The sequence below is a fragment of the Kineococcus sp. NPDC059986 genome (assembly GCF_040702905.1).
Classification (GTDB): Bacteria; Actinomycetota; Actinomycetes; order Actinomycetales; family Kineococcaceae; genus Kineococcus.
Genome location: NZ_JBFBND010000005.1, coordinates 1 through 57543, shown reverse-complemented (window position 1 = coordinate 57543; position 57543 = coordinate 1). Strand labels below are relative to the sequence as shown.

Below are 57543 nucleotides of genomic sequence, written 5' to 3'. Positions count from 1 at the left end.
CCGAGCCGGGCCCGTTCAGCCCGTGGATGCGCCTGCAGCTGCAGGAGTTCTGACCGACTCCGGATCCGGGTCCTGCGTCAGCCGCAGGACGGTGGCTCCGGGGATCCCGGTGTGCAGACCGGGGCCGGGCGCGAGCAGCAGGACCTGGGTCGTCGGCGCCACGTGCTCGAACACGGCCGCCAGCCGCCGCAACCGGTCGGGGTCGGTGTGCCCGAGGGCGTCGTCGAGGACGACGGGCACGCCGTCGGCCGGGTCCACGAGCGTCGCGCAGGCCAGACGCAGGAGGACGGCGAGCTGCTCGCGCGCACCGGTGGACAGCTGGTCGTAGCCGACCGTCCGCCCGTGCAACGTCCGCTGCACGATCCGCAGGTCGTCGTCGAGGGTGATGCCGAAGGTCTCGCCGAACACCGTGCGCCCCAGCTCTTCCAGGCGGTCGGTGAAGGGCTGCACGTACCGCCGGCGCTGGGAGTCGCGGTGCCGGTCCAGGGTCTGCAGCAGCAGGCGCGCCGCAGCGGCCCGCCGGTCCAGCCCGGCCTGCTCCTCCTCCAGCCGGGCCACGCGTGAGGCGGCCTGGTCCCAGACCTCCTGCCGCTCCTCACCGCCCATGACGGACAGCCGGGCCTGGAGGTGGACGAGCTCACCGTCCAGCGCGTCGCGGCGGGTCGCGAGGGCGTCGAGGGCGGTCTGCACCTCCCGCGCCCGGCGCAGGACGGTGTCCTCGTCGCGGGCGGCGAGGTCGGCCTCCAGGGCCCGGACCTCCTCGGCCGCGGCCGTCGCCTCCGTCGCCGTGCGGGCCACGGCGTCCTCGAGCGCCGCGTCGTCGGCCGCGGCGCGCGCGGCGCTCAGCCGGTCGGCGGCACCGAGCACCTCCGCCCGGGACAGCTCCAGCCGCGTCCGCAGCGCCGTCAGCTCGTGGGCCAGCCGGTCGGCGGTCCGGGCCAGCGCGGTGGCCTCGGCCTGCGCCTCCCGCACACGGGTCCGCTGCTCCTGCACGGCGTTCCGCGCGGCGGCCTCCGCCTGCCGCAGGGCGTGTTGGTCCTGCCCGTCGTCCGGTGCCGGACCCAGCTCGGCGTCCAGCCGGTCGGCCTCGGCGCGCAGCGCGTCCGCGTCCGCGTCGGCCGTCAGCTGGGCCAGCTGCGCCCGGGCCACGTCGACGGCGGCCTGCGCGGCGCGGCGCTCCTCGTGGGCGGCGCGGGCCGCGGCGACGTCCTCGACGCCGGCCGCGGTCAGCAGCTCCTGCAGCCGCGCCGCCGCGGCGTCGAGCTCGTCCGCGACGGGGCCGGTGTCGGCGCCCGGCAGCACGCGGACCGTGGCGAAGCCGGCGACGTCCACGGCGAGCGGCCGGGTGGCGGCGAGCTCCGTGACGGTCCCCGCGGCGACGGGGCGGCCGTCGAGGAGGACCTCCACGGCCGTGGCCTCGACGACGACCCGGGCGGCGACGGCGTCGGCCCGGGCGCGCAACCGGTGCACGGCGTCGTCGGCGGCCTCCAGGGCCCGCACCGTCGTGGCGTCGACGGAGCGTCCCGTGAGCGCCGCCTGCGCCGCGCGCACCTCGTCGGCGGCCGCGGTCACGGCGGCCAGCCGGCGGCGGACGCTGCGCAGCGCGGCCCGGTCGACCGCGCGGCGCACGGCCTGGGCCGCGGTGTCGGCGGCCTCGCCGGCCGCGTCCAGGGCGGCGGCCCGTTCCTGGGCCGACGCCGCGGCCGCGGCGGCCAGCGTCCGCGCCTCCTCCGTCGCGGGCCCGAGGTCGGCGGCCCGGGCGGTGTCCTGGTCGAGGGCGGCCGTGCGGCGGGCCAGGTCCGCGACCTCGCGCCGGCGGGTCGCGAGGGCGTCCCGGGCCCCGGCCGCAGCGCGGTCCGCGGCGGCCGCGCGCTCGCGGGCGGCGACGAGGCGGTCGCGCCGGGCGGCGAGGTCGGCGACGAGCGCGGCGAGGTCGGTGGCCTCGGCCGTCCGGGCGCTGAGCTCCTGGACGACCTCGGCGCGGTCGGCGGTCACCTCGGCGTGCCGGTCGGCGTCGTCGGCCAGCAGGTCCAGCGCCTCCCGGGCCCGCGCCGCCTCGGTGCGGGCGAGCGCGAGCTCCTCCGCGCACGCGCGGTGCCGGCCCGTGGGGCGGCCCGTGGCCGTCCAGAACTGCGCGGCCCGGTCGGCGGTGGCCGCGTAGAGCGACTGCGCGCCGTCCGCCCCGTCCTGCGCCGAGCCGGCGGCCGCGTCGAGGGCCGCGGCCAGGGCGGAGCTGCCGCTGAGGGCCGCGTCGTCGCGGGCTCTGCCGGTCGTTGCGCCGGGGGTGGCGTCCTGCAGGACCCGCAGGGCGTCCCACAGGGCCTGGTCGAGGGTCTCGGTGAGGATGTCGCGCACGCGCTGGTGCGCCTCGTCGCCGGTGAGCTGCTCGCGGCGCGGTGCGTGCACCGTGAGCGTCGTGGCGGGTCGGCTGTGCCACTGCTTGCGCAGCGTGAAGCGGTAGGGGCCCGTGCTGATCTCGGCCTCGACGGCGCTCGGGGCGTCCCGGTGCACGGGTTTGACGGCCAGGACGGAGGCCTTGCGGGAGGAGTGCTTCTCCGTCAGGAGCATGTCGAGGGCCTCGAGCGTGGAGGACTTCCCGACCTCGTTGGCCCCTTCGAGCACGACGACCCCCTGCTCGGGCAGGACGAGCTCGCGGTGCTCGACGCCGCGGAAGTCGTCGAGCACGAGGCGGTGGATCCTCACCGGGCGGCCCCGGTGAGCCGGAAGACGAGCGCGAGGGCGTCGCGGGCGGCGGCCGCGTCGGGGCCGTCGCCGGCTGCGACCTGCGCGAGCTCGGCGACGGCGGCGTCCGCGAACCCCCCGACGGCGAGGTCGGCGAGCTCGGCCTCGTCGGCGCGGACCACGAGGTCGGTGTGCCGGGCCCAGTGCTGCAGACCGGCCAGCCGGTCCGCCTGCGCGGCGAGCAGGTCGTCGAGCTGCGCCCCGGCGCGCACTGTGAGCGTCCCCGTCAGGGCCAGCGTCAGGACCGTGCGGTCCTTGGCGGGCAGGGCGTCGAGCCGTCGGCCGAGCGCCTCGACGTCCGCGGCGGAGTCGAGTTCCGCGCGCACGAGGGGGAAGTGCCACCGCCCCACGCGGACGGGTTCGACCTTCGGCGGCGAGGCGTCGCTGACCGTCACGACGAGGACGTTGCCCGGGTTGGTCTCGAGGCGGTCGGTCACCTCCTGGGTGCCCGAGTACCAGACGGCCCCGGACCGCCCGACCTGCGTCGTGGAGTGCCGGTCGCCCAGGGCGACGTAGTGCAGGCGTCCCTGTGCGACGGCGTCCTCGAGGGGGGCCAGGGCGATGCGGGCCGGGTCCTCGCGGTCCGGGGACAGCTCGTCGACGGCGCCGTGGCCCACGACGACGCGCAGCGTCCCGTCCGCCGGCAACCCGTCGACGGCCGCGGCGACGAGGTCGTGCGTGGGGTGCTTGGACGTCCACGGCGCGGCGACGACCTCGACGCCCTCGCGGACGGTGACCGGCCCCGGCGCGTCCAGGACGTGGACGTGCTGCAGCCCCGGACGCCCCGCGAGGGCCCGCAGCTGCGAGCCGGCGTCGAGCGGGTCGTGGTTGCCGGGCAGCAGGAACACCGGCAGCCCGTCGAACGCGGCGAGGGCGTCGGCGGCGCGGGCCAGCACCTTCGGCCCGACGGCGTTGGACTCCAGGACGTCACCGCACACGACGACGAACTCGGCCTCGTGCTCGCGGGCGACCGCAGCGATGCGGAGCACCGCGTCGAGCCGGTCCTGGGTGTAGCGGGGCTGGGCGTCGGCGTCGAGGAAGTGCCGGGTCATGCCCAGCTGCCAGTCGGCGGTGTGCACGAAGCGCACCTCGGACGGGGCGGGGTGCGGGGTGGGGCGCGAGGTGTTCGAGCCGGTGTTCGACGCCATGTCCCCGACGGTAGGCGAGCCCTCCGACACGACCCCTCCGACGCGCCGCGGGTGGGCGGTCGGACGGGTGGTGGCGACGGTCAGCGGGGCAGCGCGCTCGCACGCCAGGACCCCTGGCCGGGGGCCGGGGGCAGGCCGAGCACGTGCCGGCGGTCGGCCCACCGCGAGCGGGGGGCGGGCACCGTCGCGGCGGCCTGCGGCACGGCGCGGCTCAGCTGGGAGGTGAGGACGACCGTGAGGGCCGCCAGCTCCTCCGGGCCGGGGTTGCCGCGTTCGATGCGCAGTGCGCCGAGGACGTCGCTGAAGCTCACCGCGTCCTGCGGGTTCTCCTGGCTCACCGGGACCTCCTGGCGTCGGGACGCGTCACAGCGGGATGTTGCCGTGCTTCTTGGCGGGCAGCGTGGCCCGCTTGGTGGCCAGGGCCCGCAGCGCGCGGGCCACCTGCACGCGCGTCTCGCTCGGGGCGATGACGGCGTCGACGAACCCGCGCTCGGCCGCCACGTAGGGGTTGGCCAGCTGCAGCTCGTAGTCGTCGACGAGGTCGCGGCGCGTGGCGTCGACGTCCTCGCCGTTCTCGGCGGCGGCCTTCAACGCGCTGCGCTGCAGGATGTTCACCGCCCCCTGGGCGCCCATGACGGCGATCTGGGCGCTCGGCCAGGCCAGGCACACGTCGGCGCCCATCTCCTTGCTGCCCATGACGATGTAGGCGCCGCCGTAGGCCTTGCGCGTGATGACCGTGACGAGCGGGACGGTCGCCTCGGCGTAGGCGAAGAGCAGCTTGGCGCCGCGCCGGATGATGCCGTTCCACTCCTGGTCGGTGCCGGGCAGGAACCCCGGCACGTCGACGAAGGTCAGCACGGGCACGTTGAACGCGTCGCACAGGCGGACGAAGCGGGCGGCCTTCTCGGACGCGTCGATGTCGAGCGTCCCGGCCAGCTGCTGAGGCTGGTTGGCCACGACGCCCACGGGCCGGCCCTCGACGCGGCCGAAGCCCGTGAGGACGTTGGGCGCGAAGAGCTCGTGGACCTGCAGGAACACCTCGTCGTCGAGGACGGCGGCCACGACCGCGGCCATGTCGTACGGCTGGTTGGGGGAGTCCGGGACGATGGTGTCCAGGACCAGGTCGTCCTCGTCGACGAACAGACCGCGCTCGTGCTCCGGCGCCAGCAGCGGCGCCTCGGACAGGTTGTTCGAGGGCAGGAACGACAGCAGCTCGCGGACGTACTCGATGGCCTCGTCCTCGCTCTCGGCGAGGTGGTGCGCGACCCCGGAACGGGTGGCGTGCGTGCGCCCGCCGCCGAGCTCCTCGAAGCCGACGTCCTCGCCCGTCACGGTCCGGATGACGTCCGGGCCCGTGACGAACATGTGCGACGTCTCCTCGACCATCACCGTGATGTCGGTGAGGGCGGGGGAGTAGACGGCCCCGCCCGCCGAGGGCCCGAGGATGAGGGAGACCTGCGGGACGACGCCCGAGGCGTGGACGTTGCGGCGGAAGATGCGCGCGTACTGCACGAGGGAGGCCACGCCCTCCTGGATGCGGGCCCCGCCGCCGTCGTTGATCCCGACGACCGGGCAGCCCGTGGTGGCCGCGAAGTCCTGCAGCTCGGCGATCTTGGCGCCGTGCTCCTCGCCCAGGGAGCCGCCGAAGGCCGTGAAGTCCTGCGCGTAGACGCACACCGGGCGGCCGTCGACCGTCGCGTAGCCCGTGACGACGCCGTCGCCGTCGACGTGCTTGGCCGCCATCCCGAAGGCCGTCGCGCGGCTGCGGACGAGGCCGCCGCGCTCGACGAAGGAGTCCTCGTCCACGAGCGCCGCGATGCGCTCGCGGGCCGTCTTCTTGCCGCGGGGGTGCTGCTTGGCGGCTGCGCGCTCGTCAGCGGCCACGACGGCGGCCTCGGTCCGGGCGCGCAGGGCCGCGAGCTGACCGGCGGTCGTCCGGGGATCGAGCGGCGGGGACGTCTCGGGGCTGCTCACGGAGCCGCAGCGTACGGGACGTCGCGACCCCCGCGGTGACGGCGCGAGCGGTGGGGAGCGGTAGCTTGACGTCGAGAAAGAGCCGGAGTGGAGTCGGAGGGGACAGCACAGTGGCCAAGATCAAGGTTCAGGGTCCGGTCGTCGAGCTCGACGGTGACGAGATGACCCGGATCATCTGGCAGTTCATCAAGGACCGCCTGGTCCACCCGTACCTCGACGTCGACCTGGAGTACTACGACCTCGGCGTCGAGCACCGCGACGCGACCGACGACCAGGTGACGATCGACGCGGCGCACGCGATCCAGAAGGCCGGCGTCGGCGTCAAGTGCGCGACGATCACCCCGGACGAGGCGCGCGTCGAGGAGTTCGGCCTGAAGAAGATGTGGCGGTCCCCGAACGGGACGATCCGCAACATCCTCGGCGGCGTGATCTTCCGCGAGCCGATCATCATCAGCAACATCCCGCGCCTGGTGCCGGGCTGGACGAAGCCGATCATCGTCGGCCGTCACGCCTACGGCGACCAGTACCGCGCGACCGACTTCAAGTTCCCGAGCGCGGGCACCCTCACGGTGACCTTCACGCCGACGGACGGGTCGGAGCCCATCGAGCACGAGGTGTTCCAGGCCCCCGGGGCCGGCGTCTCGCTGTCGATGTACAACCTCGACGCCTCGATCGTCGACTTCGCCCGCGCGTCGCTGAACTACGGCCTGGCCCGGAACTACCCGGTGTACCTGTCCACGAAGAACACGATCCTCAAGGCCTACGACGGCCGGTTCAAGGACATCTTCGAGGAGGTGTTCCAGAACGAGTTCAAGGACAAGTTCGCGGCAGCCGGGATCACGTACGAGCACCGCCTCATCGACGACATGGTCGCCGCCTCCCTGAAGTGGGAGGGCGGGTACGTCTGGGCCTGCAAGAACTACGACGGCGACGTGCAGTCCGACACCGTCGCGCAGGGCTTCGGCTCGCTCGGCCTCATGACGTCGGTGCTGTCCACCCCGGACGGCTCGGTCGTCGAGGCGGAGGCCGCGCACGGCACCGTGACCCGGCACTACCGCCAGCACCAGCAGGGCAAGCCGACCTCGACGAACCCCATCGCGTCGATCTACGCGTGGACCCGGGGCCTGGCCCACCGCGGCAAGCTGGACTCCACCCCCGAGGTCACCGGTTTCGCCGAGACCCTCGAGGACGTCGTCATCAAGACCGTCGAGAGCGGCAAGATGACGAAGGACCTCGCGCTGCTCGTCGGGCCCGACCAGGCCTGGCAGACCACCGAGGAGTTCCTCGGCACGCTCGACGAGAACCTCGCCGCGCGCCTCGCCTGAGGTCGCCGCCGTCGTCCCGACCGGCCCCGCTCCCCGTCGCCGGGGGGCGGGGCTTCGTCGTCCCGCACGGGGTGCGGCACAGTGGGACGCGTGAGCGTTCCCGTCGCGGTCCGCGGCGTCGGCGTCCGGCGGGGCGAGTAGCGGTGCGGCGTCGCCTCGTGCTCGTGCTGACGCTGCTCAGCGTGCTGGCCGTCGCCGCCTTCGCGGTCCCGCTCGCCGCCAGCACGTCGGCGGCCCGCACGACGCAGTTCCTCCTGGTCCGCACCGGGGACCTGGACCGGCTCGCGGCCACGGCGGCGGTCGCGGGGGACGGCGGGGGCAGCGCGGGGGGCGGGGCCGCGACCCTGGCCGAGGACGTCGCCCGGCACCACGAGCTCTACGGCGAACCCGTCCTGGTCGTCGACGCCCGGGGGCGCGTGCGCGCGTCGGCGGGTCTGGGGTCCGACCCCCTCGCGCGCGCCGACACGGCCGCCGCGGTCGACGCCGCCCTGCGCAACCAGCCCGCCGCGGTGCCCGAGGCCCTGTGGCCGTGGTCGCGCGACCCCGTGCTGCTGTGGCGGCCGGTGGGGACGGGGGCGGACGCCGACGGGGCCGTCGTCCTGCAGGCCGATCCCGCGCTCGCCGCCCACGACGTGGCGCGGGCGTGGGCTCTCACCGCCGCCGGCGCCGTCCTCGCCTCGCTGCTCGCGGCCGGGCTCGCGCTGCTGCTGGCGCGCTGGCTGCTGCGGCCCGTGCAGGCCCTCGCCGACGGCGTGCGGGACGTCATGGCCGGGCGCGACGTCCGCCTCCTGCCGGAGACCGGGCCTCGCGAACTGCGGGCGCTGGAACGGTCCTTCCTGACGATGGCCGACACGGTCGCCGCGACCGCCGAACGGCAGCGGCACCTCGTCGCCGAGGCCGCCCACCAGATCCGCAACCCGTTGGCGGCGTTGCAGTTGCGGGTCGACGCGCTGGACCCGCACGTCGGGGGGTCCGGCCGGGCCGGGTACGAGGCCGCCCTCGCGGAGGTCGACCGGCTGAGCGAGATCCTCGACGGGACGCTCGGGCTCGCCGCCGCCGAGGCGTCCGCGGTCGCCTCCGCGGGCCCGGCGCCCGCGGGGTCGTGCGACCCGCTGGAGGTGTGCGCCGACCGCGTCGCGGCGTGGGAACTGCCCGCGCGGCACACCGGCAGAGCGCTCACGGGGCCGGCGGGGGACGCGGCGGCGGCGGTGTGGGTGCCGTGGCCGGCGGGGGAGCTCGCGCAGGTCCTCGACGTGCTCCTCGACAACGCCCTGCGGCACGCCGGCACGGGGGTCCAGGTGTCCCTGAGCGAGACGGACGGGGTCGTCGAGGTCCTCGTCGACGACGACGGTCCCGGCATTCCCGTCGAGGACCGACCGGCTGCGCTGCAGCGGTTCTGGAGCGGTCGCGGCGGGACCGGCCTGGGCCTGGCCATCGCCGACCGGCTCGTGCGCGGGCACGGGGGCGAGCTGACGCTGGACACGTCGCGGGCCGGGGGGCTGCGGGTCCGGGTCGTCCTGCCCAGCGGGTCCGGTGGTGCGGAGTGACGTGCGGGGTGACGCGGCGGGCCCTCCTGAGCGCGGTGCCGGGCGTCCTGCTGGCGGGGTGCTCGGCGTCCCCGGAGCCGCTGCGCCTGGCGGCCGGGGAGGACGGCGGGTTCTACGCCGAGTTCGGCCGGTTGCTGGCCACCGCCCTCACCGACGCCGGTCAGCCGGCCTCGCCGGTGGCGACGGGCGGGAGCGTCGACAACGTCGCGCGCGTGCAGGCGGGGGAGGAGCAGGTCGGGCTGGCCCTGGCCGACGTCGCCGAGACGCCGGCCGCCGCCGGGCTGCGGGCGCTCGGGCGGGTCTACGAGAACTACCTGCAGCTCGTGGTGCGCGCCGACGAACCGGCCACGGACCTCGCGGGGCTGGCGGGCCGCCGCGTCTCGACGGGGGCGCCCGGGTCGGGCGCCGCGCTCACCTCGACCCGGCTGCTCGACCTCGCCGGCGTCGGCGTGGAGCGGGTCACCCTCCCGCTGCGGCAGGCCGTCACGGCGCTCGCCGCCCACGACGTCGACGCCGTTCTGTTCTCCGGCGGTGTGCCGACCCCCGCGCTCGCGCAGTCGTCGGCGCCCGTCCGGTTGCTGCCCCTCGACGGCCTCGTCGGGGGGCTGCGGGCGCGCTGGGGGGAGGTGTACCGGGCCGTCCGGGTGCCCGCGGGCGCCTACGGGGCGACGGGCGCGCGGACGGGGACCGTCGGGGTGTCGAACCTCCTGCTCGCCCGGGCCGAGCTGGCGCAGGACGTCGTGGCGCGGGTCGTCGAGGTGCTCGTCGAACGGGCCGGTGACCTCGTGCCCTCCACGGCCCTCGGGACGCAGTACCTGGACCAGGCCTCGCTCGTCGCCGTGGGGTCCGTCCCCCTGCACCCCGCCGCGGCCGCGACGTACCGGCGGCTGCACGGCTGAGGCCCCGAGGCCGCCCGGGACTACCCCAGGTCGCTCGCCGCGAACGTGTCGCACTGCCGGGGGTCGCCCGTCCGCAACCCCTGTGTGAACCAGCGCTGCCGCTGCTGCGAGGTGCCGTGCGAGTAGCTGTCAGGGTCGGTCGTGCCGTCCCCGAGGTTCGTCTGGATGAAGTCGTCCCCGATGCGGGCCGCGGCGTCCAGGGCGCGGTCGACGTCGTCCTGGGTGAGTTCGGAGATCAGCGGGGCGCCGGAGTCGTCGGGGACGGTCGTCGCGTGGTTGGCCCAGGTGCCGGCGTAGCAGTCGGCCTGGAGTTCCAGCCGGACGCTGCCGCTCGTGGGTCCGGTCTCACCGGGTTGCACCTGGTCGGTCGTCCCGAGCAGGTGCTGGACGTGGTGGCCGTACTCGTGCGCGACGACGTAGGCGTCGACGAACGTCCCGCCCTCGGCGCCGAACCGCTGCCGCAGTTCGTCGAAGAAGGACAGGTCGAGGTACACCCGCTGGTCGGCCGGGCAGTAGAACGGCCCCGTGCCCGACGAGGCTGCCCCGCAGCCGGTCTGCGTCGCACCGGAGAAGTACACCGTCCGCGTCGGGACGTAGGTCGAGCCCAGGACACCGCCCCAGTAGTCCTGGATGGACTCGATGTCGGCGACCACGGCGCACTCCCGGCGGGCGTTCGCGTCCGCACCCGTCCGGCACTCCTGGGCGAGCTGACCGTCGTCGACGGTCTGGCCGGACCCGAGCTGGTCGAGGGTCGACCCCGCCTGCTGCGTCGGGTCGGTGCCGCCCAGCACCTGGAACAGGACGAGGACGAGGATCCCCACGATCCCCAGCCCACCGCCGCCGATGGCGACGGTCCGGCCGCCGCCTCCACGCCGGCGGTCCTCCACACCGCCCGCGTCCAGGCTCGCGTCGTCCCGGTACCTCACAGCCCGCACCTCATGCGCGCCAGCCTGTCGGCACGTCCCGCCGCGCGCCACCGGGCGGTCCCTAGGGTGGGCCCCGTGACCGACACCCCCCGCCGCCAGGTCGTCGTGGACACCGACACCGGCCTCGACGACGCCCTCGCCCTGCTGCTGCTCGCCGGGTCCCCGCACGCCGACATCGCCGCCGTCACCACGGTGTACGGCAACTGCGTCGTGGAGGACTCGCTGCGCAACGCCGCGTACGTGCTGCGGCTGGCCGGGCTGGACGACGTGCCGCTGTCGCGGGGGGCCGCGGGGCCGCTCGTGGGGGAGGCCCACATCGCCGGGTACGTCCACGGGAACGACGGTCTCGGGGACCTCGGGCTGGACCGGCCCGACCCCGCGACGACGCCGGACTCCGCCGCCGAGCGCCTCGTGGCGCTCGCGGACGCCGACCCCGGCCGCTACGACGTCCTCGCGCTCGGGCCCCTGACGAACATCGCCCTCGCGCTGCGCCTGGACCCGCGGTTCCTCTTCAAGGTGCGGTCCCTGACGCTCATGGGCGGTTCCGGTCCCTACCAACCGCTGGGGCGCTCGCTCATGGTCGACGCCAACGTCCAGAACGACCCCGACGCAGCCCACGCGGTCTTCGCGGCCGACCGGCCCGCGGACGACACCGTGACGATGGTCGGCGTCGACGTGACCGGGACCGTCGTCCTCGACGAGGCCATGACGTCCTCGCTGCGGCACGCCGGGACGGCGTGGGGGACGTTCGCCGCCGATGCCCTCGACGCGTACCACCGGTTCTACGTCCACGAGTGGGGCCGGAACGTCGCGCCCGTGCACGACCCGCTCGCCGCGGCCGTCGTCGCCGACCCCTCCCTCGTCCTGCGGCGCGTCAGCGCCCCGGCGGCCGTCACCACCAACGGGTTCGCGACCCGCGCGCGGCTGCTGGAACTGCCCGACGGCACGCCCGCCGCGCTGCCGCAGGAGATCGCGCTGCGGCCGGCCACGGCCGTCGTCGAGGTGGACCGGGCGCGGTTCCTCGCGGGGTTCGTCGGCACCCTCGCGCAGGGACGGACGCGGTGAGCGGACCGCTGGACCCCGAACCGCTGGACCCCGAACCGCTGGACCCCGAACCGCTGGACCCCGAACCGCTGGACCAGGTCGCGAACCTGCGCGACGTCGCGCACACCGACCCGCGGCTGCGGCCGGGGGTCCTGTGGCGCAGTGCCCAGCCGGTGGCCGGGGACGGCCCGCCGCGGGAGGTCGACGCGTGGCCGCCGGCCACCGTCGTGGACCTGCGCTCGGCGGCGGAGGTCCCCGGTGACGGGCACCCGCTGCGGCTGCCGGGGACGCAGGTCCACTCCGTGCCGCTGCTCGACCACGCCGGGGACCCCGAGGCCCTGGCCGAACGGCGGCGCACCCTCGAGGAGGTCTACCTCGGGATGCTGGAGCCGGGGACGGGGCTGCTGCGCGCGACCGAGCTGGTCGCCGGCTCGCCCGCGCCCGTCCTCGTGCACTGCGCGGCCGGGAAGGACCGGACCGGGCTCGTCGTCGCCCTCGTGCTGCGCCTGGTCGGGGTGTCCCGGGAGGCGGTGCTCGCGGACTTCGCGCTGACCACCGCCGCGATGCCCGACGTCATGCGCCGGCTCCTCGCGACGTCGCCGCTGCCCCCGGGTGCGGACCTGTCGACGCTGCCCCCGGAGTACTTCACGGCGCCCACGCAGGCCCTGGCCGCGGTCCTGGACGTGTGGGACCGCCACGAGGGCGGGACCGGGGGCTGGGCGCTCGCCCACGGCGCGGCCCCCGACCTCGTCGACCGGCTGAGCGCGCAGCTGCTCTGAGGCCCACCCGGCACGGGCCTACCCGACGACGCGTTCGAGCTCCTCGAGCACGATCCGCGCGGCCGTCGGGCCCGTGTTGAGGAAGAACGCGTCGTCGTCGACCTGGACGGCCCGGCCCGCGCGGACCGCGCCGAGGTCGCCCCAGGTCGGCAGCGACGTCAGTTCCGCGGCGTCGCCGCCCTGGACGCCGAAGAGCAGGTGGTCGGCGTCGGCGAGGTCGAGCTGCTCCGCGCTGAGGTCGCGGGACGTGTCGTCGGTGAAGCTCTGGGCCGGCGGCCGGGCCAGCCCCGCGTCCTCGGCGACGGACCCGCTGAAGGAGGCGACCCCGAAGACGCGGACGCGGTCGCCGTTGCGGCGCAGGAACGACACGGTGGGGGAGGGGTCCGGGGCGAGCGCCGCCGCGCGTCCGTGCTGCTCGTCCAGCCACGACTGCGCCCGCTGCCGCAGACCCAGTCCGTCGGCCAGCAGCAGGAGGTCCTGCTTCCAGCGCAGCCCCGTGCCCTGCGTGACCACGGTCGGCGCGATCGCCTGCAGCGCAGCGAGGACGTCGCCGTCCTTGGCGCTCGCGTTCACCAGCACGAGGTCGGGGGCCAGAGCCGCGACGGCCTCGAGGTTCGGTTCCGTGCGCGTCCCGAGGTCGGCGACGGCGTCCAGGGCGGCGGCGTCCGCGGGGAAGCGGTCCCGCAGGTACCCCGGGACGCGGCCGGCCCCGTCGCCGGCGGTCGCACCGACCGGGACGACGCCCAGCGTCAGCGCCGCGTCCATCTGCCCGGTGGAGATGACGACCACGCGGGTGGGGCGCGCGGGGACCGTCGTCGACCCCGCGGCGTGCACGACCGTGCGTGGGAAGACCCCGTCGTCCCGGCCGCTGCCCCAGCCGGCGGGCAGCTCCCGGGGCGTCACCCAGGAGCTCTCGGCCACCGGGGCGCTGGACGTCACGGGCGTGGCGGGGGCGTCGCCGGCGGAGGCGCCGGAACACCCGGTCAGGAGGAGGCCGGCCCCGGCTCCGAGGAACAGGCGGCGGTCGAGGCGTGCGATCACGAGGAGAGGCTAACCTCACCCGCCGCGGGGAAGGGGCGAGGCGGGGACACCGGGGGCGAGGGACCCGTCACACTGGACCGGTCCCGCGCCGCACCGACGCCCCGCACCCCCAGGGAGGTTCCCCATGCCCCGACGCCGTCTGCCGTTGCCGTCGATGGGACGTCGCGGCATGGCCCCGTCCCGCAACCTGGCCCAGGACGGGGCGATCCCGACCGTCGCCATGACGCGCGGCAGCAGCCTCATCGACAGCGGGGTCTACGCCGACGGGCACCGCGTGGTGTCCCCGACCGACCTCGTGAGCACCGTCGCGGCGCTGCGGGAGGAGGAGGGGCGCGTCGCCTGGATGGGGTTGTACCGCCCCGCGGCGGAGGAGCTGAACTCCCTCGCGGCCGAGTTCGACCTGCACGAGCTGGCCGTCGAGGACGCCGTCCTGGCCCACCAGCGGCCCAAGCTCGAGCGGTACGGCTCGACCCTGTTCGTCGTGCTGCGCGCGGCCCGGTACGTGGACGAGACCGAGGAGGTGGAGTTCGGCGAGCTGCACCTGTTCATCGGCGCCGACTTCGTGCTCACCGTCCGGCACGCGGAGTCCCCGAGCCTGGCCGAGGTGCGCAAGCGCATGGAGGCCGATCCCGACCTGCTGCGGCTGGGCACCGAGGCGATCCTGTACGCCATCCTCGACGCCGTCGTCGACGGCTACCTGCCGGTCCTGAAGGGGCTGGAGAACGACATCGACGAGATCGAGACGCAGGTCTTCAGCGGCGACCCCACCGTCTCGCGGCGCATCTACGAACTGTCGCAGGAGGTCTCCGACTTCCAGCGGGCCGTCACGCCCCTGACCGCGATCCTCACCGGCCTCACCGGGGGTTTCCAGAAGTACCGCGTCGACGAGGAGCTGCAGCGCTACCTGCGCGACGTCGCCGACCACGTCACCGTCGCCGTCGAGCGCATCGAGAACTACCGCAGCCAGTTGCGCGACATCCTCACCGTGAACGCGACCCTCGTCGGGCAGCGGCAGAACGAGGAGATGCAGGCCATGACCGAGGCGAGCTTCGCCCAGAGCGAGGAGGTCAAGAAGATCTCCTCCTGGGCGGCGATCCTCTTCGCGCCCAGCCTCGTCGGCGGCGTCTACGGCATGAACTTCACGCACATGCCCGAACTGCAGTGGCGGTACGGCTACCCGCTGGCGCTGCTGCTCATGCTCGGCCTCAGCGTCACGCTGTACGTCATCTTCAGGCGGCGCGGCTGGCTGTAGCCCGCCGGGCCCGACGCGGGCCGGCTGCGCGTCGCGGGGTGGGGATCGTTGAACCCTCGCTCTCGATGAACGACAGCGAGGGCCCCACGATCCGGCCCCCGAGCGCGCGAGGCGCGACGCAGGGTGACGTGCGGTGAGCGGCGGGTCAGCGGAAGACGACGGTGCGGTTCCCGTCGAGCAGCACGCGCTGCTCGGCGTGCCAGCGCACGGCGCGGGCCAGCGTCCGCGCCTCGACGTCCTGCCCGAGCCGGACCAGCTCGGCCGCCGTCGCGCGGTGGTCGACGCGTTCGATCTCCTGCTCGATGATCGGCCCCTCGTCGAGGTCGGCCGTCACGTAGTGCGCCGTCGCCCCGATGATCTTCACCCCGCGCGCGTGCGCCTGGTGGTAGGGACGGGCGCCCTTGAAGCTGGGCAGGAACGAGTGGTGGATGTTGATGGCGCGCCCCGACAGGCTGCGGCACAAGTCGTCCGAGAGCACCTGCATGTACCGGGCGAGGACGACGAGCTCGGCGCCGAACTCCTGCACGAGGTCCAGCAGGCGGGCCTCGCCGGCGGCCTTGGACGCCGCGTCCCCCGTCACGACGGGCACGTGGACGAAGGGGATGCCGTAGAACTCCGCCAGCGGCGCGAGGTCGGTGTGGTTGGACACCACGGCGCGGATGTCGACGGGCAGGTGCCCCGAGCGGTGCCGGAACAGCAGGTCGTTCAGGCAGTGGCCCTGCTTGGAGCACATGACGAGGGTCGGCAGCGGCTCGTCGGCGGCCGACAGCGTCCACGCGAGGTCGAAGCGGTGGGCCACGACCTCGAGGTTGGCGCGCAGCGCCTCCTCGCTCGCGGTCGCGTCGAAGGCGACCCGCATGGTGAACAACCCGGTGTCCGGGTCGCCGTACTGCTGGCTCTCGGTGATGTTCGCGTCGAGCGCGACGAGGGCTCCCGTCACCGCGTGGACGATGCCGGGACGGTCGGGGCAGGACAGGGTCAGGACCCTCGGACGCGGTGTCACACGGGGAAGCCTAGGGTGGCGCCGTGGCAGAACCCGAAGCGGTAGCACTGGCCGTGCGCGCGGGCGCCACCGTCTTCTCCGGCGAGAAGTCGACGCTCGTGCAGACCGGCCCCCGCCCCCTCGTCCCCGGCGGCTCGGGCCTGGAGCAGCTGCGCCGCACCACCGCCGCCCTCGACGGGGCCGACGCCGGCGTCATCGCGGCCGGTGCGGTGCCCTTCGACCTCGCGGCCCGCGGGGCCCTGCGCCTCGGCCTCGCGGAACGCACACCGGGCCCGCTGCCCCTCCCCCTGGCCGGCTCCTCCCGGCCGTCCACGGTGGCCCGAAGCCGTCCCGTGCCCTCGCCCGCGGGGTACGCCGACACCGTCCGCGCCGGTCTGGCCCGCATCCACGCGGGGGACCTGCAGAAGGTCGTGCTGGCCCGCACCCTGGAGCTGGAGGCGCTCGACGACTGGTCGGTGCCGGACCTGCTGGCCGCGCTCAGCGGACGCAACCCGGCCGCCACCGCGCTCGCCGTGCCCCTCGACGACCCCGCCGACGCCCGGGGGCGCTGGCTCGTCGGTGCCAGCCCGGAGCTGCTGCTGCGCCGACGGGGGCCGAGCGTGCTGCTGCGTCCCCTGGCCGGTTCCATCGCCCGTTCCCCGGAGCCGGACGAGGACATGCGCCGGGCCGACGCGCTCATGGCCTCCGACAAGGACCGCCGCGAGCACCGGTTCGTCGTCGACGCCGTGGTCGAGTCGCTCGCCCCGTTCTGCCGCCAGGTGAACGCCCCCGAGCCCGAGCTCGTCGCCACCCCCGCGGTCTGGCACCTCGCGACGCGCATCACGGCGCTGCTCAACGACACCGACACGACGTCGGTCGACCTCGTCGCCGCGCTGCACCCGACCCCGGCCGTCGGCGGCTCCCCTCGGGCCGCCGCGCTCGACGTCATCCGCGAGGTCGAGGGCCTGGACCGCGGCTGCTACGCCGGGGCCGTCGGCTGGCAGGACGTGCACGGCGACGGCGAGTGGGTCGTCGCGGTGCGCTGCGCCGAGGTGCAGGGGCGGACGCTGCGGATCTTCGCGGGCGCCGGCATCGTCGACGGTTCCGACCCGGACGCCGAGGTCGCCGAGACCGCGGCGAAGATGCGCACCGTCCTGGACGCGGCCATCGCGCGCTGATCCGGTGACGGCATCGCTCGGCGCCGTGTCCCTGGGCTAACCTGGCCGGGCCGCGACTGGCGTCGAGGTGGGTCACCACCGGGGAGCGGCAACGGGCCCTGCGTGCTGGGGTCCGCCGTTCACGGGGTCGTCCGCCTGGGCTCCGCGTCGCCACCACCGCCCGCCGTACGAGGAGCGACCGTGACCGACGTCCAGCCCATCCGCAGCACCGGCACGTCCGGTGTGACCGACCGTCCCCTCGCCGAGGTGGACCCCGAGATCGCCGCCGTGCTCGACGCCGAGCTCGGCCGTCAGCGCGACACCCTCGAGATGATCGCGAGCGAGAACTTCGCGCCGCGCTCGGTGCTCGAGGCGCAGGGGTCCGTCCTGACGAACAAGTACGCCGAGGGCTATCCCGGCAAGCGCTACTACGGCGGCTGCGAGCACGTCGACGTGGCCGAGGAGCTCGCCCGCACCCGCGCCAAGGACCTGTTCGGCGCCGAGCACGCCAACGTGCAGCCGCACTCCGGCGCCACCGCGAACGCGGCCGCCATGCACGCCTTCATCCGCGGCGGCGACGGCATCCTGGGCCTGGAGCTGGCCCACGGCGGCCACCTCACGCACGGCATGAAGATCAACTTCTCCGGCCGCATGTACGACGTGTCGTCCTACGGCGTGGACCCGCAGACGTTCCGCGTCGACATGGACGTCGTGCGGGCCACCGCGCTGCAGGCCCGTCCCAAGCTCATCATCGCCGGCTGGTCGGCCTACCCCCGCCAGCTCGACTTCGCCGCGTTCCGCGAGATCGCCGACGAGGTGGGCGCGCACCTCATGGTCGACATGGCCCACTTCGCGGGCCTCGTCGCCGCGGGTCTGCACCCCTCGCCGGTCCCGCAGGCCGACGTCGTCACCTCCACGGTGCACAAGACGCTCGCGGGGCCGCGCTCCGGCCTCATCCTCACGCGTCAGGAGTTCGCCAAGAAGGTCGACTCCGCGGTGTTCCCGGGCCAGCAGGGCGGCCCGCTCATGCACGTCATCGCGGCCAAGGCCGTCGCCTTCAAGGTGGCCGGCTCGGAGGAGTTCGCCGAGCGCCAGCGCCGCACCCTCGAGGGTGCGCGGATCGTCGCCGAGCGCCTCACCGCGCCCGACGTCGCCGAGGCCGGCGTGTCCGTCCTCACCGGCGGCACCGACGTCCACCTCGTCCTGGTCGACCTGCGGGACAGCAAGCTCGACGGCCAGCAGGCCGAGGACCGGCTGCACGAGGTCGGCATCACCGTGAACCGCAACGCCGTGCCGTTCGACCCGCGGCCGCCGATGGTGACCTCCGGGCTGCGCATCGGCACCCCGGCCCTGGCCACGCGCGGTTTCGGCGCGGCCGAGTTCACCGAGGTCGCCGACGTCATCGCGCAGGCCCTCAAGCCCGAGTTCGACGCCGACGCGCTGCGCGCCCGGGTCGCCAAGCTCACGGCGGAGTTCCCGCTGTACCCCTCGAACCAGGGTGTCCTGTGACCGCGGTCGTCCTCGACGGCAAGGCCGCTGCGGCGGCGGTGAAGGCGGACCTCGCCGAACGCGTCGCCGTGCTGCGCGCCCGGGGTGTCGTGCCGGGTCTCGGCACGGTGCTCGTGGGCGACGACCCCGGGTCGGCCAGCTACGTGCGCGGCAAGCACCGCGACTGCGCCGAGGTGGGGATCGAGTCGATCCGCGTCGAACTGCCCGCCACGGCGACGCAGGCCGAGATCGAGTCCGAGATCGCCCGGCTCAACGCCGACCCCGCCTGCACCGGGTTCATCGTCCAGCTCCCGCTGCCGGCAGGGATCGACGCCAACCGCGTGCTCGAGGCCGTCGACCCCGACAAGGACGCCGACGGCCTGCACCCGACGAACCTCGGCCGGCTCGTGCTGCGGGTGCGCGAGGAGATCACCTCCCCGCTGCCCTGCACACCGCGGGGGGTCATCGACCTGCTGCTGCGGCACGACGTCCCCCTCGACGGGGCCGAGGTCGTCGTCGTCGGGCGCGGGGTGACGGTCGGCCGCCCGATCGGACTGCTGCTCACCCGGCGGCACCCGAACGCGACGGTGACGTTGTGCCACACCGGGACGAAGAACCTGTCCGAGCACCTGCGGCGGGCCGACGTCGTCGTCGCCGCGGCGGGGGTTCCCGGGCTCGTGACGAAGGCGGACGTCAAGCCGGGTGCCGCGGTGCTCGACGTCGGCGTCTCCCGGGTGTTCGACGAGGCCACGGGGAAGAACGTGCTGGCGGGGGACATCGCGCTGGACGTCGCCGAGGTCGCGGGTTTCATGGCGCCCAACCCCGGTGGGGTCGGGCCGATGACGCGCGCGCTGCTGTTGACGAACGTCGTCGAGTCCGCCGAGCGCGCGGCCGGCCTGCGCTGACGCGCTGCCTGACCCCTCGTGTCCGAGGGGTCAGGTAGCTTTCCCGCGTGGCCCCGAGGAAGAAGAAGCTCACCGTCGCGACCGTCAACGTGAACGGGGTGCGCGCCGCGGTCCGCCGCGGGATGCAGCCGTGGCTCGAGTCCCGCGACCCGGACGTCGTGCTGCTGCAGGAGGTCCGCGCCCCCGACGCCGAACTGCGCAAGGCCCTGCCGGGGTTCGAGCACGTGGCGCACACCGAGGCCGCGGCGAAGGGGCGCGCCGGTGTCGCGATCGCGTCGACGCGGGAGTTCTCCGCCGTCCGGATCGGGTTCGCGCACGACCCCCACTTCTCCGACTCCGGCCGCTGGATCGAGGTCGACGTCGACACCGCCGTCGGGCCCGTGACGTTCGTCAGCGCCTACGTCCACTCCGGCGAGGTCGGCACCCCGCAGCAGGACGACAAGTACCGGTTCCTCGACGCCATGGACGTCCGGCTGGCCGAACTCGGGAAGGCCGCGGCCGTCACGGGACGCGAGGCCCTCGTCGCGGGTGACCTCAACATCGGCCACACCGAGCGCGACATCAAGAACTGGAAGGGCAACCGGGGCAAGGCGGGTTTCCTCGAGGACGAGCGCGCCCACTTCGACCACTGGTTCGACGGCCTCGGCTGGGTCGACACCCAGCGCAAGGTCGCCGGCGACGTCGACGGTCCCTTCGCCTGGTGGTCCTGGCGGGGGCAGGCCTTCGACAACGACACCGGCTGGCGCATCGACTACCAGCTCGTGACGCCCGGGCTGGCGGAGCGGTTGCGGACGGTGGAGACCGACCGCGCGCCCAGCTACGCCGAGCGGTTCTCCGACCACGCTCCCGTCGTGGCCGTGTACAGCGCCTGAGGGTTCCCTGCCGCCTGGCTGCCGATCGGCTGGGAGTTCCCGTCGATCCCCTCGGGGTGGGGCTGGGGAGTCCTACGGTGAGGTCATGGCCTCCTGGTCCGTGGTGGCGCTCCCGTGAGCGCGTGGGTGGGTGGGCTGCCGCCGGCGGCAGCCGCCCGTGTCGCGCGCCAGCGGGCGAGCGGCGCCACCGGTTCCTTCCTGTCCGCGCCCGCCGCCGCGGCGGTCGCGGCGGCCGGGCTCGTCCCGGCGGGGGAGGTGTTCGGCTGCCTCGTGCAGAACATCGGCTGGACCGGCGGCCTGTGCGGCAACTGGTCCGGGATGGGCGGGATCGGCCCCGGCGGCTGGGGGTGGACCTCCCCGGTCGTGACGACGGGTGACCCGGGCGGCAACCGCAACGGGTCCGGCCCGTACGTCCGCGCCGTCGAGGGTGCCTGGCACGGGGCGCTGCACCGCATGCTGCTCGAGGCCGCGGCCCTCGAGGCGGACGGTGTCGTCGGCGTCGTCGTCCGCCGTTCCACCCTGCAGGGCACGGCCGTCGAGTTCACCGCCACGGGGACCGCCGTGCGCACCGTCGCCCGCACCGCGCCCCCGCCGACGTCCCCGTGGGCCACCGACCTCACCGCCGAGGACTGCGCCGCGGCCCTGCAGTCCGGCGTCGCCCCCCGCGCCCTCCTGCTGGGCCTGTCCGTGGCCACGAAGCACGAGGACCCGCTGCTCTCCCAGCAGCGGATGAGCTGGAGCGGGCAGGAGGTCGACGGTCTCACCGAACTGGTGACGCGGGCCCGCGCCGACGCCCGTCGCCGCCTGGCCGCGGACGCCCGCCGGCACACCGACGGCGGCGGTCAGGTCGTGGTGAGCGGGATCGGGCTGACGAGCTTCGAGACCGTCTGCAACGGCAACGCGAAGGACCTGCACGCCGAGGCCGTCTTCACCGGAACCCTGCTCCAGCGCGACCCGTCCGCCCGGGCCACCTCCACCGCGGGCCGCCGCGTCCTGACCGTCCTGCCCCTGAACCGCTGACCCTGGAGACCCCGTGACCCCGCCGCCCGACGTCCCGCCGCCCGACGTCCCGCCGCTCGCCGACGTCCACCTGCCCGCCGACGCCCGGGAGCGGCTGGCCGGGATGCGCGGTGACCACGGTCGGGCGCTGTTCACGTCCGACCTGTCCGTCAACGAGTTCCTCCTCGTGCGCGAGGCCGGGTTCCGTCCCGTCGGTCTCGTCCTGGGGTCCAGCGTCTACCACGTGGGTCTGCAGGTGGGCCGGTGGAGCAAGAACATGGAGATGGACAAGCTCACGCAGGCGATGTACCACGCGCGGGAACTGGCGATGACCCGCATGGAGGCCGAGGCCGCCGAACTCGGCGCCGACGGGATCGTCGGGGTGCGCCTGGAGATCGAGTTCAAGGAGTACGGCAACGACATCGCCGAGTTCATCGCCGTGGGCACCGCCGTCGTGGCCGACGCCCCGCCGCCCACGGGGACGTGGCGGACCCACCACGGGCTGCCGTTCACCTCGGACCTGTCCGGCCAGGACTTCTGGACGCTCGTGCAGGCCGGGTACGCGCCGCTGGGGCTCGTCATGGGGACCTGCGTCTACCACATCGCCCACCGCGGGGTGCTGGCCTCGATGAGCACCGTCGGGGCGAACGTCGAGATCGAGCAGTTCACCGAGGCGCTCTACGACGCGCGCGAACTGGCGATGAGCCGGATGCAGGCCGAGGCCGAGCAGTTGCGGGCCGAGGGGATCGTCGGGGTGCAGCTGCTGTCGCTGCCGCACCGCTGGGGCGGGCACACGACGGAGTTCTTCGCGATCGGCACCGCCGTCCGCCCGCTGCGTGCCGACCACACGATCGCGAAACCCTCGCTCGTGCTGCCGCTCACGGACGGTCGGTGGTGACCCCGGCGACCGTGCTCCCCGGGCCGGGGGAGGACCCGGCCGCCTTCCTGGAACGCCTCGCGAGCGCGCTCTCCGCCGCGCTTCCCGACACCGGGGCCCTCACGCTGGAACGGCACCGGTCCGTCGGTGACCGGATCGCCGGGCGCCCCGGGGGGCTGCGCAGCGTGCGCGTGGAACTCCCCGCCGCGGCGCTCACCCTGCGCGCCAACGGCACGGGACTCGCCGCGGGTGTCGAGCGCGTCGTCCGGGGTGTCACCATCGCCCGCCGCGACGTGGCCGTGGGGGAGTTCCTGGAACTGCTCGCGGTGGGCGTCGCGGACGTCACCGCGGCCGCGGCGGGCGACACCGCGGCGGCGGCCCGGGCCCTCGTGGCCCTGGGGTTGTCGCCGCGCGCCGACGTCCTGCGGGTCGAGGAGGCCGACCCCGTCGAGAGCCTGCGGTCGCTGCCGGCGCGCGCGGCGGACCTGCTGCCCGCGGCCGCCGCCACCCTGGTGGCCCGGATCGCCGAACTCCTCGCCGACACTCTCACCCGCACCGCGCAGGGCTCCGACGCCCGCCTCGCCGTCGAGCGGACGGCCGTGCACTACCTCCCCGACACCCTCCGCGCCTTCGCCGTGCTGCCGCCGGACTGGGCCGGCCGCGCCGACGTCGCCGGGGCGCGCACCCCGGAGGAGTTGCTGCAGGACCAGCTCACCGTGCTCCTCGACGCGGTCACCGCGATGCACGACGCCGCCGTCCGGCAGGACGCGTCCGCGCTCGTCGTCAACGGGTTGTTCCTGCGAGACCGGTTCGCCGTCTCGAGCCTCGACCTCGGGGACTGACCCTGCTCGATCGGTACGTTCCGACCCGTCCAGCGCAGGTGGGTGGGTCGGAACGTACCGATCGAGAGCGGCGTGGCAGTCGTCCGTACACCTCAGCCGCGCAGCTCCTCCAGCGCGGGGAAGATGGCCTCCGACCACGTCGGGAACGCGCGCACGTGGTGCCACAGGAGGTCGACGTCGAGGCGGGCGCGGACGGCGAGGGCGAGTTCGGCGCCCCAGGAGTCCGCGGCGGGCCCGACGCACGCCGCACCGACGAGGACGCCGGCCTCGTCGGCGAACAGCTCGACCGCCCCGGTGACGGACCGGCCCTCGGAGAGCTCGACGAGGGTGGCGCGTTCCACCTCCCCGACGTCGAAGCGCGCCGACCGGGCGCCGGAGGTGACGCCGACCGAGAACACGGCCGGGTCGGTGTAGACGGCACGGGGGACTGCGGAGTAGTCGGCGTCCCGGCCGTGGCCCAGGAGTTCCCCGACGACGGTGCGGGCCTGGTGGTTGGCGGTGTGGGTGTAGTCGGCGATCCCCGTCACGTCACCGACGGCGAACAGGCCCTCCACGGGGCCGTCGTCACCGACCACGCGGCAGCGGGCGTCGGTGCGCAGCGCGCCCTTCCCGGTCAGCCAGTCGGACGGGAACCCGAACCCCTCGGTGACGGGTGTGCGACCCGTCGCGAGGAGCAACCGGTCGAACGGCAGCGAGGCGCCGGACTCCAACCGGAGGACACCGCCCTCCACGGCGGCCGCCGGGTCGCCCGTCCGGACGTCGACGCCGTCCGCGGTCAGCGCCTGCGCCAGCACGTCGCCGACCCACGACGGTTCGCGGGAGAGCAGGTGCGGGCCGCGCTGCACGAGGGTCACCGCGCTCCCCAGCCCGCGGTAGGCCTGCGCGAGTTCGACGGCCACCGGACCGCCCCCGAGGACGACGAGGCGGTGCGGCAGTTCCGTCGCGGCCAGCGCCTCCTCCGACGTCCACGTCGCGGCGCCGTCGAGCCCGGGCAGCGGGGGGCGCACCGAGGCGCTGCCCGTGCCGACGACGACGTGCGCGGCCTCGACGGTGCGCCTTCCGCCCTCGTGGAGCTCGACGTCCACCCGACCGGGGGCGATGCGGGTCGCCGAGCCGCGCACCACCTCCACCCCGTCGTCCACGAGCTGGGCCGCGGCGCCGGCGTCGTCCCGGTGGGAGGCGGCCTCGTCGCGCACGGCGCGGGCGGCCACCCAGGACAGTCCGGCGCGGGCCGACAGCAGGAGGGACTTCGCCGGGACGCAGGCGAGGAACGGGCAGAACCCGCCGACGTACCCGCGTTCGACGAGCACGACGCGCCGGCCGGCCTGCGCCAGCTGCTGGGCGACCATCTTCCCGCCGGAACCCGACCCCACGACCACGACGTCGGCAGGACCCGGGATGGCTGTGCTCACCCTGTGATGGTTCCCGAAGGATTGACGCGCCGCGCGTCGAAGGGGGGACGCTGCGGACACCTGGGAGTGCTCTGATGGTCGGGTGGATGGTCCTGCGGGGTTGAGACACCCGGTTCTCGAATGCGTCGACGTCGGCAAGCGCTTCGGTGCGGTGCAGGCCCTCGACGGCCTCACGATGTCGCTGGGCGCCGGTGCGACCGGGTTGCTCGGCGCCAACGGGGCGGGCAAGTCGACGCTCCTGCGCACCGCGCTGGGCCTGACCCGGCCCGACCGCGGCACGGTGCGGATCCTCGGCCTCGACACCGTCCGGGAACGCTCGGAGGTGCGGCGCCGGGTGGGTTTCATGCCCGAGCACCCGTGCCTGCCGAACGACATGTCGGCGCAGGACGTCTGCGTCTCCCTCGCCCGGATGCGCGGGCTCGGTCGTCGGGACGCGGTGCGCCGCACCAGCGAGGTGCTGTTCGCGGTTGGCCTGGAGGAGGAACGGCGCCGTCCCGTCGGCAGCTACTCCCTCGGCATGCAGCAGCGGACGAAACTCGCCCAGGCCCTCGTCCACGGGCCCGACGTCGTCCTGCTCGACGAACCCACCTCGGGGTTGGACCCGGCGGGTCGGGAGGAGATGCTCGCCATCGTCCGCAGGCTCTCCACCGAACTCGGCATCCGCGTCGTGGCGAGTTCGCACGTCCTGGACGACATCGAGCGTACGTGCGACGAGGTCGTCGTCCTGCGCTCGGGAACCCTCGCCGCGCAACGTCCGGTCGTCGTGGGCCACGACCCGTCGGGGCCGGCGGAACTGCGCGTCAGCGGGGACGTCGGGGCGTTCGCCGCGGCCCTGGAACCCCGCGTCGCGCCGTTCGGGGTGACGCTGGCGCCCACCCCCACCGGGGACATCGGGTTGAGTTCCAGCCCGGACGCGGCCCTGGACGCGGTGCGGGACCTCGCCGCGGAGCTCGGCGTCGGGCTGGAACGCCTCGCGCCGGCCGCGCGAGGGCTCGAGGACGTGGTCGTCGACGCGATGGCAGGGGGCACCCGGTGACCGAGGGGAACCTCCAGCAGGGCCCGCGCGCCGTCCTGCACGACATCCGGTACTCCCGGTTCGCCGGCCAGCTGCGGCCGCGTCGCGCGGCCGTCGGGTCGTTCGTCGCCAGCGGGATCCGCCGCCCGCTCGGCCTGCGGCGCAGCGCGAGCGCGAAGATCTGGCCGTTCCTGCTGCTGGCCGCGGCGTACCTGCCCTCGCTCGCCGTCGTCGCGGTCCCGCTGCTCGTCCCCGCCGTCCGCCTGCAGCCGACGGACCTCATCGACTACCCGCAACTGCTGACGACGAACTCCGTCGTGCTGCTGGCGTTCGTGGCGACGTCGATCCCGTCGATGCTCACGCGGGACCGGCGCGACCGCGTGCTGTCCCTGTACTTCGCGACGGCGCTGTCGTGGCTGGAGTACGTCCTGGGGGTCGTGCTCTCGGCCCTCGCCCTGCTCGCGCTCATCGTGCTCGGGCCGATGCTCGTCCTGTTCGTCGGCTCGATCGCGACGGCGGAGGCGCCCGGGACGTGGTTCGCCGACAACGTCGGCGACCTGCCGCGCATCGTCGCAGCCGCCGCGGTCGTCGTCCTGTTCCACACCGCGCTGTCCCTGGCCATCGGGTCGCTGACCGCGAAGCGGGTGTTCGCCGTCGGCGGGTACCTCGCGGTGGTCCTCGTCGGACCGGCCCTCACGGGGGTCGTCGCGGCCGTCACGGGTGAGGACTGGCCCCTCTCGCTCGACCCGTCCAGCGGTCCGATCCGGCTCGCCACCACCTTCATCGGCGGCGGCCTCGGGGACCCGGGCGCCCTCGCCTGGGTCGTGTGGACCGTCGTCGTCGTCGGGGGTCTCGGGGTCCTCGCCGGCCGCTACGCGAAGGGGGGCGACGCGTGAGCGCCGTCGAGCTGACCGGGGTCAGCAAGTGGTTCGCCGACACCGTGGCCCTGTCCGACGTGAGCTTCGCGCTCGGCGCCGGGGTGACGGGTCTGCTCGGGCACAACGGCGCCGGGAAGTCGACGGCCCTGCAACTGCTGGCCGGGGCGACGCGCCCGAGCCAGGGGACCGTGCGGGTGCTGGGGCTGGACCCGCACGCCGACCCGGCCGTCCACCGGGGCCTGGGGATCGTCGCGGACGGCGAGGCCACCTGGGCCCACGCGAGCGCCCGCACGCAGGTCGAGTTCCTCGCCCGCCAGCGCGGCGTCGCCGACCACCGGGGTGCGACGGCCGCGGTGCTGGAGCGGGTGGGGCTGACCCACGCCGCGGACCGCCGCGTCGGCGGGTTCTCCAAGGGGATGCGGCAGCGGGTCAAGCTGGCGCAGGCCCTCGTCCACGACCCCCAGGTGCTGCTGCTCGACGAACCGCTCAACGGGCTCGACCCGGCCCAGCGGCGCGCCGACGTCGACCTGCTCGCCGCGCTGGGCCGCGAGGGCCGGACGGTCCTCGTGAGTTCGCACGTCCTGTCCGAGGTGGAGCGGATGGCCGAGCGCGTCCTCGTCGTCGTCAACGGCCGGCTCGTGGCCGAGGGCGAACCGGCGGGCATCCGGGAACTGCTCGTCGACCGCCCGCTCACCGTGCGGCTCGAGGGCGACCGGGTGCTGGAACTGGCGGGCACGTTGCTGGCCGAGGGGCTCGTGGAGTCCGTGCGCCGCGAGGGGGGCGGCCGGCCGGGGGTCCTCGTCGAGGCGCCCCGTGCGGTCACGCTGGCCGAGGCCGTGCCGCGGCTGGCGCGCGAGTGCGGGACGACGTTGCGCCGCGTCGAGGGCGTCGGGGAGGACCTGGAGAGCGTGTTCGCGCACCTGGTGCGGGCCGCGAGAGGAGCGGGACGATGAGCACGACCCTGTACGGGTTCTCCCTGCGGGGCATCCTGTTCCGCGGCCGGACGGCGGGTTTCGCGGCGCTGCCGCTGGCCGTGGCGGTCGTCGTCGGCGTCGTCATCGCCATCACGAGCGTGCCCAACCGCTACGGCGTGCAGAACACCTTCACGGGGAACCTGCTGACGGGCCTGGTCATCCCGATCGTCGCGCTCGTCCTGGCCATCGGGGCCTTCGGGGACGAACGGGACGCTCGCACGCTGCCGCTGCTGCGGGCCGTCGCGCGGCCGCGCTGGCACACCGTGCTCGCGCGGTTCGCCGCGGCGTGGACGGCCACGGTCGTCGTCGTGCTGCCGGCCGCCGTGGCCTGCGCGGTGCTGGGGATCTCGGTGAACCAGCCCGTCGGACGGGTCGTCGGGGGCGTGGCCCTCGCGACGGTCCTCACGGCGGGGGCGTACTGCTCGGTGTTCGTGCTGCTGTCGCTGCTCACCCGTCGTGGACTGCTGGCCGGGCTCGCGTACGTCGTGCTGTGGGAGACGTTCCTCGCCGGGTTGGCCCCGGCGCTGCGCGGGTTGTCGATCGGTTCGTACGGCCGGCGCGTCGCCTCGCTGGCGATCCCCGGTGACGTCCCGCTCGGCACGGTGTCCTCGCTCGGGGTCGCCGGGGCGACCGCGGTCCTCGCGGGGATCACGGTGGTCGCGGTCGCCCTGTCGGCGGTCCGGTTGCAGCGCATGGACGTCTGAAGCACTCGGGCGGTCGGGTCGGGCGGTCAGCGGACGGCCAGGGGGCGGCCGGTCCGGACGGCGACGACGGCGGACTCGGCGAGCAACGACAGGCCGAGGGCGAAGAGGACGGACTGGCCCACGGTCGTCGACGCGACGCCGAGCGAGACCGCGCCTGCGTCCACCCCGAGGCGCAGCACGACGAGCAGCGCCAGGAGGCCGAAGCAGGCCGGACCCCAGCTGCTCATGAGCCGGCCCTGGACGTGCTGGAGGCGGACGAGGGCCCCGCGCGCCGCTCCGAGCCCCAGGCCGAGGCAGGCGGTGAGGACGAGGAACGCCGCCGTCGGTGCGTCCAGCACGGTGCTGCGCAGCAGGACCAGGCCCACGAAGGTCAGCAGGAGCGGCTTGCGCAGCGACTCCTCCGCGACCGGCTTCGGGCGGGAGCGCCGGACGAGGAGGAGGGCGACGACGGCGAGGGCGGCGAGGACGGAGACGAGAGTGCTCATGGGGACGACCTTCCGCCGCGGGCACCCCCCGGCGGATCGGCCCGCGGGTCGGTCCCGGGTGGAGAGCGGGTGGAGACGGCCGTGCAGCCGGGGGTTGAGGACGCGCCCCCGCTGCGCCGCCTAGGGTTCCGGGCGTGGGGGACCGGGTGGTGGAACGAGTGCGCCAGGCGTGGCGGCGGACGACCGTTCCGCTGCGCGTGGTCGAACTGCTGGTCGCCCTCGTCGTGCTGCTGACCCCCTGGGGTCGCCCTGCCCTGACCTGGTGGCCGCTCCTGCTCCTGCTGAGCGCCGCGTGGGTCGCGTGGACCGTCGCCGACCCGTTCTCGATGCGCGGCATGGACCCGCTGCAGGGCCGGCGGCGCGTCGTGGTCGTCGTGCTGCTGGCGGTCGTGGCGCTGAGCGCCTCCGTCGTCACGGCCAGCACCGAGGTCGGCTGGGTGTTCGCCCTCGCCATCGTCGCCGCGGTCGCCGGCGGCCGTGACACGGGGATCGTGGGCGGTGCCGTCGTGTTCCTCGCGGGGACCGCGGGTGTCCAGCTCGGGCTCCTCGGGGCGGGCGGCACGACGTGGTCGGCGGTCCTGGGCTACCCGGCCGGGTTGCTGTCCGCCGTCCTGGGCGGGGTGCTGCGCGCCATGCGCCGCGACAAGGAGGAGCAGTCCCGCCGGCTCCTCACCGAACAGGCCCGCGGCGCGGCCCTGGCCGAGCGCTCCCGCATCGCGCGGGAGGTGCACGACGTCCTCGCCCACTCCCTGGGCGGTCTCGCGATCCAGCTCGAGGTCGCCGACGCGCTCCTGTCGGGGGACGGGGACCTCGACGAGCGCCGCCGCGCGGCCGTCCTGCAGCGCGTGCGGACCGCCCACGACCTCGCGACCGCCGGGTTGGAGGACACCCGGCGCGCGGTGCACGCGCTGCGCGTCGACGCCCCGCCGCTGCCGGACTCCCTCGCCGCGCTGGCCGCCGGGGCGCGGGAGAACGGCACCGAGGTGAGCCTGCGGGTCGAGGGTCGCCCCAGGCCGCTGGGGGCGGGGGAGGTGGCGCTCCTGCGGACCGCGCAGGAGGCCCTCGTCAACGCCGCGAAGCACGCACCCGGGGCGCCCGTGACCCTCGAGCTGTCCTACCGGGACGCCGACACCGAACTCGTCGTCACCGACGGGGGTGCGCGCCGGGACACCTCGCCGCCCGGGTCGCTGCGGACCGTGGACGGCGGGTACGGGCTGGCGGGGCTGCGGGAACGTCTGGAACTGGCGGGCGGGTCGCTCGCGGCCGGTCCGCACGGGACGGGCTGGCGGGTCACGGCCCGGGTCCTGCTCTGAGCGCGCCGGTGCGGGAGGATCCGTCCGTGAGCGCCCCGGACGTCCTGCGCGTCGTCGTCGCCGACGACCAGACCATCGTGCGCGACGGGCTCGTCGCCCTCCTGGACCTGCTGCCGGAGTTCGAGGTCGTCGGGACGGCCGGGGACGGGGCCGAGGCCGTCGCCCGGGTCGCCGACCTCGCCCCCGACGTCGTCCTCATGGACCTCGGGATGCCCGGGGTGGACGGGGTCGAGGCCACCCGGCGGCTGACCGCCGAGCACCCGGACACCGCCGTCGTCGTCCTGACGACCTACGCCGACGACGCCTCGATCCTCGGTGCGCTGCAGGCGGGAGCGCGCGGCTACCTCACGAAGAGCGCGGGTCGCGCCGACATCGCCCGCGCCCTGCAGGCGGCCGCGGCCCGGCAGGTCGTGCTCGACGCCGGCGTCCAGGCCCGGTTGCTGCAGGCCGCGGGGAACCCGGCGCCACCGCCCGCCGCCGACCTACCGGACGGGCTCACCGAACGGGAGGCGGAGGTCCTGCGGCTCATCGCCCGCGGGTTGTCGAACCAGGACGTCGCGCGCGAGCTGTTCGTCTCCGTCGCGACCGTCAAGACGCACGTCAACCACCTGTTCGCCAAGACCGGGTCGCGCGACCGGGCGCAGGCGGTCGCGTACGCGCACGCTCGCGGACTGGTCTGACGTCCTGCCCGACGTCCCAGGTGAAGGCGCCGTCGGGGGACAGGTCGGGGGTGAGGACGAGCCGCCAGGCAGCCGGGTCCGGGGGTGGCGGTCCGGGGTCGACCGCGTGCGCGAGCAGCCACCGCCGCGACCGGGCCTGCTCGGCCCGCCAGAGCACCCGGTTCCGGTGCCACGCCGCCGCGAGCACCGCACCCGAGGCCGCGACCCCGAGCACCATCCACCCCACCACGAGAGCCGGCACCCGGGCACCCTCGCCCGTCCGCCCCGCTCCCCGGTGAACTCCCGCTGAACACCACCCGACCCCCGGCGGAAGACACTCCCTCCGCCCTCGGAACACGTGTTCCGGGGGCGGAAAGCGTGTCCTCCGCGCGGGGGTCGGGCTCGGTCGGGGGTGGGTCAGAGGTCGCGGGCGGCGCCCTCGGAGGGGAGGGCGGTGAGGAAGCGGGGGGCCCCCAGGCCCTGCTCGGCGAAGGCCGCGGCGACCGCGACGGCGACCTCCTCGACGCGCTCGGTAGCGACCAGCGCGATCGCCGACCCGCCGAAACCGCCCCCGGTCATCCGGGCCCCGAGGGCGCCGTGGGCGCGGGCGACGTCGACGGTGAGGTCGAGTTCGCGGCAGGACACCTCGTAGTCGTCGCGCAGGGAGTCGTGCGAGGCGTCGAGCAGCGGCCCGACCTCGCCCGCGCGCCCGGCCTGCAGGAGCTCGGCGGTGCGGCGCACCCGGTCGATCTCGGTGACGGCGTGCCGGACCCGGCGCACGAGCACCTCACCGTCGGCCTCCGTGCCCAGGCGCTCGAGGGCCGCGTCCAGGGCGGCCTGGTCGACGGCGCGCAGGTTGGGCACCCCCAGCAGGTCCGCGGCGCGTTCGACGTCGGCGCGGCGCTTGCCGTACTCCCCGCCGGCGTGGGAGTGCTCGGCGCGGGTGTCGACGACGAGCAGCGCGAGCCCGGACCCGGCGAGGTCGAGGGCCACCTGCGTCACGGAGTCGTCGTCGGTGTCGAGCAGGATGGCCCCGCCCTCGTGGCAGCGCAGCGACGCGGCCTGGTCCATGCCCCCGGTGTTCGCCCCGGCGACGACGTTCTCCGCGACCTGGCAGGCGCTCGCCAGCCCGGCGCGGCCGGTGTCGTCCAGGGGGAGTTCCACGAGTTCCCCGAGCGCGATCGCGACGGCGCACTCCAGCGCGGCCGACGACGACAGGCCCGAACCGTAGGGGACGTGGCCGTCGACGAGCGCGTCGAAACCCCCGGTCAGCGCGAGGCCCTCGAACCCGCCCCGCAGCAGCGCCCACGGGACCCCCGCGACGTAGGCGGCCCAGCCCGCGGGGGACCCGGCGCCGACCGTGGCGAGCGGGACCTCCACGACCCCGGCGGGTTCCTGCAGCGAGGCGACCCGGACGACGCCGTCGGTGCGCGGCCGCAGCGCGACGAACGTGCGGTGCGGCAGGGCCAGCGGCAGGCAGAGCCCGCCGGTGTAGTCGACGTGCTCGCCGATGAGGTTCACCCGCCCGGGGGCCGACCAGACGCCCTCGGGGTCGGTGCCGTACGCCGTGCGGAACTCCTGCGCCAGGTGCTGCGCGGTCGTCGCGCGCTCGGGGGCGTGGAAGAACTCGGTGCCGGGGGTGCTCATCGGGAAACCTCGCGCAGTCGGGCCGCCACCTTCTCAGGTGTCGTGTCGTTGATCCATGCCGCCATCGCCGACTCCGAGCCGGCGAGGAACTTCACCTTCCCCGGACCCCGCAGGACGGAGAACACCTGCAGGTGCAGGCGGAACTCCTCGCGGCCCTCGCGGACGGGGGCCTGGAACCAGCCCGCGATGTACGGCAGCGGGTGCTCGTCGGGGTAGTAGCGGTCGAGGCGGCCCAGGAGGTCGAGGTAGGCGCCGACGAGGTCGGCGCGTTCCTCCTCGGTGAGGGAGGGCAGGTCCGGGACGTCGCGGTGCGGGGCGAGGTGGACCTCGACGGGCCAGCGCGCGGCCGCCGGGACGTAGGCCGTGAAGTGCTCGGTCTCGAACACGACCCGGTGCCCGGCGCGGCGTTCGGCGTCCAGGACGTCGCGGAACAGGTTGCGGCCCGTGGCCTCCCGGTGCTCACGGGCGCGGCGCAGCATGCTCTGCGTCTTCGGCGTCACGTAGGGGTAGCCGTAGATCTGCCCGTGGGGGTGGGGGAGCGTCACGCCGATCTCGGCGCCGCGGTTCTCGAACACGAACACCTGCTCGACGCCCTCGGTCGCGCCGATCTCCTCGGTGCGGTCGATCCACGCCTCGAGCACCGTCCGCGCCCGGTGCGGGTCGAGCGTCGCGAACGACCCGTGGGTGTCGGAGGTGAAGCAGACGACCTCGCACCGGCCCGCGGCGGCCCGCGTCGGCCACAGCTCCTCGCCGTCGACGAAGGAGGCCTCGCCGCCGATGCGGTTCGAGAACGAGGGGAACCGGTTCTCGAACGCCACGACGTCGTAGCTGGAGTCGGCGATCTCGGTGGGGAAACCCCCGGGGACGGTGGGGGCCAGCGGGTCCTGGTCCGGCGGGGGCATGAGGGTGCGGTCGTTGCGGTGGGAGGCCATCGCGATCCAGTCGCCCGTCAGCGGGTCGAACCGCACCTGGGACCCGCCGCGCACGGTCTCCTCGGCCGGCGGCAGCGGCCGGTGGTCGACGGCGTCGCGGACGCGCTCACCGGACAGCCAGGGTTCGGTGTCGTCGAAGTAGACGAGTTCGCGGCCGTCGGCCATCCAGGTCGACGTCTTGCGGAACGGGTGGGTCGTGGGTCCTGTCACGGGTGGTCCTCCGGGTCGAGCGGGTCGTGGTCGGGGCTGCTGGGGCGGGCGAGGACGAGTTCGCCCACGTGCTCGGCGAGGGCCGCGCGGTCGTCGGGGTCGAGGCCGTCGTCGGTGACGAGGACGTCGACGGCGTCCAGGGGGGCGAACGAGGCGAGCCCGACGACGCCGAGCTTGGAGGTGTCGGCCACGACGACCACGCGCGCCGCGCAGGCCATGAGGGCGCGGTTGGTGTCGGCCTCGAGCAGGTTCGGCGTCGTCAGGCCCGCGCCGACGTCGAGGCCGTGGACGCCGAGGAAGAGCACGTCGACGTGCAGCCCGGCGAGCCCGGCGTGCGCGACGGGCCCGACGAGCGCATCGGAGGGGGTGCGCACCCCGCCGGTGAGCACGACCGTGCGCCCCGACCCCGGCTCGTGCAGGACGTCGGCCACGCGGGGGGAGTTCGTCACGACCGTGAGGTCGGGCACGGCGCGCAGCTGCGCGGCGACGGCGACGGTCGTCGTCCCCGCCGACAGCGCGACGGAGGCGCCGGCGTCGGCGAAGCGGACCGCGGCGCGCGCGACGGCCTCCTTGGCGGCGGTGCGCAGCGTCGACTTGGCGGCGAACCCCGGCTCCTCGCTGGAGCGGCCGACCGCGGCGGCGCCGCCGTGGACGCGGGCGACGAGACCCTGGCGCGACAGCTCGCCGATGTCGCGGCGGACGGTCATCTCGGACACGCCGAGCCGCTCGACGAGGTCGGCGACGCGGACGCCCCCGTGCGCGCGGACGGCGTCGAGGATGAGCTCCTGCCGCTGGTGGGCCAGCACCGTCCGAGCATGACCGGGCGCCCGTGCAGAGTCAACCAGAACCGAACAGAACCGCACAGGAGGCGGCGACACCGAGCGCGGCCGGCTGCTGGCAGGATGGAGGCATGGCGCAGGGAACCAGCACGGACGCAGCCACCACCCAGGGTGCGGGGGGCCGTCCGCGCCTGCTGTCCGGCATGCAACCCACGTCCGGCTCGCTGCACCTCGGCAACTACCTCGGCGCCCTCAAGCAGTGGGTCGCCCTGCAGGAGACGCACGACGCGCTCTACTGCGTCGTCGACCTGCACGCGCTCACGGTCTCCCCGGACCCGGCCGAGCTGCGCGAGCGCACCCGCTGGACCGCGGCGCAGTACATCGCCGCGGGCATCGACCCCGAGCGCTCGGCCCTCTTCGTCCAGAGCCACGTGCCCGCGCACGCCCAGCTCGCGTGGGTGCTCTCGTGCCTCACGGGCTTCGGCGAGGCCAGCCGCATGACCCAGTTCAAGGACAAGTCGGCCAAGCAGGGGTCGGACGCCACGACCGTCGGGCTGTTCACCTACCCCGTCCTCATGGCCGCCGACATCCTGCTCTACCAGGCCGCCGAGGTCCCGGTCGGTGAGGACCAGCGCCAGCACCTGGAGCTCACGCGCAACCTCGCCCAGCGCTTCAACTCCCGCTTCGGCGAGACCTTCGTCGTGCCCGAACCCTTCATCCCGAAGGAGACGGCGAAGATCTTCGACCTGCAGGACCCGACGGCGAAGATGAGCAAGTCCTCCTCCTCGCCCAACGGCATCGTCGACGTCATGGACGACCCGAAGGCGACCGCGAAGAAGATCCGCTCGGCCGTCACCGACACCGGCCGCGAGGTGCTCTTCGACCCGGCCGAGAAGGCCGGCGTCTCCAACCTGCTGTCGATCCACTCCGCGCTGTCGGGTCGTTCGATCGCCCAGCTCGAGACCGACTTCGCCGGGCGCGGCTACGGGGACCTGAAGAAGGAGCTCGCCGAGGTCGTGACCGACGCGCTCGCGCCGGTGCGCACCCGCACGCTGGAGCTCATGGCCGACCCCGGGGCCCTCGACGAGCTGCTGGCCCGTGGCGCGGACCGCGCGAACGAGATCGCCGAGCAGACGCTGGCCACCGTCCACGAGCGCGTGGGCCTGGTGGCGCGGGCGGGCGGACGCCGGTGAGCTCACCAACCACCGCGGCGCGCCCGTCGGGGGAGGGGACGACCCAGGTCATCGGGGTGTCCATCCCCGTGCCGGACCCGCACGCCGCCGAGCTGACGGCCTGGCGCGAGGACTTCGGGGACCCGCTCGCTCGGTCCATCCCGCCGCACATCACGCTGCTGCCGCCGTTCCCGCTCCCGCCCGGGGACCTGGCCGCCGCGCGCGACCACCTCGAGGCGACCGCCGCGGCCGGTGCCCCCTTCGACGTGCACCTGCGGGGCACCGCGACGTTCCGCCCGGTCTCGCCCGTCGTCTTCGTCCAGCTGGCCCGCGGCATCTCCGAGTGCGAGCTGCTGCAGGCCGCGATCCGGACCGGCCCGCTGGCCGCGGAGATCACGTTCCCCTTCCACCCGCACGTCACCGTGGCCCACGACGTCGACGAGGCGTCGCTCGACCGCGCCGAACTCGTGTTGCGCGACTGGGAGGCGACCTTCACCGTGAAGGGGTTCAGCCTCTACGAGCACGGCGCCGACGGCGTCTGGCGGCCACGGGAGGACTTCACCTTCCAGCAGTGAGGGGAGCCCCGGCCGTGAGTGGCGCCGTGGACCAGGCCAAGAGCGCCGTCAGCACGGTCCAGCACTCGTTCCCCCTGCGCGCCTACCAGCGCTACGGCAAGGCGCGGGGGAACGTCCTCGCGGGCGGCATCGCCTACTTCGCCTTCTTCTCGATCTTCCCGGCGCTCATCGCCGCGCTGACCATCGTCGGCTTCCTCATGCAGGGCATCCCCGAGGTGCGCGACTACGTCGTCCGCAACCTCGTCTCCGGGGTCAACGCCTACGTCCCGGACCTGCTGCACCCGGGGCAGGAGCCGGCGGGCGGGGCCGCCCAGGCCAACGGCATCTACATCGACCAGTACCTCACGGGCTCGACGCTGACGTGGGCCCTCGTCGTCTCCGTCGTCACGGGTCTGCTCACCGGCCTGGGCTGGATCGACGGCATGCGCCAAGGAGTGCGGGCCGTCTTCGGCGAGGACGCCGGCGGGGGCAACGTCGCGGTCGTCAAGCTGCGCGACCTCGGCGGCATGTGCGTCATCGGCTTCGGGGTCCTGCTCTCGGTCCTGTCCGTGGTCGCCACCAACGCGGCGGGCGGGTTCCTGCTCGACCTGCTGGGGTTCGACCCCTCGACGTGGTCGAAGGTGCTGCTCGCGGTCCTGGGGTTCGCCGTCTCCTTCGTCATCGACACCCTCACGTTCCTCGTGGTGTTCCGGGTGCTGCCGGGGGCGGACGTCCCGGTGCGGGACCTGCTGCAGGGCGCCGTCGTCGGTGGGGTCGGCATCGGGATCCTCAAGCAGTTCGGTGCGACCATCGCCGGGCGCAGCGCCGACGGCGGCGGGGCGTTCGTCGGGTCCGCGGTGACGCTCGTCGTGCTGCTCGTCCTCATGAACCTCATCGGCCGCCTCGTCCTGCTCGCGGCGTCCTGGGCGGCGCAGCGCGCGGAGGACGCCGGGTCGCTGCACCCCGACCTCATGGCCCAGGCCCGGCTCGTCGTCCCGCTGGGCCCCGAGGAGCCCGAGCGGCACGAACGGCGGCTGCCCTTCGTCTCGGGGCTGGTCGTCGGCGCGGTGTCGGCGGTGGCGCTGCGGCGGGTCGGCCGGCGCTGACGCACAGGCGCGGGTGGGATGATCGCGCCCGTGGTGATGTCGAAGCCGGTCAGCTGGTTCCTCGTCCTGTTCGGCGTGTGGAGCTGGTTCATCTGGCCCAACTTCCTGCGCAACATCTGGTCGGACCCGCGCTCGTTCGACGGTGGCCCGCAGCCCTTCTTCCTCGTCCACCTCGTGCTCGTCGTCGTGAGCCTGGCCTTCGGCACGGCGATCGCGGTCATCGGCGTCCGGGGTCTGCGAGGATCGGCCCGCCGAACCCGCTGACCCACTGCTGGAGCGACCGTGCCGAGCCGCCGGGCACCGACCCTCGAGTCCGTCGCCGCGCGCGCCGGGGTGTCGCGGGCGACGGCCGGGCGCGTGCTGTCGGGGTACGCGCGCGTGAGCGAGACCGCCCGGCAGGCGGTGCTCACGGCGGCCGCGGAGCTGTCGTACGTGCCGAACCAGGCGGCGCGGTCCCTCGTGACGCGGCGCAGCGGGTCCGTGGCGCTCGTCGTCGTCGAACCCGTCGAGCGGTTCTTCTCCGACACCTACTTCCCGCTCGTGCTGAGCGGTGCGCAGGCCCAGCTCGCCGAACGCGAGGTGCAGCTCGTCCTCGTCGTCCTCTCGAGCCAGCGCGAACGGGAGCGCTTCGAGCGCTACGCTCGCAACGGCCACGTGGACGGCGCGCTCTTCGTCTCCGTGCACGGCGACGACCCGCTGCCCCAGGACCTGCGCGACGCGGGGTTGCCGGTGGTGCTGTCCGGCCGCCCCTACCGGGACGGCGGCACGGTGCCCTTCGCGTCGGCGGACAACGTCGGCGGTGCGCAGACGGCGGCCGAGCACCTCGTGGAGCGGGGGTGCCGCCGCATCGTGACCGTCACCGGGCCGCAGGACATGAGCGTCAGCCACGACCGCCTGGCGGGCTTCCGCGCCGGGCTGCGCGCCCACGGGCGGCGCTGGAACGCCGGGCTGGCCGAGACCGGCGACTTCACGGTCGACGGTGGCCGGTCCGCGACCGAGACCCTGCTGGCCCGCTGGCCCGACCTCGACGGGGTCTTCGCCGCCAACGACCTCATGGCCGCCGGGGCGCTGCAGGCCCTCGCCGCGGCCGGCCGCTGCGTCCCGGGGGACGTGCGCGTCGTCGGGTTCGACGACGCGCCCCCCGCGGCCGCCGCGACGCCCCCGCTCACCACCGTCCGCCAGCCCGTGCCGACCATCGGGCGCGAACTGGCCCGCATGGTGCTCGCGCTCGTCGACGGCGAGGAGGACGTCCCCGACGTCGTCGTGCCCACCGAGCTCGTGGTGCGCGAGAGCACCTGAGGGCAGAGGGCTCCCCGCCGGTGGTCAGAGCGTGGTCGTCGTGCCCAGCGCGAGGTTCTCCACCGGCTGCCCCGTGAGCTGTTCGGTGAACCGGGCGGACCCGTCCTTGCCGGCGTCGGACAGCATGAGGTCGTGGATCGCCACCACGCGGCGGGCGCCCACGGCCCGGACGAAGTCGACGCCCTCGCCGACCTTGGACCACGGGCCGCTCGTCGGCAGCAGCAGCGTCCCGACGGGGACGCCGGGGGCGTCGTAGGAGTCGCCCGGGTGGTAGACGCTCGCGTCGCCCTCCCCGATGAGGAAGGCCACGTTCTGCATCGGGGGCAGGTCGCGGTGGATGACGGCGTGCTGCCCGCCGAAGACGCGGACGGGGACGCCGGCGAGGTCGAACGACTCCCCGGGGGTGACGGCCCGCACTCCCTCGACGGCGTCGGCGACGCTGGCCGGGCCGACGACGGGCAGGTCCGGGCGGCGCGCGAGTTCGGCGCGCAGCGCGTCGGCGTCGACGTGGTCGGGGTGGTCGTGGGTGAACAGCACCGCGTCGGCGGCCGCGAGCAGTTCGGGGGTGTTCGGCGTGTACGCGCCGGCGTCCACCAGCAGGGACGACCCGTCGTGGGTCAGGACGACCGTCGCGTGCGTGTGCTTCGTGAGCTCCATGCCCCGATCATCACCCCGCCCCCGACGTCCTCCACCGCGGGGTCTTCCGGGGGACGGTCGCGCTCTTGCGCCCGCGGTCGGCGGGGGGTTGGGTGGGGATCACTGCGCCGGCACCGACGCCGGCGCCGCGAAGGGAGATGCGTTCGTGACCACGACCGGCACGTCCCACGGCAACCGCGCCGTCGCCTACCTCGGCCCCGGCCGGGTCGAGGTGCAGACGATCGACTACCCGACGTTCGAACTCAAGGACGGCCCCGGGGTGAACCCCGCCAACGTGGGCCGCAAGGTCGACCACGGCGTCATCCTCAAGCTCGTCGCCACGAACATCTGCGGTTCGGACCAGCACATGGTCCGCGGCCGCACCACCGCCCCGCCGAACCTGGTGCTGGGCCACGAGATCACCGGTGAGGTCGTCGAGGTCGGCCGCGACGTGGAGTTCCTCAAGACCGGCGACCTCGTCTCGGTGCCGTTCAACATCGCCTGCGGCCGGTGCCGGAACTGCAAGGAGCGCAAGACCGGCATCTGCCTCAACGTCAACCCCGACCGCCCGGGCTCGGCGTACGGGTACGTCGACATGGGCGGCTGGGTCGGGGGGCAGGCGGAGTACGTCCTCGTGCCGTACGCGGACTTCAACTGCCTGAAGTTCCCGGACAAGGACCAGGCGATGGAGAAGATCCTCGACCTGACGATGCTGTCGGACATCTTCCCGACCGGGTTCCACGGGGCGGTCAGCGCCGGGGTCGGTGTCGGCTCGACGGTGTACGTGGCCGGGGCCGGTCCGGTCGGGCTCGCCGCGGCGGCCGGTGCGCAGCTGCTGGGCGCGGCGGTCGTCATCGTCGGCGACCTGAACGCCGAGCGGTTGGAGCGGGCCCGCAGCTTCGGCTGCGAGACCGTCGACGTGTCCAAGGGCGACCCCCGCGACCAGGTCGAGCAGATCCTGGGGGTGCCGGAGGTGGACTGCGGCATCGACGCGGTCGGTTTCGAGGCGCGCGGGCACGGGTCGGGGTCGGCGACCGAGGCCCCGGCGACGGTGCTGAACTCCTTGATGGAGCTGACGACGGCCGGTGGGGCGCTTGGCATCCCGGGCCTGTACGTGACGGGTGACCCGGGCGGGGTCGACGAGGCCGCGAAGAAGGGCTCGCTGTCGCTGGACCTGGGCACCGGGTGGGCCAAGTCGCTGTCCTTCACGACCGGTCAGTGCCCGGTGATGAAGTACCACCGTGGTCTGATGATGGCGATCCTGCACGACCGGGTGCAGATCGCCAAGGCCGTCGGCGCCACGGCGATCTCGCTGGACGAGGCGCCCGACGCGTACGCGAAGTTCGACGCCGGTGCTCCGCAGAAGTTCGTCATCGACCCGCACGGGATGATCAAGCGCTGACAATCTGTCCAGATCCTGTGCCCTGAAGTAGGCAGTATGCCCATCGTCGACGCGCTACGGTGATGCTCCGCAGTGCGTCGACGATGGGAGCTGCTCGTGACCTCGGTGTTCCTCGACTCCTCGGCCGCCGTGCCGACCTTCCGCGAGCTGGCCGCGCCCGAGCGCGCCGCGCTGGCCGCGTTGGGTGCCCGGCTCACGGCCGACCCCGTCACGGAGGCCGACGCCTTCGGACGGCAGGCCCGCCTGCTGGCGCGGGAGCTCCCCGCCCAGCTCGTCGAGTCGCTCTGGGCCTTCGAGGAGCGCGGCTCCGACTCCGGGGTGCTCGTCCTGCGCGGACTGGAGGTCGGCGAGCTGCCGGCCACCCCGCCCGACAACACCGGCGGTGTCGGCGGGCGCACGCTGCTGGCCCGCCAGCAGGCCATCGTCAGCCACGCGCTCGGCCACATGGTCGGCTACGCCGCCGAGGGCCACGGGCACCTGCTGCAGGACATGGTCCCCAACGCCAAGCTCGCGGCGACCCAGCAGTCCCAGGGCTCCCGCGTCGAGCTCGAGGCGCACACCGAGCAGTGCTTCTCGGCCCTGCGCCCCGACTACGTCGTCCTCGGCTGCCTGCGCGGTGACGCCGACGCCGCCACCTACGCCTTCCGGGCCCTCGACCTGCTCCAGCACGTGGACCCGAGCGAGGTCATGGAGCTCTTCCGACCGCTGTGGACGACGCTCGTCGACGAGTCCTTCGCCGACTTCCTCGACACCCGCGAGGTCCGCGGCCCGTTCTCGCTCCTGTCCGGCGACGTGGACGACCCGACGATGCTCGTCGACCAGGACCTCATGCACGGCGTCACCAAGCACGCCCAGGCGCTCCTCGAGCGCGTGCTGGAGGTCTACGTCACCCACCGCCACGCCGTGACCCTCGAGCCCGGTGACGTGCTGCTGCTGGACAACCTGCGCGCCATGCACGGCCGCTCGCCGTTCACGCCCCGCTTCGACGGGACCGACCGGTTCATCAGCCGCGGGTTCGTCGTGCGCGACCTGCGCCGGTCCCGCTTCGCCCGCCCCGGCGGCGGCCGGGTCGTGCAGGCCAGCTTCTCCTGACGCCCGTCCCCGCCCGGCTCGCTCCGCTCGGGGACGGATCGTTGGCACCTCACTTCCATTCATCGGCAGTGAGGTGCCAACGATCAGGACCCGCGCGCGCGAGAGGGAGTGCGGGGGGAGGGGTCAGCGGCGACGGCGGTGGCCGCGGGCGGTCCACCCGAGGTAGCCGGTGAGCGCCGCGAGGGCGGCGCCGCCGATCGCGACCACCTTCGTCTCGTGCGGTTTCAGCCGTTCGGGGTCGGTCGAGCCGAGGGTGGCGAGGGCCTCGATGCCGGCGGAGACGACGAGTCCGACGACGAGGCGGTTGCCGATCCGTTCCAGCCGCGCCACGAGCGGGTCCAGCTCGTCGGTGCGCAACGAGACGGAGACCCCGTCGCGGTCCAGCACGTCGAGCAGCCGCCCGAGCTGACCGGGCAGATCCACGCCGAGCTGGACGACGTCGACCCCGGCCTGCCGGACCCGCTTGGCCAGCACGAGCGGGTCGAAGTGGCGCAGGACGAGGCGCCGCGCGTACGGCCCGAGGGTCCTGCCGAGCTGGAAGTCGGGGTCCAGGCTCGCGCCGAGCCCCTCGGTCATGACGATCATCTTGACCACGAGGGCCAGGTTGCGCGGCAGCGCCAGGTGGTGCCGGCGCAGGATCTCCAGGACGTCGCGGACGATGTCGCCGACCTTGATGCGGCCCAACGGCAGGCCGTCGTAGGTGCGCAGCAGGTGCGCGCAGTCGGTCGTCAGCCGCACCCGGTCGATGCGGTGCTCGGTGACGCCGATCGCCGCGAACGCCGCGGCGATGCGGGCGGGGTCGCGCCGGTCGAACGCCGCCAGGAGCATCGCCAGCTGCTCGCGGGAGCGCTCGTCGACCTCCCCGACCATCCCGTAGTCCAGCAGCCCGATGCGGCCCGACGGTTCGATGAGGAAGTTCCCCGGGTGCGGGTCGGCGTGGAAGAACCCGTGCTCGAACACCATGTCCGCCAGCAGCCGCGTCGCCCGGGCGGCCAGCTCGGACCGGTCGATGCCGTGCTCCTCTAGGCCGGCCACGTCGCTGATCTTCACGCCGTGGAGACGTTCCAACGTGATGACGCGGGACGTCGTGGTGTCCCAGTAGACCTGCGGCACGCGGATGTCGGGGTCACCGTCGAAGTTGCGCGCGAACCGCTCGGCGTTGTGGCCCTCGGACAGGTAGTCGAGTTCGGCGCGCAGGGTGTCCGCGAAGTCCGTCGCGAGACCGACGACGTCGTAGTCCGCGGCGACCGACCAGCGCCGCGAGGCCTGGACGGCGAGGGTCCGCAGGATCTCCAGGTCGCCCTCGACCTCCTCCACGACCCCGGGGCGGCGGACCTTGACGACGACCTGGGTCCCGTCCTCGCGGACGGCGGCGTGGGCCTGGCCGATCGAGGCGCTCGCCAGCGGTTCGCGGGCGAAGTGGACGAAGAGCTCCTCCGGGTCCGCGCCGAGCTCCTCCTCGACGGCGTGCCGCACGACGTCCCACGGCACCGGGCTCGCGCTGTCCTGCAGCTTCTCCAGCTCGCGCTGGAAGGCGGGGGACAGCAGGTCGGGGCGGGTGGAGAGGATCTGGCCGATCTTCACGGCCGTCGGGCCGAGTTCCTCCATGACGAGGCGGACGTGCTCGGCGCGGGTGTGGCGTTCGCGTTCACGGGGCCGGCCGAAGAGGTCCCAGTCGGTGCGCACCCACCGTTCGAGCCCGAGGGCGTCGATGAAGTACCCCAGACCGTGCCGGGACAGGATCCGGCTGATCTGCAGGTAACGGTCCTGGTGGCGCACGCTGTCTCCCCGCGGGTTGCCCTGTCGGGCACTCTACGCAGCGCGGCTGGGCCGACCTCAGGGGCGGGTGAGGCGGTGCACGCCCACCGTGGCCGGGCCGTCGTGGGGGACGGACTGCACCGACCACGCCCGCGCGGCGCCCTCGAGGAACTCCGGGGTCGGCAACCGGCCGGGGTCGGCGACGAGGGCGTGACCCCCGGGGGCCAGGAGCCTCGGCAGCGCGGTGAGGATCGGGGCCACGTTGCGGTGTTCGTACAGGACGTCGGCGGCCAGGACGACGTCGAACGGCGGCGCCAGGGGAGCGGGGTCGTCCACCCAGCTCCACCGCTGCGCGCGCAGCGTCGCGCCGTTGCGCACGGCGTTGTCCCGCAGCAGGTCCACGGAGTCGGGGGCCCAGTCGGCCGCCGTCACGTCGTGCCCCGCGAGGGCCGCGCACAGCGACGGGACGCCGAGGCCGGCCCCGATCTCCAGCACGCGCAGCCGGCCGGTCAGCTCGGTGGGGAGCAGGTCCGCCAGGACGAGGGCGCTCGGCCACAGCTCGGCCCAGTAGGGGACGAACTCGTCGTGGGCGAAGGCCTCCTCGGTGAAGAGCGCCTCGAGGTCGCGCGGCATCCGCAGGGAGAGGTGGCGGCCCGCCGCCTGCACGTCGCGGTCGACGAGGTCCAGCACCCGAGGATGGTATCGACCCGCCCGACGTCGACCGGGGACACTGGACCCGACGGGAAGGGGGGTGGTCGTGGTACTCGACGTGAGCGTCCTGCACCGGGTCTGGACCCACGTGGCCGTGCGTCTCGTCGTCGAGGTGGCGTCGGCGTCGACGGAGCTGCGGGACGCGGGCTCGAAGAAGGCCCTGTACGAGGCGCACGGCATCCCGACCTACCTGCTCGTCGACCCGGCGGCCGGGACCCTCGTCGCGTGGGAGCTCGAGGGCGGCGCCTACCGGACGGCGTGGCGGATGACCGACGAGGGCCCCGGCCACGGCCTGCCGGCCGGCGTCACCCTCGCGGACCTCACCCGTGAACCCCGCTGACGTCCGGGACGACGAAGGGCCCGACCGCACGTGCGGTCGGGCCCTTCGTCACCGGTGGGTCAGAGCTTGCGCGAGATGAGCGCCTGCTTGACCTCGGCGATGGCCTTGGTCACCTGGATGCCGCGGGGGCACGCCTCGGAGCAGTTGAAGGTCGTGCGGCAGCGCCACACGCCCTCCTTGTCGTTGAGGATCTCCAGACGCAGGTCCGAGCCGACGTCGCGGCTGTCGAAGATGAACCGGTGCGCGTTGACGATCGCGGCCGGCCCGAAGTACTGGCCGTCGTTCCAGAACACCGGGCAGCTCGACGTGCACGCGGCGCACAGGATGCACTTGGTCGTGTCGTCGAAGCGCGCGCGGTCGGCCTGCGACTGGATGCGCTCACGGGTCGGTTCCGCACCCTTGGCGATGAGGAACGGCATGACCTCGCGGTAGGCCGCGAAGAACGGCTCCATGTCGACGATCAGGTCCTTCTCCACGGGGAGGCCCTTGATGGGCTCCACGAGGATCGGCTTCTTGATGTCGAGGTCCTTGAGGAGCGTCTTGCACGCCAGCCGGTTGCGGCCGTTGATGCGCATGGCGTCGGACCCGCAGACGCCGTGGGCGCAGGAACGGCGGAACGACAGCCGGCCGTCCTGCTCCCACTTCACCTTGTGCAGCGCGTCGAGCACGCGGTCGGTGCCGTGCATCGTCAGCTCGTAGGACTCCCAGTGCGGCTCGGAGTCCTGCTCCGGGTCGTACCGGCGCACCTTGAGCGTGATGGTGAACGAGGGGATCTCACCCTTGGCCGACACGGTGTCGCCCTCGCGCGGGGCCGCGCCGCCGGAACCCTCACGGGCGCGGTCGGCCGACTTGGCCGACCCCGCTTCGCCGTTGGTCTCGGCCGGGCTGGTCTCGGACGTGGACATCAGTACTTGCGCTCCATCGGCTGGTAGCGGGTCTGGACGACGGGCTTGAAGTCCAGGCGCGTCGTGTACGACCCGTCGGCGGCGTGCTCGCGGTACACCATCGTGTGCCGCATGTAGTTAACGTCGTCGCGGTTGGGGTAGTCCTCGCGGAAGTGCCCACCGCGGGACTCCTTGCGCTCCAGCGCACCGAGGCACATGGACTCGGCGAGGTCGAGCAGGAAGCCGAGCTCGAGACCCTCGAGGAGGTCGAGGTTGAACCGCTTGCCCTTGTCCTGCACCGAGGCGCGGGCGTAGCGCTCCTTGAGCCGGTCGATGTCGGTGAGCGCCTGCTTGAGCGTCGCCTCGGTGCGGAACACCTGGGCGTTGGCGTCCATCGTGTCCTGCAGCTCGCGGCGGATGTCCGAGACGCGCTCGCCCTGGGGGCGGTCGCGCAGGTCGGCCATCCAGTTCACGACGGGCAGCTCGGAACCGTCCGGGACGGCGATCCACTCGGCCTTCGTCGCGTACTCCGCGGCGGCGATGCCGGCGCGGCGGCCGAACACGTTGATGTCCAGCAGCGAGTTCGTGCCGAGGCGGTTGGACCCGTGGACGGAGACGCACGCGACCTCGCCGGCCGCGTACAGGCCGGGGACGACGCGCGTGTTGTCCTGCAGGACCTCGGTGTCGATGTTGGTCGGCACCCCACCCATCGCGTAGTGCGCGGTCGGGTACACCGGGACGGGTTCGGTGTACGGCTCGACCCCGAGGTACGTGCGGGCGAACTCGGTGATGTCGGGCAGCTTCGCGTCGATGTGCGCGGGTTCGAGGTGGGTCAGGTCGAGCAGGACGTAGTCCTTGTTCGGCCCGGCCCCGCGGCCCTCGCGCACCTCGTTGGCCATCGAGCGCGCGACGATGTCTCGCGGCGCGAGGTCCTTGATGGTGGGCGCGTAGCGCTCCATGAACCGCTCGCCGTCGGCGTTGCGCAGGATCCCGCCCTCGCCGCGGGCGGCTTCGGACAGCAGGATCCCCAGGCCAGCCAGACCCGTCGGGTGGAACTGGTAGAACTCCATGTCCTCCAGGGGCAGGCCGCGCCGGTAGGCGAGGGCCATGCCGTCCCCCGTGAGGGTGTGGGCGTTCGAGGTCGTCTTGTACACCTTGCCGGCGCCGCCGGTGGCCAGGACGACCGACTTGGCCTGGAAGATGTGGATCTCGCCCGTGGCGAGCTCGTAGGCCACGACGCCGGCGATGCGCTTGTCACCGGGGGTGCCGATGGTCGGCGGGGTCTTCAGGCCGGGCTGGTCCGCCGCACCCTCGATCTCCGAGCCCGTCTTGGCCTCGGACGTCGGGACGAGCAGCAGGTCCAGGACGTAGAACTCGTTGAAGAACTCCACCTCGTGCTTGACGCACTGCTGGTAGAGCGTCTGCAGGATCATGTGGCCCGTGCGGTCGGCGGCGAAGCAGCTGCGGCGCACCGGGGACTTGCCGTGGTCGCGGGTGTGGCCGCCGAACCGGCGCTGGTCGATCTTGCCCTCGGGGGTGCGGTTGAACGGCAGCCCCATCTTCTCGAGGTCGAGGACCGCGTCGATGGCCTCCTTGCACATCACCTCGGCGGCGTCCTGGTCGACGAGGTAGTCACCGCCCTTGACGGTGTCGAAGGTGTGCCACTCCCAGTTGTCCTCCTCGACGTTGGCCAGCGCGGCGCACATGCCGCCCTGGGCCGCACCGGTGTGCGAGCGCGTCGGGTAGAGCTTCGTCAGGACGGCCGTGCGGGCGCGCTGCCCGGACTCCAGGGCCGCGCGCATCCCGGCGCCGCCGGCCCCGACGATCACGACGTCGAACTGGTGGGTCTGCATGAGTTCCTCCAGGTCAGCGGGCCGCGCAGAACGAGAAGTTCTGCGAGGGGTCGGCGCACGGGTCGAACGTGAAGATGACGAGGGTGCCGACGACGATGACGATGACCGTCGCGACGTAGAGGGCCATCTTGAGCCAGAAGCGCGTGGCGTCGCGCTCGGCGTAGTCGTTGATGACGGTGCGGACGCCGTTGGTGCCGTGCAGCTGCGCGAGCCACAGCATCAGCAGGTCCCAGACCTGCCAGAACGGGCTGGCCCACTTGCCGGCGACGAAACCCCAGTCGATCTGGTGGATCCCCTGGCCCGTCATGAGGTTCACGAACAGGTGTCCGAAGACCAGGACGATGAGGACCAGGCCGGACATGCGCATGAAGAGCCAGCCGTACAGCTCCCAGTTGGTGCGGGTCGCCTTGTTCCGCTTGTACGGCGAACGCGGGGTTTCCAGGGCCGGGGCGTAGCTGCCGCCGGGGGTCTGATCGGTGCTCACGACGCGCCGCCCCTCAGTGCGTGAAGACGTTGGTCAGGTGACGGACGAGGAAGGGCACCATGAGGACGACCCACAGGCCCACGACGCCCCAGAACAGCTTGCGCTGGTGCTTGGTCCCGCCGGACCAGAAGTCGACGAGGATGATGCGGACCCCGTTGAGCGCGTGGAAGACCACCGCACCGACGAGACCGGCCTCGCCCAGGCCCATGATCGGGTTCTTGTACTGCCCGATGACGCCGTTGTAGACCTCGGGCGACACGCGCACCGTGGCGGTGTCCAGCACGTGGACGAAGAGGAAGAAGAAGATCAGCACCCCGGAGATGCGGTGCATGACCCACGACCACATGCCCTCGCGGCCGCGGTAGAGCGTGCCTGCTGGTCGTCCCGTCTTCGACTTCCCGACGGGCGCGCCCTGTCCGGGTGGGGTGAGGCTCGTGGCCACCGACGTCCTCCTCGAGTGCTCCTCGACGCCGGGTCCACCGGGGCCTCGGCGCTCAGGCGGCGGCGTCGTGACCACTGTAGGCGCGCGGGCAGGAGGGAGCCGCCCCACGGCCGTCGCCGTGTGGCTTTTGTGATGAAGGACTCACAGCGCGGTGACGAGCGCTGTAGCGCAGGTCACGCAGGCCAGGCTCACCTACCCTGGACCACGGCTGGAGGGGAGCGCAACCTCCTACAGCGTGTCGGACCCGTTCGGCCCAGCCTGCGGGTCCGTCCGGGCGACCGCACCCGGACGACCGCCGGTCACGCGCCGTGCGCCACCGGTAGGTTCCCCGTCATGACTGACGGGGGACAGCTCAGCGCAGGGACCGGACCGGGCTCGTGGGCCTCGTGGTCCGCGGACGACCTCGAGGACGCGCAGATCGACCTGTCCGACTTCCACGCCGTCGTGCCCGCCGGCGGTGCCGGTACCCGCCTGTGGCCGCTGTCGCGCAGCGACCGGCCCAAGTTCCTCCTCGACCTCACCGGTCGCGGCCGCACGCTGCTGCAGCAGACGTGGGACCGGCTCGAACCGCTCGCCGACGCCGAACGGCTGCTCGTCGTCACCGGCCGCTCGCACGCCGCCGCCGTGGCCGAGCAGCTGCCCGACCTTCCCGCGGCCAACATCCTGTGCGAGCCCGCCCGGCGCGACTCCGCCGCGGCGATCGGCCTGGCCGCCGCGGTCCTCGTGCGCCGCAACCCCGACGCCGTCCTCGGCTCCTTCGCCGCCGACCACGTCATCTCCGGTCGCGACGACTTCGAGAGCTCGGTGGAGGAGGCCGTCGTCACCGCGCGCCGCGGGTTCGTCGTCACCATCGGCATCGCGCCGTCGCACCCGGCCACCGGCTTCGGGTACATCCGCCTCGGCAAGCGGCTGCGCCTGCAGGGCGCCCCCAACGCGCGCCGCGTCGTGCAGTTCAAGGAGAAGCCCGACGCGCGCACCGCGGCGGCCTACCTGTCCACGGGGGACTACCGCTGGAACGGCGGCATGTTCGTCACGCGCGCCGACGTCCTGCTCGAGCTGCTCGCCACCCACGCCCCCGCCCTGCACACCGGGCTGCAGCGCATCGCCGACGCGTGGGAGACCCCGCAGCGCGAGGCCGTGCTCGAGGAGCAGTGGAGCGCGCTGCCCGCCATCGCCATCGACCACGCCGTCGCCGAACCCGCCGCCGAGGAGGGCCGCGTCGCCGTCGTGCCCGCGACCTTCGGGTGGGACGACGTCGGCGACTTCTCCTCCCTCGCCGAACTGCTGCCCGCCGACGTCGACCAGCCCAAGGTGCTCGGCAACCCCGACCTCGTCCTCACCGAGGGGGTCGCCGGTGGGCTCGTCGTGCCGGGCAACGACCGCGTCGTCGCGCTGCTCGGGGTCGACGACCTCGTCGTCGTCGACACCCCCGACGCGCTCATGGTGACGACGCGCGCGCGGGCGCAGGAGGTCAAGAAGCTCGTCGAGCGGGCCATCGAGGCGGGGCTCGACGTCGTCTGAGCGTCCGCCGCGGTTCCTGGACGGCGACACACCGCGCGGGGCCGGCCCCGTCGGCGGGGTGAGGTCGGCGGGGGTCCGGCGACGCGGGTAGCGTCGGGTGCCGTGACGAGCGACACGGGCAGCCCGCGGACCGCGACCGGTTCCGGGGGTCCCGCGGAGCTCGGTCGCCGCATCGCCGACCTCGTCGTGGCGCACGAACCCACGGCCCGGGCGCTGCGCCGCGACCTGCACGCCCACCCCGAGCTCGCACGGGCCGAGCACCGGGCGACGGCGAGGATCGCCGAGCTGCTCACGGCGGCCGGCGCCGACGTGCAGCTGCTGCCCGGCAGCGGGCTGATCGCCGACCTCGGGCCGGCGGCCCCACGCGAACGCACCCTCGCCGTCCGCGCCGACCTCGACGCCCTGCGCACGCCGGAGTCGACCGGCCTGCCGTACGCCTCGACGGTCCCGGGCGTCGCGCACGCCTGCGGGCACGACGTGCACACCGCCTCCGTCCTGGGGGCCGGGCTCGTCCTGGCCGACCTGGCGCGCACGGGCGACCTGCCGCACCGCGTCCGGCTGGTGTTCCAGCCGGCGGAGGAGGTCATGCCCGGGGGCGCGCTCGACGTCGTCGGCGCGGGGGCCATCGACGACGTGGCCGCGATCTACGGCCTGCACTGCGACCCCACCCTCGACGTCGGCACCGTCGGCCTCAAGGCCGGGCCCATCACGTCGGCCTCCGACCACGTCACCGTGCGGCTGCGGGGGACGGGCGGCCACACGTCGCGACCGCACCTGGCCGGGGACCTCGTCTTCGCCCTCGGGCAGGTCATCACGCAGCTGCCTGCGGTCCTGGCCCGCCGCGTCGACCCGCGCGCGGGGGTGAACCTCACGTGGGGTGCGGTGCACGCGGGCGACGCAGCCAACGCCGTGCCCGCCGAGGGCTTCGCCGCGGGCACGTTGCGCTGCATGGAGACCGAGGCGTGGCAGCACGCCGGGGAGCTCGTCGAGTCCGTCGTCGCCGACCTCGTGCGCCCCTACGCCGTCCGCGCCGAGGTCGAGCTCGTGCGCGGGGTCCCGCCCGTGGACAACGACATCCACGCGACGGCGGCCCTGGACGCCGCCGCGCGGGCGCTCCTCGGCGACGACGGCGTCCTGCCGACCCGGCAGAGCCTGGGTGGGGAGGACTTCGCCTGGTACCTGCACCACGTCCCCGGCGCGATGGTGCGCCTGGGCACCCGCACCCCCGGCGGCCCCACGTACGACCTGCACCGCGGCGACTTCGCCCCCGACGAGGGGGCCCTCGCCGTCGGGATGGGGGTGCTGGCCCTCACGGCCCTCTCCCCGCGGGCGCTGCCGGGCGGCTGAGGAGCGCGCGACCCAGCGTGAGGCGGGCGTCACGACCCCGCGGCAGGCGGGTGAGGTGACCGGCGCCAAGGTCTCGATCTGGACAACCTGACCGGTCGGCGGCGCTGACCGACGGTTTTCGCACACTACGATGACCGCGCGTTCGCACCTGTCTCGCGCCGGGGCCGACGCCACGATGCGATCCACCCCGACCTGGAGGACCTCACCATGACTTCGATCCACCGCCTCGCCCCGGTGGCAGCCGTCGGCATGGCCGCCGTGCTGCTCGCCTCCTGCGGGAGCCGGCCGACCGACACGCAGGGGTCCTCCGGTGGCAGCGCCAGCGGCTCCGGCGAGAAGTTCAGCGCCTGCATGGTGCTGGACACCGGCGGCGTCGACGACCGTTCGTTCAACCAGTCCTCCTACGCCGGCTTCAAGGCCGCGCAGCAGGAGAACCCGAACATCCAGATCTCCTACGTCGCCTCCAACAGCGACGCCGACTACGTGCCGAACCTCAACGCCGAGGTCGGCAAGGGCTGCGGCACCATCGTCGCCGTCGGCGGCCTCATGTCCGACGCCGTGAAGGAGGTCGCGGAGCAGAACAAGGACCAGAAGTTCGCCGAGATCGACTCCGCTCCCGTCGCCGACAACGTCTACGGCTTCGAGTACAACACCGTCGAGGGCGGCTTCCTCGGCGGCTACCTGGCGGCCGGCATGACGAAGACCGGCACGGTCGGCACCTGGGGCGGGCTGAACATCCCGCCGGTGACGATCTACATGGACGGCTTCTGGGAGGGCGTCCAGTACTACAACCAGCAGAAGGGCAAGAACGTCAAGGTCATCGGCTGGGACGAGAAGAACCCCAGTGGCGGCACGTTCTCGAACTCCTTCACCGACCAGGCGGCCGGGCGGTCCATCACCGAGACCCTGGCCTCCCAGGGCGCCGACATCGTCATGCCGGTGGCCGGGCAGTCCGGGCTGGGTGCGGGCGCGGCGGCCGAGGCCGCCGGCGGCAAGCTCAACCTCATCTGGGTCGACACCGACGGCTGCGTCAGCGCCGAGCAGTACTGCAAGTTCTTCATCTCCTCGGTGACGAAGAACCTCACCGACGCCGTCAAGGACTACGTCGTCAAGGCCGCCGCGGGCGACGTCCCGACCGGCGCGTACATCGGCAACCTCAAGAACGACGGCACCGGCCTCGCGCCCTTCAACCAGTTCGACGCGCAGGTCCCGGCCGAGCTCAAGACCGAGCTCGACACGGTCAAGCAGGGCATCATCGACGGGAAGATCCAGATCACGTCGCCGAGCGCCGTCAAGGCCGGCTGACCGCCCGCACCACCGCAGGAACGACGGACGACGGCGACGAGGGGACGACCCGCAGGTGCAGCTGGAACTCAAGGGCATCACGAAGCGCTTCGGGCCCCTCGTCGCCAACGACTCCATCGACCTCGTCGTCCGGGAGGGCGAGATCCACGCCCTCCTGGGTGAGAACGGGGCCGGCAAGAGCACGTTGATGAACGTCCTCTACGGCCTGTACACCCCCGACGAGGGGCAGATCCTCGTCGACGGCCGGCCCGTGGAGTTCTCCTCCCCGGGGGACGCCATGGCCGCCGGGATCGGCATGGTGCACCAGCACTTCATGCTCGTCCCGACGTTCACCGCCACCGAGAACATCGTCCTCGGTGCCGAACTCACCTCCGGCGGTGGTTTCCTCGACCGGCGCCGCGCCCGGCAGCGCGTGGAGGAGACGTCGCAGCGGTTCGGGCTCGCGATCCCCGCCGACACCCTCGTCGCCGACCTCGCGGTCGGGGTCCAGCAGCGCGTCGAGATCGTCAAGGCCCTGCTGCGCGACGCGAAGGTGCTCGTCCTCGACGAACCGACGGCGGTGCTGACCCCCGCCGAGACCGACGACCTCATGCGCGTCATGCGCGAACTCGCCGACGCGGGGACCTCGATCGTCTTCATCACCCACAAGCTGCGCGAGGTCAAGGCCGTCGCCGACCGCATCACGGTCATCCGCCGCGGGAAGGTCGTGGGGGAGGCGTCCCCGCAGGCCTCGCCCGAAGAACTGGCCGCCCTCATGGTCGGGCGCGACGTCCGGTTGCGCGTGGAGAAGAAGGACGCCGCACCGGGCGCGCCCGTGCTGAAGATGGCGGGCGTCCGCGTCGTCGACCCGTCCGGCACGGTTCTCCTGGACGACATCGACCTGCAGGTGCGGGCCGGTGAGGTCCTCGCCGTCGCCGGGGTCGACGGCAACGGGCAGACCGAACTCACCCGCAGCATCGTCGGTCTGCAACCCGTCGAGGCGGGCACCGTCACGGTCTCCGGCACCGACGTCACCGGCCGCCCCATCGCCGACGTGCTCGCGCTCGGTGTCGGCTACGTCCCCGAGGACCGGCTGCACGACGGGCTCGTGGGCTCCTTCAGCATCGCCGAGAACCTCGTGCTCGACCTCGTCGACTCGGCCGCCTTCGCGAGCGGCCCCTCGGTGAACCGCGAGGCCGTGCGCCGCAACGCCGACGAGCGCATCAGCGAGTTCGACATCCGCACGCCGTCGGCGCAGGCCGCCGCCGCGACCCTGTCCGGCGGCAACCAGCAGAAGGTCGTCCTGGCGCGGGAGATGTCCCGTCGGCTGGACCTGCTCGTCGTCGCCCAGCCCACCCGCGGTGTCGACGTCGGCAGTCAGGAGTTCGTGCACCAGCGCATCGTCGCCGAACGCGACCGCGGTGCCGCCGTGCTGCTCGTCTCCACCGAGCTCGACGAGGTGCGGGCGCTGGCCGACCGCATCGTCGTGATGTACCGCGGACGCATCGCCGGTGAGGTCGGACCGGACGCGACGCAGGAAGAACTGGGCCTGCTCATGGCGGGCGCGACCTCCGGGAAGGAATCGCAGTGACGTCGACCTCGGTCGAGAAGGACGCCCCGACAGGTGGTCCGCGGCCCCGCAGGCGGCTGTACTGGGGCGGCAGCTGGCTCGTGACGGTGTTCGCGGTCGTCGGGGCGCTCCTCGTCGGCGCGGTCCTCATCGTCATCGGGGACAAGCCGTCCCGGCAGAGCCTGGGGTACTTCTTCTCCTACCCGCAGGACTTCCTGCTCAACGTCTGGTACTCGGTGCGCGACGCCTACGTGGCGCTGCTGCAGGGGGCCGTCTACAACCCGAACTTCAGCGGGATCAACGCGCTGCGCCCGATCTCCGAGACGCTGGTCAACGCGACGCCGCTCATCCTCGCCGGGCTCGCCGTGGCGCTCGCGTTCCGCGTCGGGCTGTTCAACATCGGCGCTCAGGGGCAGATCATCGTCGGCGCCGTCGCGGCCACCTGGGTGGGTTTCGCCGTCGACCTGCCCGTGGTCCTGCACCTCGTCGCCGCCCTGCTGGCCGGGGTCGTCGGTGGCCTGGTGTGGGGCGGGATCGTCGGCCTCCTCAAGGCGCGGACCGGTGCCCACGAGGTCATCACGACGATCATGCTGAACTACGTCGCGATCAACCTGCTCACCTACCTGCTCAGCGTCCACGGGTTCCAGCGGGCGCCCTACACGCAGGCCATCTCCGAGCAGGTCGCCGGCACCGCCGTCCTGCCCAAGCTCCTCGGCTCCTCGCTGCGGGTGAACCTCGGTCTGGTGCTCGCCGTCCTGGCGGCCGTCGCCGTGTGGTGGTTGTTCGAGCGGTCGCGCCTCGGGTTCCGGCTGCGGGCGGTGGGGGCGAACCCGAACGCCGCCCGGACCGCCGGGATGGCGGTCGGCCGGTTGCAGGTCGTCTCGATGGCGCTCGCCGGGGGGCTCGCGGGTCTCGCCGGGGCGACCCAGGTCCTCGGCGTCACCGGCAGCGTGACCGGCAGCGTCGCGGGGAACATCGGTTTCGACGCGATCACCGTGGCCCTGCTGGGGCGCAACAACCCCTACGGCGTCATCGCCGCCGGCCTGCTGTTCGGCGGTCTGCGCGCCGGGGCGGTGCAGATGCAGTCCGTCACCGGGGTCCCCGTCGACCTCGTCGGGGTCCTGCAGGCCCTCGTCGTCCTCTTCATCGCGGCCCCCGCCCTCGTGCGGGCCGTGTTCCGGTTGCGCGACGGCGCACCCGCCGTGGGTGCCGAGCTGTCGGGAGGGTGGACCCGGTGAGCGGTTCGGCCAACGTCCAGGCCCCCGCGGCCATCGTCGAGCTCGCCCGCGTCGAGCCGCCCGTCAGCCTGCGCAAGCGGGTGCTGACGGGGGCGCTGCTCGTCGTCGTCGGCCTCGTCACCGTCCTGGGCTGGGGCGTGGGGTCGGGGTCGTCCGACGCGACCTTCCGCTTCGGTGGCGGCTCGTCCGTGAGCCTGCCCGACCTCACCGTCCCCGGCACCGTCACCCCCGTCGTGCTCGGCGTGGTCGTCGTCCTCCTCGGGCTCTTCCAGCTGGCCCGCGGGTTCCGGGCCCGTCGCAGCCCGGTCGTCATCGGGGTCACGCTCGTCTGCTTCGTCGTGGCGTTCCTGTGCTGGGTGATGAGCGGCGCCGACGCGCAGTCGATGGACGTCGTCAAGCTGCTGCAGCAGACGGTCTTCCTCGCCACCCCGCTGATCCTGGGAGCCCTCGCCGGTGTCCTGGGGGAGCGCAGCGGCGTCGTGAACGTCGCCATCGAGGGGCAGATGCTGACGGGCGCCTTCGCCGGCGCTCTCGTCGGGTCGATGGCCGGGAACCTCGGCGCCGGGGTCGTGGGTGCCGTCCTCGCCGGGGCCGTCGTCGGCTGGCTGCTCGCGGTGTTCGCGATCCGCTACCGCGTGAACCAGGTCATCCTCGGCGTCGTCCTCAACGCGGCCGCGCTCGGGTTCACGGGCTGGGCGTACAAGGCGCTCATGCAGTCCGACACCCAGCGGTACAACTCGCCGGGCGTGCTGGCGCCGGTGGACATCCCGGTCCTCGCCGACATCCCCGTCGTCGGACCGCTGCTGTTCCAGGCGAACGTCCTCGTCTACGTCATGTACGTCGTCATCGTCGCGCTGCAGGTGGTGCTGTTCCGGACGAAGTGGGGTCTGCGCACCCGCGCCGTCGGTGAGCACCCCAAGGCCGCCGCGACCGTCGGGATCGACGTGCTGCGGGTCCGGTACGTGAACGTCGTCGTCGCCGGCGGGATCGCGGGCCTGGCCGGGGCGTACCTCTCGATCGGGACGATCGGCCCCTTCACCGAGAACATGTCCGCCGGCAAGGGGTTCATCGCCCTGGCCGCCGTCATCTTCGGCCGGTGGAGCCCGCGCGGCGCCGTCGGGGCCTCGCTCCTGTTCGGGTTCTTCGCCGCCCTGCAGACCCTCGTGGGGATCCTCCAGGGCCCGGCCGCGGTGCCCTCGAGCTTCCTGTCGATGCTGCCGTACCTCGCGACGATCCTGGCGGTCGCCGGGTTCGTCGGCCGGGTCCGGCCGCCGGCTGCGAGCGGGGAGGTGTACCCGTGACGGGCGCGGGCATCGACTGGGACGCCTTGCGCGCCGCGGCCCGGGCGGCCCTGGTGCACGCGTACGCGCCGTACTCGGAGTTCCCCGTCGGTGCCGCCGCGCTCGTCGACGACGGCCGGGTGGTCGCGGGGGCGAACGTCGAGAACGCCTCCTACGGCGTCACGCTCTGCGCCGAGTGCACGCTCGTCGGGCAGTTGCAGATGACCGGCGGCGGCCGTCTCGTCGCGTTCGCGTGCGTCGACGGCGCCGGCAACCTGCTCATGCCGTGCGGACGGTGCCGACAGCTGCTCTTCGAGTTCGGCGGCCCCGACCTGCTCGTGGACTCCCCGCGCGGGACCGTCCCGATGACCGAGGTCCTGCCCGACGCGTTCGGCCCGCACGACCTCACCGACCCCGACCGCAAGCCCGGAGAGGCACCCCAGTGAGCCAGCAGTTCGCCGCCGTCGACGTCATCCGCACCAAGCGCGACCGGGGCGAGCTGTCCGACGCGCAGATCGACTGGGTGCTCGACGCCTACACCCGCGGCGACGTCGCCGAGGAGCAGATGTCGTCCCTGGCGATGGCCGTCCTGCTCAACGGGATGAACCGGCGCGAGGTGTCCCGCTGGACGTCGGCGATGATCGCCTCGGGCGCGCGGCTCGACTTCACCGACCTGCCTCGGCCCAGCGTCGACAAGCACTCCACCGGCGGGGTCGGGGACAAGGTGACCCTGCCGCTGGCCCCGCTCGTCGCGGCGTGCGGTGCCGCGGTGCCGCAGCTGTCCGGCCGCGGGCTCGGTCACACCGGCGGAACCCTCGACAAGCTCGAGGCGATCCCCGGCTGGCGCGCGTCCCTGACGCTGCCGGAGATCCGGACCCAGCTCACCGACGTCGGGGCCGTGATCTGCGCGGCCACGGGGGACCTCGCGCCGGCCGACAAGAAGCTCTACGCGCTGCGCGACGTCACCGGGACCGTCGAGGCCATCCCGCTCATCGCCAGCTCGATCATGAGCAAGAAGATCGCCGAGGGCACCAGCGCGCTCGTCCTGGACGTCAAGACCGGGTCCGGCGCGTTCATGAAGGAGCTCGCGCAGTCCGTCGAGCTCGCGCGGACGATGGTCGACCTCGGCACCGACGCCGGCGTGAGGACCGTCGCCGTCGTCACCGACATGTCGACGCCGCTGGGCCGCACGGCGGGCAACGCGCTCGAGGTCCGCGAGTCCGTCGAGGTCCTCGCCGGCGGTGGCCCCGCCGACCTCGTCGAGATCACGCTCGTCCTGGCGCGCGAGATGCTCGCCGCCGTCGGCCTCGACACCGTCGACCCCGCGGACGCCCTCGCCGACGGCCGCGCGATGGACGCCTGGCGGCGGATGGTCGCCGCGCAGGGCGGCGACCCGGACGCGCCGCTGCCGGTGGCCCGCCACACCCACGAGGTGCTCGCCCCCGCCGACGGGTTCCTCGACGTCGACGCGATGGCTGTGGGCGTCGCCGCGTGGCGGCTGGGAGCCGGCCGGTCCCGCCGCGAGGAGGCCGTCCAGGCCGGTGCGGGCGTGGAGCTGCACGCCGTCCGCGGGGACGCCGTGCGCGCCGGCCAGCCCGTCATGACGCTGCACACCGATACCCCCGAGCGGTTCGAGTGGGCGCTGCAGGCGCTGGAGGGCGGGTTCCCCGTCGAAGGACTGCATCTGCACGAGCAGCTCGTTGACGACACCGCTGGCCCCCTCGCTGGAGGCGAGCCGTTCGGTCTGCAGCGCAGCGTGTCCG

The 57543-nt window shown here is 74.0% G+C and carries 55 protein-coding genes (1 of these 55 only partly in view); 36 read left to right on the top strand and 19 right to left on the bottom strand.

The window, feature by feature from the left end; genetic code table 11:
- Positions 1–53 carry the 3' end of an isopentenyl-diphosphate Delta-isomerase gene (gene idi, locus AB0637_RS06020; protein WP_366170322.1) on the top strand. Its footprint begins 478 nt before the window's first position, so 53 of the gene's 531 nt are visible here — the last part of the coding sequence; its start codon lies beyond the left edge, outside the window; the stop codon is at positions 51–53.
- Here the strand turns inward: idi and AB0637_RS06015 are convergent.
- From AB0637_RS06015 to AB0637_RS06000, 4 genes are all read right to left on the bottom strand, one after another.
- A complete protein-coding gene (locus tag AB0637_RS06015) occupies positions 16–2703 on the bottom strand; it encodes an AAA family ATPase (protein WP_366170320.1) in 2688 nt (895 codons plus the stop codon). The two genes, idi and AB0637_RS06015, sit on opposite strands and share 38 nt — an antisense overlap.
- The gene (locus AB0637_RS06010; protein WP_366170520.1) at positions 2700–3830 is read right to left on the bottom strand and encodes a metallophosphoesterase; all 1131 of its coding nucleotides are present in this window, start codon (positions 3828–3830) and stop codon (positions 2700–2702) included. The genes AB0637_RS06015 and AB0637_RS06010 overlap by 4 nt, the downstream gene beginning before the upstream one ends.
- Before the next feature lie 140 nt (positions 3831–3970).
- Complete coding sequence (locus tag AB0637_RS06005) at positions 3971–4228, bottom strand: acyl-CoA carboxylase subunit epsilon (RefSeq protein ID WP_366170318.1); 258 nt, start codon at positions 4226–4228, stop codon at positions 3971–3973.
- A 25-nt stretch (positions 4229–4253) separates the two neighbouring features.
- Positions 4254–5864 carry an acyl-CoA carboxylase subunit beta gene (locus AB0637_RS06000; RefSeq protein WP_366170316.1) on the bottom strand — a complete coding sequence of 537 codons (1611 nt, stop codon included), beginning with the start codon at positions 5862–5864 and terminating at the stop codon, positions 4254–4256.
- Between the two features lie 110 nt (positions 5865–5974).
- Here AB0637_RS06000 and AB0637_RS05995 point away from each other — a divergent pair, with 110 nt between their 5' ends.
- The 3 genes from AB0637_RS05995 (at position 5975) to AB0637_RS05985 (ending at position 9635) form a co-directional block, all read left to right on the top strand.
- Complete coding sequence (locus AB0637_RS05995) at positions 5975–7189, top strand: NADP-dependent isocitrate dehydrogenase (protein WP_366170314.1); 1215 nt, start codon at positions 5975–5977, stop codon at positions 7187–7189.
- 143 nt (positions 7190–7332) lie between these two features.
- Positions 7333–8736, top strand: a complete 1404-nt coding sequence (locus AB0637_RS05990) for a HAMP domain-containing sensor histidine kinase (RefSeq protein ID WP_366170312.1) — start codon at positions 7333–7335, stop codon at positions 8734–8736.
- An 8-nt stretch (positions 8737–8744) separates the two neighbouring features.
- On the top strand, positions 8745–9635 hold the full coding sequence (locus AB0637_RS05985; protein ID WP_366170310.1) for a TAXI family TRAP transporter solute-binding subunit: 891 nt from the start codon (positions 8745–8747) through the stop codon (positions 9633–9635).
- A 20-nt stretch (positions 9636–9655) separates the two neighbouring features.
- On the opposite strand, the gene AB0637_RS05980 is transcribed toward AB0637_RS05985, so the two are convergent.
- The gene (locus AB0637_RS05980) at positions 9656–10561 is read right to left on the bottom strand and encodes a neutral zinc metallopeptidase (protein WP_366170308.1); all 906 of its coding nucleotides are present in this window, start codon (positions 10559–10561) and stop codon (positions 9656–9658) included.
- 75 nt (positions 10562–10636) lie between these two features.
- Between AB0637_RS05980 and AB0637_RS05975 the strand changes: the two genes are divergently transcribed.
- Both AB0637_RS05975 and AB0637_RS05970 read left to right on the top strand, forming a co-directional pair.
- Positions 10637–11626 (top strand): nucleoside hydrolase, encoded by a 990-nt coding sequence (locus tag AB0637_RS05975; protein WP_366170306.1) that lies wholly within the window; start codon positions 10637–10639, stop codon positions 11624–11626.
- Positions 11623–12384 (top strand): tyrosine-protein phosphatase, encoded by a 762-nt coding sequence (locus AB0637_RS05970; RefSeq protein WP_366170304.1) that lies wholly within the window; start codon positions 11623–11625, stop codon positions 12382–12384. Before AB0637_RS05975 ends, AB0637_RS05970 begins: the two co-directional genes overlap by 4 nt.
- 18 nt (positions 12385–12402) lie before the next feature.
- On the opposite strand, the gene AB0637_RS05965 is transcribed toward AB0637_RS05970, so the two are convergent.
- Entirely contained in the window at positions 12403–13425 is a 1023-nt protein-coding gene (locus tag AB0637_RS05965) for an ABC transporter substrate-binding protein (RefSeq protein WP_366170302.1), read from the bottom strand.
- Between the two features lie 220 nt (positions 13426–13645).
- On the opposite strand from AB0637_RS05965, the gene corA reads away from it, so the two are divergent.
- Entirely contained in the window at positions 13646–14677 is a 1032-nt protein-coding gene (gene corA / locus AB0637_RS05960; protein WP_366170518.1) for a magnesium/cobalt transporter CorA, read from the top strand.
- A gap of 145 nt (positions 14678–14822) precedes the next feature.
- Here corA and purU read toward each other — a convergent pair whose 3' ends face one another.
- Positions 14823–15680, bottom strand: a complete 858-nt coding sequence (gene purU, locus AB0637_RS05955) for a formyltetrahydrofolate deformylase (protein WP_366170300.1) — start codon at positions 15678–15680, stop codon at positions 14823–14825.
- Between the two features lie 23 nt (positions 15681–15703).
- Between purU and AB0637_RS05950 the strand changes: the two genes are divergently transcribed.
- From AB0637_RS05950 to AB0637_RS05920, 7 genes are all read left to right on the top strand, one after another.
- A complete protein-coding gene (locus AB0637_RS05950) occupies positions 15704–16837 on the top strand; it encodes an isochorismate synthase (RefSeq protein WP_366170298.1) in 1134 nt (377 codons plus the stop codon).
- A gap of 180 nt (positions 16838–17017) precedes the next feature.
- A complete protein-coding gene (glyA, locus tag AB0637_RS05945; RefSeq protein ID WP_366170296.1) occupies positions 17018–18325 on the top strand; it encodes a serine hydroxymethyltransferase in 1308 nt (435 codons plus the stop codon).
- Positions 18322–19209 carry a bifunctional methylenetetrahydrofolate dehydrogenase/methenyltetrahydrofolate cyclohydrolase gene (locus AB0637_RS05940; protein WP_366170294.1) on the top strand — a complete coding sequence of 296 codons (888 nt, stop codon included), beginning with the start codon at positions 18322–18324 and terminating at the stop codon, positions 19207–19209. The genes glyA and AB0637_RS05940 overlap by 4 nt, the downstream gene beginning before the upstream one ends.
- Positions 19210–19256: 47 nt before the next feature.
- Positions 19257–20081, top strand: a complete 825-nt coding sequence (locus tag AB0637_RS05935; RefSeq protein ID WP_366170292.1) for an exodeoxyribonuclease III — start codon at positions 19257–19259, stop codon at positions 20079–20081.
- A 114-nt stretch (positions 20082–20195) separates the two neighbouring features.
- A complete protein-coding gene (locus tag AB0637_RS05930) occupies positions 20196–21101 on the top strand; it encodes a heavy metal-binding domain-containing protein (RefSeq protein WP_366170290.1) in 906 nt (301 codons plus the stop codon).
- 103 nt (positions 21102–21204) lie between these two features.
- Entirely contained in the window at positions 21205–21978 is a 774-nt protein-coding gene (locus AB0637_RS05925) for a heavy metal-binding domain-containing protein (protein ID WP_366170516.1), read from the top strand.
- The gene (locus tag AB0637_RS05920; protein ID WP_366170288.1) at positions 21972–22799 is read left to right on the top strand and encodes a hypothetical protein; all 828 of its coding nucleotides are present in this window, start codon (positions 21972–21974) and stop codon (positions 22797–22799) included. The genes AB0637_RS05925 and AB0637_RS05920 overlap by 7 nt, the downstream gene beginning before the upstream one ends.
- 92 nt (positions 22800–22891) lie before the next feature.
- Here the strand turns inward: AB0637_RS05920 and AB0637_RS05915 are convergent, their stop codons facing one another.
- Positions 22892–24211, bottom strand: a complete 1320-nt coding sequence (locus AB0637_RS05915; protein WP_366170286.1) for an NAD(P)/FAD-dependent oxidoreductase — start codon at positions 24209–24211, stop codon at positions 22892–22894.
- 100 nt (positions 24212–24311) lie between these two features.
- Between AB0637_RS05915 and AB0637_RS05910 the strand changes: the two genes are divergently transcribed.
- The 4 genes from AB0637_RS05910 to AB0637_RS05895 are packed head-to-tail and all read left to right on the top strand — an operon-like array spanning position 24312 to position 27782.
- The gene (locus AB0637_RS05910; protein ID WP_366170284.1) at positions 24312–25247 is read left to right on the top strand and encodes an ABC transporter ATP-binding protein; all 936 of its coding nucleotides are present in this window, start codon (positions 24312–24314) and stop codon (positions 25245–25247) included.
- On the top strand, positions 25244–26122 hold the full coding sequence (locus tag AB0637_RS05905; RefSeq protein WP_366170282.1) for a hypothetical protein: 879 nt from the start codon (positions 25244–25246) through the stop codon (positions 26120–26122). The genes AB0637_RS05910 and AB0637_RS05905 overlap by 4 nt, the downstream gene beginning before the upstream one ends.
- Positions 26119–27057, top strand: coding sequence for an ABC transporter ATP-binding protein (locus tag AB0637_RS05900; RefSeq protein WP_366170280.1), 939 nt, complete (start codon positions 26119–26121; stop codon positions 27055–27057). The genes AB0637_RS05905 and AB0637_RS05900 overlap by 4 nt, the downstream gene beginning before the upstream one ends.
- A complete protein-coding gene (locus AB0637_RS05895; RefSeq protein WP_366170278.1) occupies positions 27054–27782 on the top strand; it encodes an ABC transporter permease subunit in 729 nt (242 codons plus the stop codon). Before AB0637_RS05900 ends, AB0637_RS05895 begins: the two co-directional genes overlap by 4 nt.
- Positions 27783–27808: 26 nt before the next feature.
- Here AB0637_RS05895 and AB0637_RS05890 read toward each other — a convergent pair whose 3' ends face one another.
- Positions 27809–28267: a hypothetical protein gene (locus AB0637_RS05890; protein ID WP_366170276.1), complete on the bottom strand. Its 459-nt coding sequence runs from the start codon at positions 28265–28267 to the stop codon at positions 27809–27811.
- A 134-nt stretch (positions 28268–28401) separates the two neighbouring features.
- Here AB0637_RS05890 and AB0637_RS05885 point away from each other — a divergent pair, with 134 nt between their 5' ends.
- The gene (locus AB0637_RS05885; RefSeq protein ID WP_366170274.1) at positions 28402–29580 is read left to right on the top strand and encodes a histidine kinase; all 1179 of its coding nucleotides are present in this window, start codon (positions 28402–28404) and stop codon (positions 29578–29580) included.
- A gap of 26 nt (positions 29581–29606) precedes the next feature.
- Positions 29607–30260, top strand: a complete 654-nt coding sequence (locus tag AB0637_RS05880; protein WP_366170272.1) for a response regulator transcription factor — start codon at positions 29607–29609, stop codon at positions 30258–30260.
- 396 nt (positions 30261–30656) lie between these two features.
- On the opposite strand, the gene galK is transcribed toward AB0637_RS05880, so the two are convergent.
- From galK to AB0637_RS05865, 3 genes are read right to left on the bottom strand one after another with little or no spacing between them, the layout of a single operon-like run.
- A complete protein-coding gene (gene galK / locus AB0637_RS05875) occupies positions 30657–31886 on the bottom strand; it encodes a galactokinase (protein WP_366170270.1) in 1230 nt (409 codons plus the stop codon).
- A complete protein-coding gene (galT, locus tag AB0637_RS05870; protein WP_366170514.1) occupies positions 31883–32983 on the bottom strand; it encodes a galactose-1-phosphate uridylyltransferase in 1101 nt (366 codons plus the stop codon). Before galT ends, galK begins: the two co-directional genes overlap by 4 nt.
- 41 nt (positions 32984–33024) lie before the next feature.
- Positions 33025–33834 carry a DeoR/GlpR family DNA-binding transcription regulator gene (locus AB0637_RS05865; protein WP_366170268.1) on the bottom strand — a complete coding sequence of 270 codons (810 nt, stop codon included), beginning with the start codon at positions 33832–33834 and terminating at the stop codon, positions 33025–33027.
- A 104-nt stretch (positions 33835–33938) separates the two neighbouring features.
- On the opposite strand from AB0637_RS05865, the gene trpS reads away from it, so the two are divergent.
- From trpS to AB0637_RS05840, 5 genes are read left to right on the top strand one after another with little or no spacing between them, the layout of a single operon-like run.
- Entirely contained in the window at positions 33939–35000 is a 1062-nt protein-coding gene (gene trpS / locus AB0637_RS05860) for a tryptophan--tRNA ligase (protein WP_366170266.1), read from the top strand.
- A complete protein-coding gene (locus tag AB0637_RS05855; protein WP_366170264.1) occupies positions 34997–35554 on the top strand; it encodes a 2'-5' RNA ligase family protein in 558 nt (185 codons plus the stop codon). The genes trpS and AB0637_RS05855 overlap by 4 nt, the downstream gene beginning before the upstream one ends.
- Positions 35555–35568: 14 nt before the next feature.
- Entirely contained in the window at positions 35569–36639 is a 1071-nt protein-coding gene (locus AB0637_RS05850) for a YihY/virulence factor BrkB family protein (protein ID WP_366170262.1), read from the top strand.
- Positions 36640–36675: 36 nt separating this feature from the next.
- Complete coding sequence (locus AB0637_RS05845) at positions 36676–36903, top strand: hypothetical protein (protein ID WP_366170512.1); 228 nt, start codon at positions 36676–36678, stop codon at positions 36901–36903.
- 18 nt (positions 36904–36921) lie between these two features.
- On the top strand, positions 36922–37938 hold the full coding sequence (locus AB0637_RS05840) for a LacI family DNA-binding transcriptional regulator (protein ID WP_366170260.1): 1017 nt from the start codon (positions 36922–36924) through the stop codon (positions 37936–37938).
- 24 nt (positions 37939–37962) lie between these two features.
- Here AB0637_RS05840 and AB0637_RS05835 read toward each other — a convergent pair whose 3' ends face one another.
- Positions 37963–38595: an MBL fold metallo-hydrolase gene (locus tag AB0637_RS05835; RefSeq protein WP_366170258.1), complete on the bottom strand. Its 633-nt coding sequence runs from the start codon at positions 38593–38595 to the stop codon at positions 37963–37965.
- 145 nt (positions 38596–38740) lie between these two features.
- Here AB0637_RS05835 and fdhA point away from each other — a divergent pair, with 145 nt between their 5' ends.
- The gene (fdhA, locus tag AB0637_RS05830) at positions 38741–39976 is read left to right on the top strand and encodes a formaldehyde dehydrogenase, glutathione-independent (RefSeq protein WP_366170256.1); all 1236 of its coding nucleotides are present in this window, start codon (positions 38741–38743) and stop codon (positions 39974–39976) included.
- A 96-nt stretch (positions 39977–40072) separates the two neighbouring features.
- Positions 40073–41068: a TauD/TfdA family dioxygenase gene (locus AB0637_RS05825; RefSeq protein WP_366170254.1), complete on the top strand. Its 996-nt coding sequence runs from the start codon at positions 40073–40075 to the stop codon at positions 41066–41068.
- A gap of 123 nt (positions 41069–41191) precedes the next feature.
- Here AB0637_RS05825 and AB0637_RS05820 read toward each other — a convergent pair whose 3' ends face one another.
- Positions 41192–42847, bottom strand: a complete 1656-nt coding sequence (locus tag AB0637_RS05820) for an AarF/ABC1/UbiB kinase family protein (RefSeq protein ID WP_366170252.1) — start codon at positions 42845–42847, stop codon at positions 41192–41194.
- A gap of 57 nt (positions 42848–42904) precedes the next feature.
- Positions 42905–43516: a methyltransferase domain-containing protein gene (locus AB0637_RS05815; RefSeq protein ID WP_366170250.1), complete on the bottom strand. Its 612-nt coding sequence runs from the start codon at positions 43514–43516 to the stop codon at positions 42905–42907.
- Between the two features lie 67 nt (positions 43517–43583).
- Between AB0637_RS05815 and AB0637_RS05810 the strand changes: the two genes are divergently transcribed.
- On the top strand, positions 43584–43877 hold the full coding sequence (locus tag AB0637_RS05810; protein WP_366170248.1) for a Uma2 family endonuclease: 294 nt from the start codon (positions 43584–43586) through the stop codon (positions 43875–43877).
- A gap of 59 nt (positions 43878–43936) precedes the next feature.
- Here AB0637_RS05810 and AB0637_RS05805 read toward each other — a convergent pair whose 3' ends face one another.
- Genes AB0637_RS05805 through sdhC form a run of 4 tightly spaced genes read right to left on the bottom strand, consistent with a single transcriptional unit; the run spans position 43937 to position 47540 of the window.
- Positions 43937–44782 carry a succinate dehydrogenase iron-sulfur subunit gene (locus AB0637_RS05805; RefSeq protein ID WP_366170246.1) on the bottom strand — a complete coding sequence of 282 codons (846 nt, stop codon included), beginning with the start codon at positions 44780–44782 and terminating at the stop codon, positions 43937–43939.
- Positions 44782–46614, bottom strand: a complete 1833-nt coding sequence (locus tag AB0637_RS05800) for an FAD-binding protein (RefSeq protein ID WP_366170244.1) — start codon at positions 46612–46614, stop codon at positions 44782–44784. The genes AB0637_RS05805 and AB0637_RS05800 overlap by 1 nt, the downstream gene beginning before the upstream one ends.
- 13 nt (positions 46615–46627) lie before the next feature.
- Positions 46628–47056 carry a succinate dehydrogenase hydrophobic membrane anchor subunit gene (locus tag AB0637_RS05795; RefSeq protein ID WP_366170510.1) on the bottom strand — a complete coding sequence of 143 codons (429 nt, stop codon included), beginning with the start codon at positions 47054–47056 and terminating at the stop codon, positions 46628–46630.
- Positions 47057–47111: 55 nt separating this feature from the next.
- Positions 47112–47540, bottom strand: a complete 429-nt coding sequence (gene sdhC, locus AB0637_RS05790) for a succinate dehydrogenase, cytochrome b556 subunit (RefSeq protein WP_366170242.1) — start codon at positions 47538–47540, stop codon at positions 47112–47114.
- A 333-nt stretch (positions 47541–47873) separates the two neighbouring features.
- Between sdhC and AB0637_RS05785 the strand changes: the two genes are divergently transcribed.
- The 8 genes from AB0637_RS05785 to AB0637_RS05750 form a co-directional block, all read left to right on the top strand.
- Positions 47874–49061 (top strand): mannose-1-phosphate guanylyltransferase, encoded by a 1188-nt coding sequence (locus AB0637_RS05785; protein WP_366170240.1) that lies wholly within the window; start codon positions 47874–47876, stop codon positions 49059–49061.
- 171 nt (positions 49062–49232) lie between these two features.
- The gene (locus AB0637_RS05780) at positions 49233–50408 is read left to right on the top strand and encodes an amidohydrolase (RefSeq protein ID WP_366170508.1); all 1176 of its coding nucleotides are present in this window, start codon (positions 49233–49235) and stop codon (positions 50406–50408) included.
- Between the two features lie 207 nt (positions 50409–50615).
- On the top strand, positions 50616–51713 hold the full coding sequence (locus AB0637_RS05775; protein WP_366170238.1) for a BMP family ABC transporter substrate-binding protein: 1098 nt from the start codon (positions 50616–50618) through the stop codon (positions 51711–51713).
- 55 nt (positions 51714–51768) lie between these two features.
- Entirely contained in the window at positions 51769–53283 is a 1515-nt protein-coding gene (locus AB0637_RS05770) for an ABC transporter ATP-binding protein (protein WP_366170236.1), read from the top strand.
- On the top strand, positions 53280–54500 hold the full coding sequence (locus AB0637_RS05765) for an ABC transporter permease (protein ID WP_366170234.1): 1221 nt from the start codon (positions 53280–53282) through the stop codon (positions 54498–54500). Before AB0637_RS05770 ends, AB0637_RS05765 begins: the two co-directional genes overlap by 4 nt.
- Positions 54497–55801, top strand: a complete 1305-nt coding sequence (locus AB0637_RS05760) for an ABC transporter permease (RefSeq protein WP_366170232.1) — start codon at positions 54497–54499, stop codon at positions 55799–55801. The genes AB0637_RS05765 and AB0637_RS05760 overlap by 4 nt, the downstream gene beginning before the upstream one ends.
- A complete protein-coding gene (locus tag AB0637_RS05755) occupies positions 55798–56226 on the top strand; it encodes a cytidine deaminase (protein WP_366170230.1) in 429 nt (142 codons plus the stop codon). Before AB0637_RS05760 ends, AB0637_RS05755 begins: the two co-directional genes overlap by 4 nt.
- A partial coding sequence (locus AB0637_RS05750) for a thymidine phosphorylase (protein WP_366170228.1) occupies positions 56223–57543 on the top strand: 1321 nt, incomplete at its 3' end. The genes AB0637_RS05755 and AB0637_RS05750, both read left to right, overlap by 4 nt.

Excerpts from the sequence above, each read along its gene's own strand:
- AB0637_RS05785 (WP_366170240.1), top strand. The coding sequence starts at position 47,874 with ATGACTGACGGGGGACAGCTCAGCGCAGGGACCGGACCGGGCTCGTGG.
- AB0637_RS05835 (WP_366170258.1), bottom strand. The coding sequence starts at position 38,595 with ATGGAGCTCACGAAGCACACGCACGCGACGGTCGTCCTGACCCACGAC.
- AB0637_RS05805 (WP_366170246.1), bottom strand. The coding sequence starts at position 44,782 with ATGTCCACGTCCGAGACCAGCCCGGCCGAGACCAACGGCGAAGCGGGG.
- AB0637_RS05895 (WP_366170278.1), top strand. The coding sequence starts at position 27,054 with ATGAGCACGACCCTGTACGGGTTCTCCCTGCGGGGCATCCTGTTCCGC.
- AB0637_RS05800 (WP_366170244.1), bottom strand. The coding sequence starts at position 46,614 with ATGCAGACCCACCAGTTCGACGTCGTGATCGTCGGGGCCGGCGGCGCC.
- galT (WP_366170514.1), bottom strand. The coding sequence starts at position 32,983 with ATGGCCGACGGCCGCGAACTCGTCTACTTCGACGACACCGAACCCTGG.
- corA (WP_366170518.1), top strand. The coding sequence starts at position 13,646 with ATGACGCGCGGCAGCAGCCTCATCGACAGCGGGGTCTACGCCGACGGG.
- AB0637_RS05890 (WP_366170276.1), bottom strand. The coding sequence starts at position 28,267 with ATGAGCACTCTCGTCTCCGTCCTCGCCGCCCTCGCCGTCGTCGCCCTC.
- AB0637_RS05845 (WP_366170512.1), top strand. The coding sequence starts at position 36,676 with ATGTCGAAGCCGGTCAGCTGGTTCCTCGTCCTGTTCGGCGTGTGGAGC.
- trpS (WP_366170266.1), top strand. The coding sequence starts at position 33,939 with ATGGCGCAGGGAACCAGCACGGACGCAGCCACCACCCAGGGTGCGGGG.
- AB0637_RS05925 (WP_366170516.1), top strand. The coding sequence starts at position 21,205 with ATGCGCGGTGACCACGGTCGGGCGCTGTTCACGTCCGACCTGTCCGTC.
- AB0637_RS05775 (WP_366170238.1), top strand. The coding sequence starts at position 50,616 with ATGACTTCGATCCACCGCCTCGCCCCGGTGGCAGCCGTCGGCATGGCC.
- galK (WP_366170270.1), bottom strand. The coding sequence starts at position 31,886 with ATGAGCACCCCCGGCACCGAGTTCTTCCACGCCCCCGAGCGCGCGACG.